This is a genomic window from Microcoleus sp. Pol1C5, assembly GCF_036701115.1.
Classification (GTDB): Bacteria; Cyanobacteriota; Cyanobacteriia; order Cyanobacteriales; family Microcoleaceae; genus Microcoleus.
This window is the reverse complement of the sequence record NZ_JAUBQE010000001.1, coordinates 1-57,671: the sequence shown is the minus strand read 5'-3', so window position 1 is coordinate 57,671 and position 57,671 is coordinate 1. Positions and strand designations below refer to the sequence as shown.

The window sequence follows — 57,671 nt, the reverse complement described above, 5'->3', positions numbered from 1 at the left end:
TCGATACCGCCCGCCTTCGACGTTACCTTGGATGAATTTGGAAAGCTGTTCCGGGGGAATTCTGTCTGTCAAATCGCTTACCCAACCTGCGGCTGCAAATTTGGGAACCCAGACAATATCCATGTTGATGATGTCGTAGGGCGATTCGCCTAAAAGAAAGGCAGATGTATAAAGATTTTCTATGAGGTTGGTGTCAAAAGGCCCTTCTATGAGGTTGATGCGAATGTCGGGGTTTTTCTGTTCAAATTCTTTGACAAAGGGTTTCCAGTTAACAATGTCTTGGCCTTGCATTAACATGGTGAGCACGACTGGCTGTTGAGTCAGTGCCGGCAGAATAAATAAAAGCAAGACGGTGGCTAATGTGACAGCGAATAAGGCTAAAAGACGGGGGCGCTTCTGGCTTCGTTGCTGCAGGGAATTTATTTTTTGCATTTGCTTTTGAGAAATGGCGCTGCGATCGCCTTATTTCTCTCATAACTCGCTTTCTTTTGTTTCGCTGGATTTACCGAGTTTATGCAATAAAAGTTTAAGTAAACTTTAGCTTACTTAATAATTCTTGAGTCAAAAGTGCAAATTTTGATTGAACTGATTAGATGGCGAGTTAAATCAACATCTATCTACAGATAGATATTAAACCTATTACAAAAATCATCAACTATCTTGAGATTATCTGCGTTTATCTGTGTTTATCTGCTTGTAATCTGCGCTTGATCCTTCAATCAAAGATTTATGCAATTAAAGTCTATTGAGAACATTTAAATAAATAATTCTTCCTTCTTCCTTCTTTCTTCTTCCTTCTTTCTTCTTCCTTCTTCCTTCTTCCTTCTTCCTTCTTCCTTCTAAACACAAAAAACACCGCTCCTCAAAACAGGAGAACGGTGTATAGGGGGTGTTATGGGTTGTTGTCTGGGATTAACCTTAACAAATCACGATCGGCTGAGGCTATGCCTTGTGATGGTTCAAAAATTGGCACAAACCTGCATGAGCGCCCGCCGCTCGATCGACCTTTGGGATTAGCCCAACCATTCCACAACGGCATCCTGCTTGGTATTGGTGCGCCGTTCTGGGGTTTCGCGGTTGAATTTCAAGTGGATGGCGCGGTTTTGTTCGCCGTCTGCTGCTACTGCAAAAATCGGATAGTCGATTAAGCCGTCTTGGAAGGACATCTGGAAGCGGAAAGTGCCGTCAGCATTGAGTTTAATCGGCTGTCCGCCTACGTAGACGGTAGCGTCGGGCTCGGTGGCACCGTAGACGATCAGTTCGGCATCCGCAACTAACCAGAACTGGCGAGGGCGCATCGGGGCGGCAAAGCCAACTCCCGACATACCGACACCCGACATACCGAAACCGGACATTGTGAGACCGGACATACCGACACCTGACATGGTGAGGCCGGACATACCGACACCTGACGCAGTAAGGCCGGACATGGTGGGAGCCGCCCACATTCCGACGCCGGAGGGGAACACGTAGGAACTGAGAGCTTGTTCGTGGATGCCGACTTGCTGGACCGAACCGGCGACGTGCTGCATGGAACCGAAGATAGAACCCGCTACGCGCATGGATTCGGCAGATTCTGCCATGCCGAAGATTTGTTCGTAGATAGCATTTTCGGTGCTGAAACCAAAGCCATTGGTTGATTGTGCCATTTTCTTGGCCGGAGGAACCAGTTCGGCGAAAGTTTTGCCTTGCAACTCTTCTTCCCAGTCGAGGGTGATGAATTGATCTTCAATCCAGTCGCTGGGATAGACGGGAGGAACGCGGACTTGGGCAGATCGAGCTAATACCAGCCAGCGGCCGTCTGCACAGCGGTAGCCGATGTCGATCGCGTAGTCCCGATCGCTCACTGGGATTGGCACGTACCATTCCCGCGCCAATTCGTCGCAGGGATATTCTTGAATGCTGTGCGGGCTTTGAATGTCGAGGTTAACATCTGTAACGTCGTAGATCCGCAGGGCGAGTTGCTGTCCTCCTTGGCGACGCAATTCTTCTTTGCGATCGTTGGGAATATCCCAGTAAGTGTAGGCCCATTCTGGATCGCGGGGCATTAACACAATCCGGCTTTCGCCGTAGCCATTGGGCAAATCTGCTAAACCTTCATCTACAGACGACAAAGAACCGCCTGTTCTATCTTCTTGACCGAGTTCAAACTTTGCTGCTTCCACTGCTTCTTGTGCCTCTAGTTTGCGAGATGGGCTGTAGGAAAATTTGGTGCGCTGAATTTCTTGAATTGATGCCAGAAGTTGCGATTTCCGCATCCGACTGTAGCGAGAGACTCCACATTCGCTAGCAACTCTGCGGAGTTGTCGCAAAGTCATCTCTTCTAATGGTGGGCGTTCTTTTGCCATGAGTTTGTTCTCCACTAATTTGGGATGGCGGGTTAGATTTTTCCGTTCAACACAAATGTGTTGAATTTTTGAGTTAGAAACTCTTTTAAATCCACATATTATCGAGCTTCCAAATCTTTCCAACCTTTGAAGCCTTGCTTGTTTTTAGCTTGTCTTGTCCCCAATGCGATCGGGGGTTTGGACTTCTGGGCTTCTGCGCGCACCGTCAGATCTAAATAAAGCTTTATCTGTCGATTCTTGATTGACAAGATCGATTTTGTGAGTGCGATCGGTGCTGCTAGCAACGCTGTGCTGGCAGCACACGCGCTATTCGACTCCCAGGGCTGCTTAATCCAAGCATTTCTTTGGGATCGCTTTGTCATGACTTAATGTTGCAGACAAGTTGCGATCGGGTCAAGGGGTCTTTTGCCTCAATCCTGGGTACTTATACGCATTTTCGTGATTTTGGGGATCAATATGTCAGGGAATCTTGACAACATGGCGTGGGTGGGGATCGGCACCGAAACTATTGTCAAGATTCCCTGATACGAATTAGATGTGAGATGGAGTCGGCTGGGACGGTACTATGGATAGAGGAGATTGAGCACCAAATTTGCTAGGCTGGCAGTTGGCAGATCGTATTTTGCAAGCTTCGCTAACCCGCGATCGCCACTACAAACCCACACTCCTGAACGCAAAAATGGTTTGACGCGCTACTGATACAGATAAGGTGGGCCCTGCACACCCTACACATAGAGGTTCTGCGTAAATCTTGTAAAATCTAAAATCTAAAATCTAAAATCTAAAATCTAAAATCGAATGACTCTAACGCTTTACAACAGCTTGACCCGTCGCGAATCACCTTTTGAACCCCTCGAACCAGGAAAGGTGCGGATGTATTGCTGCGGCGTTACGGTATACGATTACTGCCACGTCGGCCACGCCCGCGCTTACATTGTTTGGGACATGGTGCGGCGTTATCTGATGTGGCGGGGATACGATGTGCGCTACGTGCAGAATTTTACAGATATTGACGACAAAATTCTCAACCGTGCCCGCGAAACTAATTCCACAATGGAAGCCGTGGCAGAACGCTTCATCCATGAATATTTCGTAGATATGGAGAAGCTGAATATTCTCAAGGCAGATGAATATCCCCGCGCCACCCATACAATGGACGGCATTAAACGGCTGATTCACGAATTAGAAAATAAAGGTTATGCCTATGCTTCCGGGGGCGACGTTTACTACAACGTGAGGCAATTTCCAGATTACGGAAAACTTTCCGGCCGCAAGTTGGAAGAAATGCAAGCCGGGGCTAGCGGTAGATTGGAAACCGCAGAAATAGAAGCTCAAAAAAAGCAAGATTCCTCTGATTTTGCCCTGTGGAAAAGCGCTAAACCGGGAGAACCTGCTTGGGACTCATCTTGGGGAAAAGGTCGCCCCGGATGGCACATCGAATGTTCGGCGATGGTGCGCGATTGCTTGGGCGAAACAATTGACATTCACTGCGGCGGTTCCGATTTAACTTTTCCGCACCACGAAAACGAAATTGCTCAATCTGAAGCGGCGACTGGCAAGTCACTTGCTAATTATTGGATGCACAATGCTTTTGTGACTGTCAACGGCAAAAAGATGTCGAAATCTTTGCACAATTTTATTACAATTCGCGATTTGTTGGATGGGAATTGGTCGGGTGATTTGGAATCTAACCCCCCCCAGCCCGCCCTTGGTAAAGGGGGGAGTAAGAATGAAGGAAGCGAGAAGTCAAAAGCGGTGGAACCGATGGCGGTGAGGCTGTTTGTGTTAACAGCGCAGTACCGCAGTCAAATTGATTTTACCGAAGAGGCGATCGCTAGCGCTCGAAATGGCTGGCATACTCTTCAAGAAAGCCTACGTTTTGGTGATGGGCCCGGTTCCAAATTGGGCTGGGATTTAGATAAAATTCTGAACTTGCCCATAGTCGAGAGTGAGGCTGTACAGCAATTCAGAGCAGCGATGGATGATGATTTCAATACTCCTAATGCTTTAGCTGTTGTGTTTGAATTGGCGAAGGAATTGCGGCGCGAAAGCAATATAATTGTACATGGGGGAAAAACGGAAATGCCTTCGGAAGTGTTGCAACAAAAGTGGCAAACTCTTGTTAAGTTAGCCGAAGTTTTAGGATTTGAAAAACCCATACCCAGACTCGTCCCGCTAAGTGCGACTATCAATCTCCCTCCCGCATCTTTCACTATTGATAAAGTTGAAATCATTAGCGGATTAACTGATGAGGAAATTGAGGTGATGATTCAGCAGCGGAAAGATGCCCGAAAAGCTAAGAATTTCGCAGAGGGCGATCGCATTCGCAACGAACTTAAGGATAATGGGATTACTTTGATCGATCAAAAGGATGGTACAACCATCTGGCACCGGAGTTGAAACTAAATTCATAGTCTGCAGAGGCAGACTTTGTGTGACAAGAAGCGGTTTCAACCGCCGAATTCTAAACACGCTCTAATGTCTTCCTCCGTCAACTCAGGAAAATCGTCTAGAATCTCTGTATGAGACATTCCCGCAGCCAGCCAGCGCAACACATCATACACGGTAATTCGCATTCGGCTGATGCAAGGCTTTCCACCGCGTTTACCTCGTTCGATCGTGATGATTTTGCGCTCGCTTAGGACAAGACGTAGTTTAGTGCATTTTTCTTGAAGTTTAGCCTAGTCTTGGAATAAGCGATACAATTTACTAAACTTCGCAAGTTGTTCAACCTTAGAGGTAATAGCCTAGTTCTATGAATACCCTCGACCAAGTGCTAGAAACTGCTTTGCAACTGTCCTACGAACAGCAGGAAATGCTGATAAAAATCCTGCAAAACCGTCACCGCGAGAGTATCCGCGCCGAAATAGCTGCGGATGCTCAACAAACCTTAGCTGATTTCCGTAAAGGCAAATTCCGACAGCAGTCAGCCAAGGATGTTATTTCAACATTACGCCAGTCTTTGGACGAGTCCGAAACATGAGACCACTGGTTCTGACTCCCAAATTCCAACTAGCATTCCGCAAGTTTGTGAAACGAAATCCTGACCTCCAGCAACGTATTGAAGACTCTCTTCAACAAATGGAAGCAGATGTATTTTTTCCCAACCTAGGTACTCATAAACTAGGTGGCAAACTTGATGGTCTTCAGTCCTGCTCTTGCGGCTATAATTGTCGGATTGTGTTCTCGATTGAAGAGGATACGGAAACAAATAGTGAAGTCATTGTTTTACTCGACATCGGGACACATGATGAGGTCTATTAACTGTGCCAGTTATTATTAAATAACAACTCCACAAATAGATTTAATTTTTCTTTAACTTATCCACAAACTCCGCAACAGCCGCGACAAATTCTGCGGTGGATTCATAGGGCAAAACATTGCGCCCCGGCATTAATAAACCTTCCGCATTGGGAAAATAGGCTAAATATTGCGCTAATCTTTCATCCGGTTTCTCTTCCTTACCCGCTTGACTGATGCTTGAGGCTTTTTCTCCCATCACAACGAGTACGGGTCGATCGAACTTTTGAATCGTACCGCTATAATCCTGCCGCCAAAACCCCGCTAAAAACGAGAAAACCGCGTGTCTGCTGTCAGGATTTGCCGCCCCAGCCTGCAAAGCATCCAACCATTCGCTGTCAACCTTTGCCGCATCGCCAAACAGTTGTTTCACAGAAAAAGAACGCAAAAACTCAGCGCGTCTGGCGTAACGGTAAAAAGCGTTTCCCAAGGGAGAATTTAACAAATTCCAGACAATCCGTTGCTGTCTTTCGGTCGAATGTTTGTTCATTACCGCCCAAGCGGGAGGCCCTGCGAGAACTAACCCGCGAATTAAATTTGAGCCGCTTTCCTGCTGCTTTTTTGCTAAAGCCAAGCCTACAGACAGTAAAGCACCTTGCACGAGGACGATCGCAGGTTTTTTTACGACACTTTCCAAGAAATATTGCAACTGTGCGGCCCAATCGTCAGGATAGCAAGCCACAGCCGGCATTTCGCAATCGCCGCAGCCCAGCAGGTCGGGATTGTAAATCGGATTAGTGTTGCCTGCTTTGTACCAACTCTCACAAAATCTATGCCAAAAGATTCTTGACAAACCAACTCCTATCGGATGAATTAATAACAAAGGGATGCTATCTTCTGTCGCAGTAGTTGGGTTATAAACATCATAAGCACAGCGATAGTTTTGCCATTCGTAAAACAGCGTTGGTGACTTTATAGACGAAATGGTGGATAAATCTTGGGTTGAATATGGCGGTTGCATATTATTTTTTTTTTGAACCGATGTTACTTTTTATTATAATATGAGTAGGTGCGGGTTTTACCCGACATATATTTGGTAAATGAGAATATAAATAAACCCGCTCTGCGGGATGACATAAGTGCCAATACAAACCTTGATTACTTAATTATGTCAGAACAGCGGATAACTATTTCTTTACCTAACTTGCTGCTAATTGTAGCATCGTCCTTGCTGCTAGTGTTGCTGTGGCAATTGCGGAGCCTGCTAGTAATTCTAATGATATCAGTTGTGCTGGCTGCTTCGATCGTCCCGATCGTGAATTGGGCAGAAACCATGCGGGCTCCCCGTTGGCTGGCGGTGATTATGGTTTATTTAACTCTCATCGGCGGATTTAGCGGGACGGTAGTGTTAATCGGGCCCACGGTAATCGAACAAATAGAGTTACTGCTGCGGCAGCTACCAGTTTATGTCGAAAGTTTGCGAACTGTGGCAACTAATGTATTGAGTCGCCTAACCGACGATGCCCCAACTCTGGTGGGTCAGTTGGTTGACACTCAATCCCTGACTAATTGGCTGATTCGATCGAGCCAACAACTGGTTTTGCGATCGTACAGTTTAACGAGAGGCATTCTAGGCGGTGTCTTCAGCCTAGTTTTAGCATTATTTATTTCAGGTTACATGGTTGCCGACAGCGACACATTAATCAAAAGTTTGGTGCAATTTTTCCCTAAACCTTGGGACACAAGATTAGCCGCACAAGCGGCGCCAATCGGTCAAAGAATGGGGAGTTATATTCGCGGGCGAGTGTTAGTTTCGGGCATTTTAGGGATATTTATTACCACAGGTTTGAGCATTTTGGGAATGCCGGAATTTGCTTTAGGCTTGGGTGCGATCGCAGGTGTTACCAACTTGATTCCCTTCATCGGCCCCGTGTTGGGAGCAGTACCAGCATTAATCGTAGCATTAGCTAAAGGTGGCTGGGTACTTTTGTGGGTATTACTGTTATTTGTAATTATCCAGAATTTAGAAACTTACGTACTCGATCCTTTGCTAGTTGGTTCATCGGTTGGTGTGCATCCTTTATATCAATTGCTGTCTGTATTGGGGGGCGTTCAAGTATTAGGAATTATTGGAGCTGTAATTGTGCCGCCTTGGTTTGCGGGAGTGGCAGCTTTGATTGAGAACTTGTATTTAAAACCAAAACTTAGGAGCGAACATCGAGAGGCAATAGATCAGGCTAAAAATAATTCTGACTTGCCACCTCTGACACCTTCAGCGTAACAGCAGCTTACGCCTTGAGAATTCAACACAGTAGACTATAATTGCAAGCATTCGCTCACCTCTGTGGAAAATATCTGCGTTTATCCGTGTTTATCTGCCTTACATCTGCGGTTGACTATCAATCAAAGATTCATGCAATAAATCTACTATCCACAAGTCCGCTGACTAAGGACTAATTGCCACTTCAATGCGACGGTTGCGCTGCCGATTAGTATCGGAACTATTATCCACCGAAGGGCGACTTTCCCCATAGCCGATCGCTACCCAATGATACTTCTGACCGAGTACACCCGACAAATACTGCACCACAGCCTGAGCCCGCGCAAACGACACATTGCGATTGTCCGCCGCTTCCCCCGCGTCGTCAGTGTGGCCCGCAACGCGCACAGTTGCCCCCTCGTGATTGCCCAACTCCGCCACCAAATTGTCCAAAATCGCACTTGTTCCCGCGCGCAAAGAAATGCTGCCAGTATCAAACAAAACATCGCTGGGCAGAGTCACCATCAGCCCATCCCCCCCAAACACCGGATTATTGGTATTCTGTGGGGCAGTATTCACCGTTTCAGGGTTCAGACTGGGGCTGCTGCCGATCGCAGGTAAAGCAGGGGCAACACTTGCGGCCGTTTCCGGCGTTGCCAATTCGCGCGACATCAACTGCAAACGCTTTTCCAAAGTTTCCGTCGGGCGGCTGCTGCCCAACTGACTCTCCAAAGCCGCCGTGCGACCAATCAGCGCGTTGAGTTCGCCCTGCAACTGTCTCAAATCCGACTGCAATTTCTCTCTCTGGGCAGCACTGAGTTTTGACTGGGGAGTCGGTGTAGCGGTTGGTGGCGGGAGCGCCGGAATTGGCGTTGCTGGGGCGCGTTTCGGGCTGGAGGTCAAATTTTGAGTGACACGCAGCAATCTCTCTGCCAGCGGCATCTCCGTCGCGCCTGACGGATAAATTTGAGCGATCGCCATCCCCAAAACCCACGCAAAACCGCTGCCCACCCCCAGCAGCAGCAGTCGAAAAATCAGCGACAGTACAAGCAAACCTTTTCCCCGCGACTTGGAGACGTGAGTGGGGGGGATTGAAGGTTTTTGGTTAAAAGATCGCGTCATATTTCATCCCTCTCAGTGTAAATACCAGATTAATTTCGATACTATCTTACCTATCCGATTTGAAATTTGAGATTTGAGATTGGAGATTTGTCCTCCAATCTAAAATCTCAAAAAGACACCCGGTTTCTCTAAATCTGGGGTTTGGTGGCGAAGCATCGAGGCAGAAACCGGGTGTCTAATCCGTTGCGTGCCAGCGTGAATCTGTTGGATAATTCAGTAAAACTTTTGGAAAAAAAACCGATGACTGACCCTTTAAATAGCCCTTATCCCGTTCCTTGGGAATGGATTAGTGCCACTCATGCTAAAGTGAGCTCCACTGCCGGCACAGGCCTCCGCTATTATCGCAGTCCATCCCTAGTATCAACTAACGGCCAATACGCAGCTTACAGTCGAATTGAGTTGCAAGTACAGCCGGAATTCTCCCGGTGTCGGGTTAGCAGTGTCATGTTTGTGGAAAATCTCAAAACCGGGGAACTGCAAACAGTGGCGGCTGCTTCCCCACTGGCAGAAAGTGGGATGTATGCTGGCGATGATACAGATATGTCCGGGACGATCGCCATTTTAGTGCCTGTTTCTTGGAATCAAGACGGTTCCCGCATTCTCGCCCGCGAATTTGAAGCACTTTTCAACTCTTCCGATATGTCCGACTACGGTGTCATTTGGGACAAAAATGATAATTACACTTATACCGTTGCTCCCGCTCGCAGTCTTTACACTCATGCTGTATTGTTGGGTTGGAGTCAAGTTTGTCCCGGAAAAGTTCTGTTCCGCGCAGGCAATTTGGGCGATCGATCTTGGCCTCTTTGTGCAGTGGATATGACAGGGCAGACGGTACCTGTCACCGAGGACAAACCCCTAGTTTTTGGCAGTCAAGCCAGCACAGACTGGATCGAACCTAAAACTCGTTTTTAGATATTATGGCGGCATTTTCTTTGATAGGGCCAACAATTTTTTTAGTGTCAGGTCAGTCTTTCAACCAATTCATTTTGACCCTGGGGCTGATTATTTTAGCTGTTATTTTTGGTTTAACAGCGTTTATTTTTCTTCGCGTTTTCCTCAATTGGTTGCAGGCAAAATTGGAGAACCATCACCTTTTTTTTAGACGCTCGTCCACAAAAAGCACAGGTCATTTAATAGCTAAAATTCCACAACCTGAAAAGGTTTTTTTAGAACCACGATTCGTAGAAGGTGACGGAAATTTAACTGCTACTATTTTTAGAGAAAAAAGCGATATTTCAATAGCTTTTGAGCCGGAGACGATCTGCGAAAATTCAGCAGCAGTTGCCTATCTCTACAAGCCGATCGCTCTTTGGCACGGGCGCTTAATTTTGCCCTCACACGAACAGCGCCAGCCCTACGGTACAGTCTTTTTTGAAGTAATAAATGCCCCAAAAAAATATAAAAACTTTATTGGCAAAACAGCATTTTTGAAATGGAGTACAAATCGCGAAGTACAGTTTTTTGTCCACGCAGTCAGTCAAGATATAAACTTCACACAAGAAACTAAAAAAAGCCAAAAATCTGGCAACATCCATCCAGATAGATTGAACGGTTGGCGAAATGTCGGCCCTTTAGAAACTCTAGCAGGCAGCAGACTCGAAAACAGCGTGACTGTGATGCTACGCAGGCCGGTGATTGCGATTAATTATAGCAGTAGCGATCGCCAGGAACTCACGATCGATCGCGAACCAGTACAAATTATCGGACGTTTCTGCGCCTTAGTATCAATTTTACAGCGAAAAGAACCCGACAGCGACAAATTTATTGTCCGGCATTTCAACAAAACATCTCAACAATTTGACGGCGCCGCCGAAATTATTCGGATTCCACAAGTACAGCCAGACAAAAATGGCGTAGCGAGGTCTACCAATCACCTGATCGAACAATCGCCATTAAATCCAGACGGCTGGTACATTTACGGCGAAAGAGACGAAGACAGTATATTTGTAGTGCAGGCAATCGAACCCCGCAAAATTGCCCAATTAACACCAGATGAAACACATTTAGGACTGAAAAAATCTATCGCTTATTTAAGCAGCAAAAATTGGGAAAATACACCAGCCCAAAAAGGGCAAGTAAAAAGAGTATTGTTAACGCCAAATGATGCTACAGAAAACGCTTCCATCTCTCCTTGGCAAGAAGGAGATATCGGGATAGTGATTCACAGTTTCGGGGGCATCGGCGGCAAAAAAGGCGAACGGCCACCGCTGGGAATTGTCACCGGACATTTTGCTTTCGGAGTAGCAAAAGTAGTGCGCGATCGCTTTACCAGCGAACTGCGTTTTGACATAGAATACAAACAAGTTTACGCCCACAATCCCGACGGAATTGTCGCAGGTTCCAGCAAATGGCAAAGCTACATGGGAGACTTGCAGCGCGGCTGGTTGGGCGATCGCCCGGTTTGCGATATCATCTGTAAACTAGACTGCGTGTGTTGCGACTACGATTTTGACGGCATCACCTTGTCGCCTTTAACCGAATTAAACCAGCAACTAGATATCATGATGGCCCGCTACCGCAGCGGAGACGGCACCGGCGCAAGTTTAGTCACCCCAGCAACTTCTTGCGTCCAAGATTCAAGTCAGGCAATTTACGCGACAATTAAAAAAATTACTTCCGAAATAGAGTCAAATCCTCAGATTCAAGACTGGCTAAAAACACATCCTACCGACGCACAAACCCAAAGATTTCACCAGCTAGTAGCATTAGGAGAGAGTTTAGAAAAAGTATTAATGCCCCTCGGTATTGTTCGTCCAGATTGGCGCAAAAATTCGAGATTAGCGGGGATTGATTCTGAACTGAAAAAAACCTTTTTTGTTGGTATAGCAAACCTGATAAAAGCTGCTATTAGTTACCGAACAATGTTGCCCAGGCGCACCCAAGATGAAATCGCCAAAGTTTTATTAAAACAGGGAGCATTTTTGTGGATAATTCGCACCAATCAAGTTGGGGGATTTGACCCAGATATTGAGCCGATCGCACCAACAGGGCTTTGAATCATATCAAATCCGGGTTAGAAACCCCTTGATAAGAATCGGCGGTTAAAACCGATCCTACACAAACTTTCGTCCTAGCAGAGAGGGACTAAAGAATAAAAGGGGCATGAAAACCGGATTTCGTATCAGTCAACAGTCAACCGTTAACAGTCAACAGTCAACAATCAACCATTACCAAGGGCTGACTTGAACAGTGCCGTCTGGTGCCAAAACTACACGGAAATCAGCCAGCGCTTCCGCAGGTGGCCTGCTGCCAACAGGTTTGTAAAGCAACTCGGACAACGGCGTTTCGGATCTCTCGACTGCTGCCGAATTCTCCGACTTGTAACCGACAATCGCCCCGTCTTGGGCCACACTCACCCGATAAACCAACTCCGCATCAACCGGAGGCTGATTCTTCACAACTCCGTCAATTTGCTGAGAAACTTTGCCCCTCAAAAGCTCAATTTGCGCTGGATCGGTAATTGGCAAACTTGCTGCATCAGGGCTTGCCAAACCTTCAGCAACAGGACTGGGCGTGCTTTCCGGCGAAGTGCTCGACTGCGGTGTGGCGCTAGGTGAAGCGTCCGGCTGCGGCGCAGGGCTCGGAGTCGGCGAAATCGATTCAGCGTTCGGAGTTTGAGCCCCCGGCAGCAAACCGTCAGCAGGGGGTGTGGGATTGGGATTAGGCGAACCCGATCCGCCCGGATTCGGCGTCCCTTGATTCTGACCCGCTGGATTGGGCTGCGGCACCGGATCTCTCTGGCGCTGCACTTCGGGGACTGGTACCAAGAAAAACGCCATCGCCGCCAAAGCCAAACTCGACACCCCCACGACAGCAGGCAAACTCCGCTTCGCCAAAGGTTCGGCAGACTTGACGTAACGCCTGGAAATTGGGGTTAATTGCAGCGACAATTCCGGCAGCGTCTGCGTGTCGGCAAAAAACTGATCGATCGCCTCTACCAAGTCAAATAGCTGTACCGTCGTCAAATCAACTTTTGCCGACAGTTCTGTTTTTTGATCGATTTGGGTTGGGCTGCCTGCGGAGGCGGGTAGAACGGTCAACCGGTGCAAGTTGCCGTCAATTCTTTGTAACTGCACCATACCCGCATTCGGGCCGTAGCGATCGGGATAATGCACTCCGCTCATAAATTCTTGAGCGTAGCTGCTGACGGCCCTCACCAAGCTTTCAAAAAAATCTCGTCCCCCGCTTAGGGGCTCGCCAAGACCTGTAACATAGCATTCAGCGCTCATTAACATGGAAAGCACCGGCCGTATATCTAACTGGCTGGCTGCGGAACCATCGCTCAACCCTTCTAGAACCAGGGTGCAATTTGGCAGACTGTACTGACGCCTAATAGTCATTTTTTATTCAACTTCTCCATCAAACAGGCTAACCCAGAAGCGCTGCATTCCGGCTGTGCCTGTACAAAATAGCAGTTTGCTCAACAAGTTCAAAGCTAGTTCGTTGAGCTTTTCGTCGGAATCGTAAGCTGCAACTAGCGATCGCTTGGGGTTCATGCGCGATCGAAAGTGAGCTCGAAAGCGTTCTAAATACTCGGCCAGCGGCTGGTTCTGGTTGAGGGGGAGATTTCTCGATCGCAACTGCTGCGAGTCTAGCAGCAACTGCCGAATTGTGGCGGTTAACTTGCGCGCCATATTGCAGGCGATCGCCACCAGCGCTTTTGCCTCCACAATGGTAAGGGAGCGGCGCTGGGTATAGCGTCTCAGCGGGTTAGTATTACGCATCAGCCAAAGGGCAACCCGATTTTTGATAATTGATTCCAATTCTAGGTCCTTTGACACGGCTAGCATTTCTTCGGCACCTCCGAGATACAAGGCTTCGATCGCCAGCAACATCAAGTCAATTTGTAATCTGGCTCGGCGGGGACATCCCCCATCGGAAGGCGACAAGTCTGGCAAACTGTCTAAAATTAACGGGTTTGACTGGGTAAGCGAAGTTTCTGACGGCATTAATATCACGGCAACATCCATTCCAAACAAACTATACGGGCACGTGGGGTCTTGAGCAAGACAAATTCTCAACCAAGAACTTCTCTGGGATACTTTATTTTTATCATTGACTTTTAGGCATATTTTCTAATTTAGCAGCAACCGACCGTCACAGGCGAGCTCCAGCGGGAGTTCGATCGCCCATTCCCCCAACCCCGCCGCCACTTTGTGATTCCTTGGTTCATGAGGGGTGAAGGGAAGAGTCCCAAAGCGACAAAGAATTACCCATTTCCCATTTCTTATTCTCTATTGGGATCAATCAATGTTCCTGCTTTTGGGGTTGCACCGCCGCTTCTCTTTGAGCCGTAAAATCAGTAGCCGCCGTCTTATCAGTTAGACTAATTTTTCCCTTGAGGCTTTCTTGCTCCACAATTCCGCGCATTTTAACAGAACTGTTTTGACCCGTTGCTGTGGAGTCGCTGCAACCAGCTAAATTAGCAACCGTACCCGACAAGTTCAATCCTTGAGTTTCCCACTTACCAAATAGAGAAGGTTTCTCCTGGGCTGTTTTTTCCCTGCCCTCCCTGCTGCCCGATCGCAAATTACCGCTCAAATAAACACCCGATTGCTCGATTGTCAATACCAAAACATCAGACTTCAGACATTCTGGCAAACTTTTAGCATCGAAGCGATAACTTCCCCCAATTGCCGGAGCCGCCTTTAAATTTGATTCGCCGTAAGCACTCACTAATTTAAACAGCAGCAAAACAGAGCCGATCGCAATCCCGTAAAATGCCAGCGATTTGAGGCTTAAATGATTCATAATTTTGGTAATTAGTAATTGGGCATTGGGCATTGGGCATTGGGCATTGGGCATTGGTACTAACTCACAAGTAACCAATAATCAATAACTAATAACAACTACCAACAGTCAACTGACTACATTTGAGGAAGTACCGACGCCAAGTGCGATCGCACTTTAACGTAACACCGCGCAATCAGCAGCGAAGAATGACACTGCACAGCCAATTCATCAGTATACTGTCCCAAAGTTTGGCGCTCAATTCCCCATTCCCGACTCGTACCCGCAATAGTCAAATCAGCATTAGCAGAAGCAGCCACCACTGCTTGAATTGGCTCAGCAGCCTCCACAATAGGAGTTTCAATGCGCGATCGCACATCAACCGGCAACTGATCCATCACTCGCTGAAACTCATAACTCAGAGCATTTTCAGCTTCCCCGTCAACCGCCACCCGCAGCACCGTCAAACGGCGTTCCTCGCTATTAACTAACAGTCTCAGCGCCAATTCTAACCCCAAATCATCGTGAATGTTTGCCGCGTAAGGTACTAACAAGTTATTCAATTTTTCCCGACCTCGGTCAACAAAAATTGCTACATCCACCTTAGCGTTGCTGAGAATTTGGCCGACACGTCCTCCCAAACGGTTGCTGGTAAAAGTAGGCCTGTGCCATCCTACTAAAATCAAATCTGCGCGATCGATCTCGGCAATTTGTGCCGTTTCCCGGGCTACATCATTAGTAATCCGAATGATGGGATGTACCAATTTCCGCGCCTCCGGCAGTTCCAAAGTATCAATCAATTCTGATAATTTCGAGCGACGCTCTTGAATAATGCGATCGGCTTCTGCCGGCGTACTTTCAAAGGCATAGTCATCATTTAATTCTATCAAACTCAGAGGATGAACCGCCGCCGACTTTAAATCATTACCGCCCATACCAGCAGCCGGCTGCGCCAGCGCTACCGCTAGTCGCAGTAAACCTTTCTGCGTGCTGGGATTGGCAACAGGTACTAAAATTCGATAAGTGGGCAGCAATTTCTTAGCAGTTTCTTCGCTGCTGTCAGCAATTTGTGAATCTTCTAATTCTGAATCCTCAGAGTTAACTTCTGAAATATCTAATCTAATTAACCGTTTTGGATAAGTCCACTCCAACAGCGGCGAAGTCATAAAAGTTGTCACTAACGCCATGATGACTAACATCGTAAATAGGAGCGGCGAAACTACGCCCAGCGAAAGACCGATATTCAGCACAATTAGTTCAGTCAAACCGCGAGTATTCATCAGCCATCCCAGCGCTGAAGCTTCGCGGTTGCTGATGCCGCAAACTCTGGCCGCAACGTAAGTGCCGACATATTTCCCAATAATAGCCACTCCTAAAACTGCGGCACACAGCAGCCACAATTCTGGACTGTTGAGCAGGCCGATTTGAGTCCGCAAGCCGCTGTAAGCAAAAAAGATTGGCAGCAGAAATATTAGTACAAAGTCTTCGGTTTTTTCGGCTAATTCTCTGGTTAATCCCGCATTTTTCGGCATGGCCGCACCCAGCAAAAATGCACCGAAAATTAAATGAATGCCGATCCATTCAGTAATTAAAGCCGATGCTACAACTCCCATGTAAATTCCCGAAAGCACTAACTGTGTTAATCTACCCGTGCGGTTGTACTGCTTGGAAAGCCGCTGCAAGAACCAGCGGACTACAGTCAGCATGAAACCGATGTAAATTAAAGATGCAATAATTGTCGGCAAAGCACCGAGCATCGAATTAGTACGAGTAACTGCGATCGCCACCGCTAACAAGCACCAAGCTGTCACATCGTCAACTGCAGCGCAAGTCAGGGCCAGCGTCCCCAATTTTGTATTCTGCAAGTTGTGTTCTGTAATAATTCTTGCCAGCACCGGAAAGGCAGTAATTGACATGGCAGCGCCCAAAAACAAGGCAAAGGCTGTAAACGAAACGCTATTATTTGAAACGATGGGATACAGCAGCAGCGCTAGCAAGCTTCCTAGAGAAAACGGCACTAGAATGCTGACGTGGGAAGTTAAAATTGCTATATCTAAATTGCTTTTGAGATACTTGGGATTCAGTTCCAAACCAATCAAAAACATGAAAAATATTAGCCCCACCTCAGATAGCACGTTGAGGAAGGGAACGGCTTCGGCTGGAAAAAGTGCTGTTGCTAAATCTGGTGCAACTAAGCCAAACAGAGAAGGCCCAAGCATAATTCCTGCTACAATTTCTCCAATGACTTGAGGTTGTTTGATCGCTCGAAATCCTAAACCTACAAGTCTCGAAAGTGCGATGACAATTAGAACTTCAAGCAGAACGAGAATGGGTATGGGCATGGCGTTTTTAGCTTTGGGATTTTTGCGGATCGAGAGGGCAGGCTACTAAAGCTGACTGAATTGCCGAGAAAAAAATGGATACCAGCTCGATCGAAGGTAGAACGCACAAGAGGCGCACCAACAACGCCATTCTCTCACAAGCGAACAAAGGCTTTGGCAACCTTCCACCTAGATTTTTTGTTTTTAAGAAGCTCTTGCAAGTAACTTTAACCGCAGCGTGCACACCTCGCACCCAACCCGCCCATTAAATCTCACATCCGGGTGCCAAGCCAACCCTACGGATATCAGATTGTCAGAAAAAGTAGCGCGCTTGTGATAAACTAGAAAAGTTGTTTAAATTCGCACATCCGGGTTTTCGGGTGTTTCGAGGGCGCAAACCTTCAGAAATACGACCGGGTGGAGGATTAACCCGAATCAGGAGTTAAAAATACAATGCCAGTAGTCAGTTTGGCTCAAATGTTAGAGTCAGGGGTTCACTTCGGACACCAAACCCGTCGGTGGAACCCGAAAATGTCTCCATACATTTTTACAGAGCGCAACGGGGTTCACATCATTGACCTCGTGCAAACAGCTCAGCTTATGGAAGACGCCTACGAGTACATGAGAGTTGCCTCAGAAAAAGGCAAAAAGTTTCTGTTCGTGGGTACGAAGCGCCAAGCTGCAGGAATTGTAGCCCAAGAAGCTCAACGCTGCGGTGCTTATTACGTCAACCAGCGCTGGCTGGGGGGAATGCTCACCAACTGGACGACGATTAAGTCCCGCGTGGAGCGCCTCAAGGATTTGGAGCGTCGCGAGGAAATCGGCGCCCTCGATTTGCTGCCGAAAAAAGAAGCTTCGGTACTGCGCCGAGAAATGGCAAAACTCCAGAAATATCTGGGCGGGATTAAATCTATGCGGAAGATTCCCGACGGAGTGGTGCTGGTAGACCAACGCCGCGAGTATAATGCGGTGTTGGAATGCCAAAAGTTGGGAATTCCGATCGTCTCTCTGTTGGATACCAACTGCGACCCGGATTTGGTGGACATTGCGATTCCGGCGAATGACGATGCTATTCGATCGATCAAGCTGATTGTCGGCAAGTTAGCTGATGCCATCTACGAAGGTCGTCACGGTCAGCAGGGCGGCGACTCTGAGGAAGACTACGACTACGAAGGTGGCTACGAAGGCGCTGAATATGATGTCGAAATCGAAGAATTGGATGACCCCGATTATGTAGATCCCGACGACGCTGCTGAGGCCGAGGGCGAAGAAACCGAGAGCTAGTATTGCCCTCGGAATCTGACATCAGGAAATTAAAAATTAAAGATTGAAAATTAAAAATAATTATTATTTTTAGTTGGATATTTTTAATTTTTAATTGTACATAGCACGAGTCTACGTCATTAGTAGATCTCTGGCAAAAGCATTCATTGTGTCAGGGTCAGAATTAATTCTGGCGCTACACCTACAAAGTCGGTACTAAGATCGACTGGGTATTTCTTCACTCTGGTCTAATCATTAACATTAAAATTAGTGACTAATGACTGATGACTAATGACTGATGACTAATAACTAATTTTGATTGGGAACTTAAAGAAGATGGCGGACATATCTGCAAAACTTGTTAAAGAACTGCGCGAAAAAACTGGCGCGGGCATGATGGACTGCAAAAAAGCCCTCGTTGAAAACGAAGGCAATATCGAAACATCCATTGAGTGGCTGCGGAAAAAAGGTCTGGCTTCGGCAGGTAAAAAAGGTGGACGAGTCGCCTCCGAAGGACTTGTAGGCAGCTACATTCACACCGGCGGCCGCGTGGGAGTGCTGGTGGAAGTTAACTGCGAAACAGATTTTGTGGCACGTCGCGAAGAATTCCAAAAGTTGGTGCGGGATATTGCGATGCAAATTGCAGCTTGCCCGAATGTGGAATACGTGAAAGTTGAAGATATCCCCGCCGAAGTTGTCGAAAGAGAAAAGGCAATTGAAATGGGCAAAGATGACTTGGGCAACAAGCCGGAAAACATCAAAGAAAAGATTGTTCTAGGGCGGATTGAGAAGCGCATGAAAGAGTTATCTTTAATGGATCAGCCTTTTATTAAAGATCAGAATATCTCGGTGGAAGAGTTGGTGAAACAAACGATCGCCCAAATTGGAGAAAATGTCCAAGTGCGCCGCTTCGTGCGTTTTGTCTTGGGCGAAGGCATTGAAAAGGTAGAAGCTAACTTTGCCGATGAAGTGGCAGCCCAAATGGGTGTTCAATAATCCCAACTTAAGATTTAGAATTAAAAATTAAAAATGTGAAAACTTGATTTTTTACATTTTTAATTTTTAATTTTTATAGGACTTATGGACAGACTATATTTGTAGTGTGGGCACTGAAAACCTTACTACTACAGACAGCGTAAAAATGGAAAACTTGCGTAATATCAAATCCGTTAGCATCGGAATAGTAAATTAGAGTTCACAGTTCACTGTTCACTGTCAACAGTCAACCGTCAACATCATTCCGGTGTAACCGGAAATGATATAAGTCCTATTTTAATTTTATACGAGAGATATGGTGCGACCAAGAGAGAGAATAGAGCAAGATTTGGCAGGACTCGAAGAGGCTTTAGCAGCCTTGAAGTTGGAGTTTAGCAGTACCTACGAAGGTTATTTAACTGCGTTGGGACAAGCGGTGCGGCAGCAGTTAATTTTGGCTTGCTATCACCTTTGCACTCAAGCAGTACCGGAGTCGTTTCTCAAGTTGTCCTTCGAGGGAAGGCAAAAAATGCAGCAGTCTGTAAGGGCTTTGGCCGCAGCGTCGGAGGAAAAATTGCGATCGCTGGTGACTGAATCACAAGCAGATGAAGAAATAGAGGAAGAGGAAGAGGAACAGGAAGAGGAAGAAGAAGACGAAGACGACTTCGAGGAAGAGCCAGAAGAGGAAGACGAAGCAGACGACAAGGAAGAAGACGAAAAGGAAAAAAACCCAGTTTCCGCCATTAACTATCTATTTTCATTGGCAAATTATCAATTGCCAAACGCCAATTCCCCTGAAAGTTTGGCACGCTGGCAAAATAGTATTGAAAAGTCGATCGTCAATATACTCAAGCTGCTTTCTCGCGACACCAACCGCTTGCTGCAACAATCGGCAATCTTGCCGAGTCAATTGCCAGAACCCGTTCTAGAAGCTGCTTCTCAAGCTGAATCCTCCGGCGATAGTGTTGCCGGGCCGCCTAACTTATTAAACTTAATCATTGAAACCGATGCCTCATCAGCATCGCGAAAATTGGCAGCCACCTTTGGTAGTAGGGCGCTGCACATTACAGCGATTAAACTGCGGCTATCGGAAATAGAGTTTGCCGATGCGGGAACCTCGGCTTGGCGCCAGCAAATTCGTAACCTGTCTGTAAAGTTGAACTCGCTGGGCCGCGATTACCAGAAAAAGCAGCGGGAACTCGCTGTGGTGGAAGCTGAGTCGGCTTGGCGATCGAGTTGGTTTGAAGATTGATCGGATGTTGAGGGAAGAAGGAAGAAGGAAGAAGGAAGAAGGAAGAGGGAAGAAGGAAAAACGTACAACTTTTAAGCTATTGGAAACCGAGTTTCTTTAAGAAACCCGGTTTCTCGGTGTTATAATTTTTTTGGTGGAAGCTTCTTAAAATAAAAGTTAAAATTTAAAATCTAAAATCTAAAACCTAAAATCTAAAATCTAAAATCTAAAATCTAAAATCTAAAATTGATATGACTATCGATCAACCCGAATGGCAGCGATTGCAAAAAGCTCTTTCAGTAGAAGCCGATCGCGGATTTAACGACATCCAAGGCAGTCAATACCGCTTCAGCGAGTTTCTGGGCCTGAGTTTGAGACAGTTGGCAGGGTGTGTGGCGGCTTCTGCGCGCGATCGAGCCAGACAACTAGCCGCTGAATTTGACATCTACCCTCAGAAAGATCTCGAACAGCGCCAACATTCGATCGCCATTACGGTCAGTTTTCTGAGGCAAATGGAGCAAGTTTGGGAACAAGAAACTCGCCACCAGCAAGAACAAGCAAGACAAGTCAGACCCGCAAACGCTAACGCTTCTGAACCTACCGTCCCAGCACTTTCCGTTCCCCGAACTGCACCCCTGAGTACAGCACCCCCACCGCCCAGCCTGACTCTCGACCAACAGTTAACCCGCGTCACCGGCATCGGACCCGCCAACGGCAACCGCTTGGCAAAACTCGGTTTATACACTGTATATGACTTGCTTTACTACTATCCCCGCAACCACATCGACTATGCCAAGCAAGTACAAATTCGCGAGCTAATTGCCGGAGAAACTGTCACTTTAATCGCAGAAGTAAAGCGCTGCAATTGCTTTTCTAGCCCGAAAAATAAAAAATTAACCATATTAGAAGTAATTTTAAAAGACCGCACCGGAGAAATAAAAATTAGTCGTTTTTTTGCAGGCCCTCGCTACAGCAATCGCGGTTGGCAAGAATTCAAAAAGCGCGAGTATTGTACAGGTGCGGTGCTGGCAGCTTCCGGGTTGGTGAAGCAGGGTAAATATGGAATTACTTTAGAAAATCCTGAGTTAGAAGTATTAGACGACTCCGGCGGTGCGATCGAATCAATGAAAGTCGGTCGCTTGATACCAGTTTATCCGCTGACGGAGGGGGTCGATGCTGGTTCGGTGAGGCGATCGATTTTGGCTGCAATGCCGGCGGCGAAAATGTTGCCGGAATCCCTACCGGAAGATTTGCGCGAGCGTTACGGTTTAATGGGTTTAGCCGATGCCGTGACTAATATTCACTTTCCGCTCGATCGAGATTGTTTGGCCGCCGCCCGCCGCCGCTTAGTTTTTGACGAATTTTTCTACCTGCAATTAGGACTTTTAAAGCGCCGCCAAACCCAAAGGAAAGCTCAAGCTAGTGCAGTCATCCTTCCTACTGGCCAATTGATCGAACATTTTTATGAAATCTTGCCTTTTGCCTTGACTAATGCTCAGGAAAGAGTAATTAACGACATCCTCAACGATTTAGCTTCGTCGCAACCGATGAACAGATTGGTGCAAGGCGATGTCGGCGCCGGCAAAACCGTAGTCGCCGTCGTGGCAATGCTAGCAGCAATTCAATCCGGCTATCAAGCCGCTTTAATGGCACCGACAGAAGTTTTAGCAGAACAGCACTATCGCAAATTGGTAGGTTGGTTTAACTTGATGCACTTGTCTGTCGAACTGTTAACTGGTTCCACAAAAGTAGCCAAGCGCCGCGAAATTCACAACCAATTAGAAACCGGAGAATTGCCAGTTTTAGTGGGAACTCACGCGCTGATTCAAGATACAGTTAATTTTAATAAATTGGGGTTGGCGGTAATTGATGAACAGCACAGATTCGGTGTGCAGCAGCGTGCTAAATTGCAGCAAAAAGGCGAAGCTCCCCACGTTTTGACGATGACAGCCACTCCCATTCCCCGGACGCTGGCCCTGACGTTGCACGGGGATTTAGATGTGAGTCAAATTGATGAACTTCCCCCCGGCAGGCAGGCAATTCAAACAACTGTACTGTCTGCAAAAGAACGCATTCAAGCTTACGATTTGATTAGGCGGGAAGTGGCGAGCGGGCGTCAAGTTTATGTGGTGCTGCCGCTGGTGGAAGAGTCGGAAAAGTTGGACGTGCGATCGGCAATTGAGGAACAAGAGAAACTGCAAAAAAGCGTATTTCCTGAGTTTAAGGTTGGTTTGCTGCACGGTAGAATGAGCAGTGCCGACAAAGACGAAGCAATTTCTAAGTTTCGGGACAAAGAAACAGATATTTTAGTATCTACTACTGTGGTCGAGGTGGGAGTAGACGTGCCGAATGCCACGGTAATGCTGATTGAAAATTCTGAGCGTTTTGGACTTTCGCAACTGCACCAGTTGCGGGGTCGAGTCGGTCGGGGCAGCAACCGTTCTTATTGTTTGTTAATGCCCGGTTCCAAAACAGCGGAAGCCATGCAGAGAATGAAGGTTTTAGAACAATCTCAAGATGGCTTTTTTATTGCGGAAATGGACATGAGATTGCGCGGGCCCGGTCAGGTTTTGGGAACTCGGCAGTCTGGTTTGCCGGATTTTGCTTTGGCGAGTTTGGTGGAGGATCAGGAGGTTTTGGAGTTGGCGAGGGCGGCGGCTCAAATGGTAATTGAGAATGATGAAAGTTTGAATCAGTGGCCGGTGGTGCGGGATGAATTGGAGCGGAGATATCAGCGGATGATGAGCGGCTCGATTTTGACTTAGATAGTTTTGAACGCAGCAACGGGATTTTTAATAATATTTTGTAGTGGCGGGTTAAGCAAATATATATCAAAGCCGCCAGTTTATTGCTGCACTCACCCACCATCCTCCCCATAGGGCGGTTTATTTGCACCTACCTATTTAATGTCAGATTTAATGTCAGAAACCGGGTTTCTTGCCACAAAGTCACCTAAAATCTTAGGTTTTTTGTCAGGAAAACCCGCTTTATACCGTTTTGCTGAGAATGGTGCAAAATATCAAGTTGAGCGAAGCGTCAAAAACAGAAAGTAGGTTGGGTACGAGTGCCTCAACCCAACCTACTTTCTGAACCCAACCTAACTTTCACAGAGGATTTTTCCCTTGGTCTAGGGTATTTTTATGAATTGTAAGGATTCCCGTACTGATTAAACCAAAAATCCTTCGCAGGAATGACGGGGAAGTGTCAAAATTAAGATAGTTCTGCCAGAAACAGGGGAAAGGAAATCTAGCCTGTACTGGCGCCTAAGGCAACATTGATTCCTCGCTGGTTACGCTTGCAGGTGGTCGCCGACGGTTCGTCGCATTTAATCTCAACAGTAATTATGAAAGATCTCACTCGTTATCGAAATATTGGCATCTTCGCCCACGTAGATGCTGGCAAGACCACCACAACTGAAAGAATCCTGAAACTGACAGGTAAAATCCACAAAATTGGTGAAGTACACGAAGGCGCGGCGACGACTGACTTCATGGAACAGGAGCAAGAGCGCGGTATTACGATTCAGTCCGCTGCTACCACCTGCTTCTGGAACGAGCATCAGCTCAACATCATCGATACCCCGGGACACGTCGATTTTACGATCGAAGTTTACCGTTCTTTGAAGGTTCTCGATGGTGGCATCGGTGTGTTCTGCGGTTCGGGTGGAGTTGAACCGCAATCGGAAACCAACTGGCGCTACGCTAACGATTCCAAAGTCGCTCGCGTTATCTACATCAACAAACTCGATCGCACCGGTGCAGATTTTTACCGCGTTGTCCAGCAAGTCGATAAAATCCTTGGCGCTAAACCGATGGTAATGGTATTGCCGATCGGCATAGAAGAAAAGTTTTGCGGCGTAGTCGATTTGCTGACCCGCAAAGCCTGGATCTGGGATGACTCCGGCGATCCGATGAACTATACAATTAAAGATGTCCCCGCCGATATGGTCGATGATGTCGAAACTTGGCGCGAAAAGTTGATCGAACTGGCCGTCGAGCAAGACGACACTGTGATGGAACAGTATCTCGAAGGCAACGAGCCGAGCCTCGACGACCTCAAGCGCTGCATTCGCAAAGGTACTCGCGATCGGGCATTTTTCCCCACCTACTGCGGCTCATCGTTTAAAAACAAAGGCGTGCAGTTGGTTCTCGATGCCGTAGTTGACTACCTGCCGAACCCGATGGAAGTCACACCACAGCCAGAAGTCGATCTCGATGGCGAGGAAACCGGCGAGTTTGCGATCGTCGATCCCAATAGGCCATTGCGGGCACTCGCGTTTAAGATCATGGACGATCGCTACGGTGCTTTAACCTTCACGCGCCTGTACTCCGGTAAGTTGTCCAAGGGCGACACCGTACTCAACACCGCTACAGGCAAAACCGAGCGGATCAGCCGTTTGGTGGAAATGCACGCCAACTCTCGCGAAGAAATTGAATCCGCGCAAGCAGGGGACATTGTGGCGATCGTCGGTATGAAAAACGTCCGCACCGGACACACCATCTGCGACCCCAAAAATCCCGCCACCCTAGAGCCGATGGTATTCCCAGATCCCGTTATTTCGATTTCGGTCAAACCGAAACAAAAAGGCGGCGAAGAAAAAATGGGAGCAGCCCTCACCAAGATGGTGCAAGAAGACCCATCCTTCCACATGGTGACCGATCAAGAAAGTGGCGAAACGATTCTCAAGGGGATGGGCGAGTTACACCTCGACATCAAAGTAGACATTCTCAAGCGCACCCACGGCATCGAAGTAGAAGTCGGCGAACCACAGGTAGCCTACCGCGAGTCGATTACCAAGCGCCTCGAAGACGAATACACCCACAAAAAGCAATCAGGTGGTTCCGGTCAATTTGCGAAAATTGGCTATGTGATCGAGCCTGGTGAAGTGGGAAGCGGCTTCCAGTTTGAGTCAAAAGTGACCGGTGGTAGCGTACCGAGAGAATATTGGCCAGCGGTCGAAAAAGGCTTTGAAAGCTGCATCGACAAAGGCGTCTTGGCCGGATTCCCTTGCTTGGACTTGAAATTCACGCTTCTAGAAGGCGGTTTCCACCCCGTTGACTCGTCAGCAATGGCCTTTGAAATTGCTGCCAAAGCGGCCTATCGGCAGTCTCTGCCTAAAGCCGGGCCTCAGTTGCTCGAACCGATTATGAATGTCGATGTATTCACTCCAGATGATTACATGGGCGACGTGATCGGCGACCTCAACCGCCGCCGGGGGATGATGAAATCTCAAGAAACAAGCCAGACAGGAGCGCGGATCAAGGCAGATGTGCCGTTGAGCGAAATGTTTGGTTACATTAGCGATTTGCGTACTATGACCTCTGGCCGCGGCCAGTTCTCAATGTCCTTCTCGCACTATGCTCCTTGTCCGAGCAACATCGCTGAAGAAGTGATTAAGGCGGCAAAAGAGCGTCAAGCTGCGAAGTAGTTAATTCAATGGGTTCCTAGGCGGTGCCTGGGAACCCATTTTAAGAGGAAGAGCCTCGATCGCACAGGCAAACAGGAGGCAGAGTCTCCTGTTTAGCGTCCCCCGTCGGAGAACATCCGCACCTAGGACACAAAACTTTCTTTTGCATAATCCCTCAGCAGCGGTTGCAAGCCAGAATCAGCAGCCGTCCTTTGGATGAGGGATAGCACTTTCAGAGATTTCAGAGCTTCTAACAGGACTATTGTTGAGATTGAAGGTAAAATTTTCGATCGCAGGTCGGGAAATGAGACGGAGGTATCCTGGAGCGCCAGAAGTCTCATCACGTCTTTTTCTAGAGCTGACAAACGCTCAAACTGTCGATCTAACACCTCACGAATCTCATCAAAAATCATCGTGTTTTGTCTTAAGAATTCTGTGATGCTCCCAGCAAATAAACGCTGAATGGTTGCGGCAACGATGCGGAGAATGAGGGGATTGCCACCGTAGTAGTCAACTAAGCGATTCCATTCGGCAGGCGTTCCCTGGAATGAGCCTCTAGCGCTAAACATTCCTTGGATTTCTGTAAGCTGCAATCTTGGGATGGGTAAGGAACGGATTGCTAAATTCTCCCCTGACATCGACAGGAGCAGTTTTGGTTCTACTCGGCTGGTTAGCACCACACAGCTTTGATGTCGCCCTTGTCCCAGTTGGTGTAAAAGCTCGCGATACGCCTCATCGTCAGCAGGGTGTTGTTCTGTAGAACCTTTCCTGGAAGGGGTTTTTGGCATATGCGCTGGCAGAATGGATTCAACGTTATCCAGAACCAAAAAACAGGGTATTTGTCTCAAGATATCCATCAATTGCTGGATTTTAGCGCCCATGGGTTCTGGAATTGTGGGGTTGGACTGGGGGGCGAGGTGGCGAATCAGGTCGTCTAGGAAATCGCTCAAGGGCATGGGGGAGTGCGATCGCGCGATCGGTCGGAAACTGCGCCAAAGGATGGATTTGAATTCATGCTGCACCTGTTCTGCCAGCTTAGTCGCCAGCCAGGTTTTACCGATACCACCCATACCTAAGAGAGCGATCAAACGACAGCGATCTTCTAGAACCCATTGCTGCAAAGTGGCTAATTCTGCGGTGCGACCGTGGAACACTGAAACATCCGGTGCCAGACCCCAACTCACGCCATTGTTCGGGGGAGGCGATTTTGTAACCTGCGCTCGATGAGACGGTGCAGCTAGAACTGGCTCAGTCGTTTCCCCGTGCCGGATAAAGGACAGATAATCGCTGGGTTCTAAGGTGAGGTCATAAGCGCTGAAGTAACGCACGAGGGTTCGTAAATCAACACCCGCTTTCCTAGCGTGGACTTTGCTGAGGGTATGGGTCGATAGCCCAGTCTGTTCGCTTAAAGCTTCTAAGGGGCAGGATTTGGTGTAAGGGTTCCAATTCCCTGTCTGAGATATTGCTGTTTGGAGTTTCTGAAATCCTTGCGGAGTAAAGATTGCGGTCTTTCTGGATCGCCGTTGAGGTTGGAGCATAAAGAAATATACGCAAGCCTGTTAGCCATAGTGGGTACATAGGTTAACGGGACTCTTCAGTAAAGATCCGTGCTTTTACACATAACTTAATCAAATTTGCATGGCTTTTGGGGAGGGCGATCGACCTGGGAACCTTATTAATAAAAGTTCAGAGGAATTTGTTACGAAGTGTGTAAAGTTCCCTGCTTAAGATCGATACCCCTGAATGAAAATTTCTTGCTGCATTTGAAACCGAGATGGGGTAATGGCTTGCGGGGTTTGGTGGTGCTAAATCCTTATCTTTCTTCTTAAAATTGCAAACTTTGGTGGTGTTGAGGGCGGAAAATTTGCATTATTGAGTCATAAGCGATTCAGAAGTTGCTGAACAAAATCGAGTTAAGAAAGAAACTCTAACTCGAAAAATTCAGAAATTGACTTTAGGAATCGTCTTTAGAGATAGGCATCCAAAAATTTAGATGCTCCAGTTAAATTTTTGATTACAATACGGAGCTAGTGTGTTATGCCATTCCCTAACAATCCTACCCATGGTCTGTATACCAACGTTTCTGTCAATCGCATAAATGGGAGTGGAGGTCTAACGCCACCGAGTACAGGTACTTATAGTGATAGTAGTGTATTTTCTTGTGGCCCTTTTGACCACCTATCATTTCCAGAGGTGGATAAGTTTTATAACATAACTGCCACATTGAATAATCACGTATACAGCTTTGGTGGTATGAAATGCGTGCATAGTGGAGCGACAAGTGATTTTAAGTCACCCCCACCCCCGGCTGGAGGCAGTCCTGATAACACGAAGGGCTATGAAATTCTAGATAATCTACAGAAGGGAAAGGAGCCAGGAGCATCCCTTAATTCTACCCCATGGACTGACGATAATGGTGGTGCTTTAGTCTTCCCACAAATCCAAGCTAAGACTTCATTCACAGTGGATGTAACGGAGTCACAAGTATCTGAATGGGAAAAGGTTTTAAATCCACAAGCCATCGAGAATGGGGAGCATGAAGTCACGCTTGCTGTTATCAAAGCTGCTGTGGATATTCCCGATCTTTTAGCCCTAGCTTCTCTGATTGCCTATGGACTATCACGTGGCTACAGTGTCACCGAAAAAAAAACCGGAACCGCCATGCAGTTCGAGTTTAAGCCCAAGTGCCAAGTATCCTACACAATCCGTGGAGTATATACCTCCTCTCGTCCTAATCTTAATGAGAAATACGACTTCTGTTTTGATGGCACACTAATGGACAATGATGGCTACAAACTTGGAACTTTGCACATAATGTGTGAGCCTAAATAGGGTTCATCTAATAGACTAAAACCAAAACCAAAACAGGAGCTGATTAATCATCATGGATATCCAACTTAATCTCATCAATTACTCAAATGATGTCGCTAATAGTCAAGTATTAATATTTCAAAAAAATGAAGCCACAAATTTTGGTGAGCTAGCTATTGCTTGGAAGGTAATAACTAATTGTGGTCTGGGGTGTAACCATCCCTTCGTATTTCCGTTAAAATTTGAGGTGTGTTCTTCAGATAGTGATGGTAATTACACGCGTAAAATGTTAGCAACCAATGGAAATAGGTTTGCAGTAGAAATGGGGAAATCTGGTCATATTCTTGGTCTTACTTCTGAATCAACAGCCAGTTTATTGGAAGTTGAAGTCATGAATAAGCTGTCACTGGGTTCTATCTCAGCCAATGTCTTTAAAGGCGGTAAATTACTCGCCAAACATCCGATTGTTTCGCCTGGTCTAAAAGCTGTTTTTCAATTTCTCCCGAAGATTTTTATCGGGGTAGTATCTGATGTTCAACAAGGAGAAGAAATCAATACCGCCGTGCTCTCTGATATCAATACAGAGTTTGATTTGCTAGGTATTAACAGTGCTGACATAATTATGACTGGTGGTGGTGGTGGTAAAAGGGCCACGCAATTCAGGTTTGAACTAGACAATGTTGTTTAATAGTCTCTGATTGAAACTGATTAGAAATTAGCATGACAAACTTGTAGATAATGGGTTACAATCCCGCCAAAGAAATCCTAATGGTGCGTAGGATTTCTTTTCGGATTTCCCGATCACTATAAGTACCCAAAAACTTAAGCAAACAGAAACTTTACAATGACTTATAAAGAACAAGAGCCATCCCATAAACGATATTATAAATTAAATTTTTCAGTGAGTGCGACACCAAAGCAATCTCCAGTTGAGCATGATCTTGAAAAACCTAAAGCCGAGCAAATACTAGGGGAAACACCCGTATCCTATACTTGGAAATCAAATGATGGCTACCTTGAGTTAACGGCTCAAGCTATTTACAACAATCAAAATATATTGACAACAATTAAGCTTGAGATTGCTGACTTTACAAGCGACCCGAAAAAGCCTATCTATAAAGGTGTTTCTTTCCCCAAAATCGAAAATGGAGCAACTATTCAATTAAAGTCTTCAGGCAATTTCACCGTGAGTGGTTATATGAAGCTAACAATGCCTTCTGCTTATCCTGATGATGTGTTATTGTTTTTGAATTTGCGTTATGGAAATGAAAACAAGATAAAGCACGTTGAAGGAGGTGCTTGTTTAATTAAACTGGAGCATCCCAATTTGGCACGTTAGCCATTTTAAGGGGTAATAAAACCCTTGCAATCTCGTTACTTTGGGTAAGGATTTTACAAAAGGCCAGAAACTATCTGATTTGACCGAAATCCGAGTCATAAATCCAGTAGATATGATAAGGTTAATTGATGGATATGATAACTGACAATGAAATCAAGCTAAAGGGACTAGAGGCATTAGTTAGCGCATTAGGAGAAGTTCAAGCTCAGAAGTTTATCAGTCTCATCTAACGAGAACCGTTTGATTATAGTCTTTGGCAAAAAGATATTTGGTCTGATGTAGGTCTAGAAGAACTCAGTCAAAAAGCGATGAACAACTATAAAGCAAGCCAGCCAAACGGCTAATAGTGCGATCGCCGATTTTGTAGGGTGCGTTAATGAAATGTAATGCACCGCCTATCCTACAAAATTTATTCATCCCAAATTCTTTGGGGCATTTCTGGACTTCCATCCATTCCGCAATTTGGCGGATAAATTCCCTAAGCAATAAACCGATGAATGCTCGAAAATTGCCAATCTTGCGGAGTTATATTTACAATACTTACAATCATGACTGGCGCGATCGCTGAGAATGGTTAAATTTATAGCAACCGCCAAGACGGATGTCATAACTATAGGGTGTTGACATGGGTTTTGCGATCGCACGCTGCCTGATGAGGTACTACTTCCAGTTTATGCCATAATCGCCAAGGCGGTTGCTATACAACCAACCGAACGTCCTGCTGGCACTCCTAAAAAATAGTTTTTACTCTCCGAAATAAATTCTCTCTTCAAAAGTCGCTCTAAAAGGGCGATCGCGTGTCAATAAAAATAATTTTTGTTAAAATACGAGCAATAATCTACAACCCAGGTAGGTAGCCATGACAGCCACCCCGATCCAGAGTCAAAGTAGTGGAATTCTGCTGAAAAACATTAGCTGGGAAACTTACGAATCCCTGGTGAATGAGTTAGCCCAACAGGGAGGAATTCGCCTGACTTACGATCGCGGAAATTTAGAAATTATGACTCCATCAGCACCCCATGAAGGTAGTAAGAAAATTTTAGGCCGTTTTGTGGAAAGTGTGAGTGAAGAATTAAACATCGAAATTTGCAGTTTGGGTTCACTAACTTGCAGGCGCGAAGATTTGGCTCGCGGTTTGGAACCGGATCAGTGCTACTATATCCAAAATGAGGATGTGGTTTGGGACAAAGAACAAATCGATCTCAATCAAGATCCGCCACCGGATTTAGTTGTGGCAATTGACGTGACTAGCAGTTCGATCGATCGACTTTCTTTATATGCAAGTTTAGGCGTGCCGGAAGTTTGGCGCTACGACGGAAATCGTTTAATAATTTATCAGTGGGAATCACAGGAATATACAGAAAGAGATGTGTCTCCGACTTTTCCTTTTTTGTCGCAAGTTGAGATGCTGCGCTTTTTGGAATTGAGGAGGACTACAAAAGAAAATGCTTTAATTCGCTTGTTCCGGGAGTGGGTAAGGAGTCAAATTCCGTCAGGGGAGTGAAGCAGGGCGATTCCCTACCCTACCCTACGGGAAGATAGCTCCGCTTCACGCACTTTGGTGATGATATCATATCGTGTAAAACATGAGTTTGTAGCGAGGACTTCACTCCGAGCGAGTTTTATGAAGACTTTAGCCCTCACTACAAACTTAATTATAATTATTGACGCGGACATGATATTATTCGCCAGCCAAATCAGTGCGAAACTTCTCCACAACTCGATTTAACTCCACCGAATGAGAGGCCTTAAATAAAATGCGATCGCCCGGTGTGACAAACTCCATTAAATGCCTTGCTAAATCTTCGCGGGAATTCTCCCTCGCAATATCTTCTACCTCCACAAAAGGCAAACCCGCCGCACCTGCAGCCATCGCCGCCGCTTCCTCAAAATCAGCAAAAACAAACAAAGCATCCAGATGCAAATCTCGCGCCGCCCTTCCCACTTGTCGGTGAAATTCGATCGCCCTGTCGCCCAATTCCTTCATCGTTCCTAACACCGCAATCCGGCGTTTTCCCGGAGTATCTGCTAACAGTCTCAGGGCCGCCAACATCGACTCCAAACCAGCATTGTAAGTCTCATCCAAAATCACAATATCCTGCGGCAAATCGTAACGGCGTGCCCGTCCATCCGGTAACTGCACAGACAAACCTTGCTTTAAAACTTCCCAATCAATACCTAACACTTTTCCTACCGCCAAAGCCGCCAAATAATTTACAGCATTGTGGCGTCCAGGCAGCGGCAGCGGCAATTCTATACCATCTATAAGTATTGTATCATTGTTGAGCAATTCTCCGCACAAATCCCCGCCTTCTAAACCGTAACTTAAAGTTTTTCCCTGCCAAACTTCAGTCGCAGTTGCGATTAATCTGTCACAATCGTGATTGAGAATAGCAATGCTATCACCAGGCATTTCGGCTAACAGTTCGCACTTTGCTTGGGCGATCGCCTCTTCCGAACCCAATCGCCCGATATGTGCGGTTCCTACATTAGTAATTACCGCCACAGTAGGACGCGCAATTTGCGATAGCAGCGCAATTTCGCCACTCCCGCGCATACCCATTTCAATTACAGCATAATTGTGTGCCGATGAAAGCTCCAACAGAGTTTTCGGTACACCAATTTCATTGTTGTAGTTATATTGAGTTTTAAGAACATTTCCACTCGTTGACAAAACCGCCGCAATTAACTCTTTAACAGTAGTTTTACCGACAGAGCCAGTAACAGCAACTATAGGTATACTGAATTGGTCACGCCACCAACGGGCGATCGATTGGTAAGCTTTTAAAGTATCGTCCACACGCAATAGCGGAAAATTAGGCAATTCCTCTTGCCAATCTCGATCGACAATTGCTGCTATCGCCCCCAACTCCTGAGCTTTTGACACAAATTGATGGCCATCAAAAGTGTCTCCCCGCAGTGCCAAAAATACTTCACCCCCCTCAAGAGTGCGCGTATCTGTGGCAATACCTGTCCCTAAATTTGTCAAAACGCCCTCAGACACAGCAGGCAAAGGTACAGCTAAAATTTCAGCAAGTTGGGCGATACTTACGCGACAAACCATAACCAGCACTCACATTTCAAATAATTATTTTCACAGCTAATTCTACCTCGCCCAACCTCAAATTTAACTAACAGCGGGCTGCGGATCGGGATTGACCTTGAACATCCTAATACGAAATCGTCCGCCCACCAAGAAATTATCCCGTACCTACCCACAATCTTTACCAATACTTTACAAAGTACATGGTGATTTAAGGCCTTGCTAATTACAAACAATTCATGTCATGCTGGTGTTGATAAATAGTTTAACTAAGCAAAAAATATCGATCGGCTTAAGCTGCTGACAGCTTCTACCCATAAGCCTCATCCGGCGAGAAGCTCGGTTGACTCAATTGTTGCGATTCATTGGCCAATTCATCAAGATAATAGGGCTGAAAGCTCCTGCCTCAGCCTCGGAGGGTTAATCCACAGTGAACGACTACAACAGACAAAGCCACGAAGAAGAACAGCTACTTTACAAGCACTGGCTGGAGTTGGTACAACGAGAGCAGCCGGCTGAACTGATCGGCCGCTTTCGCACTTTGTTTATCCAAGGTACCGGATATCCCGATCGCTCGATCGCCGACGCACTTGAAAAAATAGCAGCCTCAAAACACGCCGAACAAGAATTCAAATACATCCTCAACCGCTGCTGTCACATCCTGATCAACCGTTGGCAAACATACCCCAGCAAGCAAGCAGCCATCCCTGAATTGATCGCTGTGTTTGAAGAAGCGCCCAAAATATTATTTGGATACAATCGATCGCGGGGGCGAGGCTCTATCCCCCAATTAGTAAATCAATTTACCGAAAGCGAACAGTACCTCACCCTCCAACGCTTAGCCAAAGTCATAACTCACAGCAATGAAGATAGCAGCAACAGCAAAACCCCTGCGACCCTTGCCCTCGGAACCTTAATTCCCCGTTACCCCTACCTCTACAAACACTGCCTCCTCAGCGACGACAGCACTTACGAACAGCAAAAAATCATTAAAAAAATCCAAGCTCAAAAGCAGCAGCAATTTGAGATAAATCTCTCACAATACGTCGCTCACCAAGTGAGAAAAGCCCAAATAGCTCGTCGGGAAACCTCCCTTTCCTTCGGCAGAAATATACAAGTTATAAAAAATCCCACACTGTTGACCGACTCAGAACTATTCTTTGCCCTCAAGCAATTTGTCGGAAAAGTAGAAGGAGCCGATACCTACAGACAGCTAGCGGGCCGTTTCACGGCGAACGCCAGCACACATCAGTCCTACCGCTCCTTTAAAGACGACTTGTACGAATACCTGATTTCTTCTGTCACCGATGAGCGCTACGGCAAACGTCTCTTTAACGAAAAATTGTATAAGCAACTACAAAACACCCTGCCCCACAGCGACGATCAGAAGTTTAACGAATTTTTAATGATCAGAACTTGCAGCCAGTTATTGAACTTTTTAGTAGTGGAGAGTCCTGTGCGGCCCAACCACTTTGTCTTCATCGACCTAATCTCAAACCTCGGACCCACCCAAACCACAGGTTTGCTGCTGAAAATCGTACTAATTTGTGGCAAAGTCAAGCCCTACCTAGAGAAGCGACTGGCAATTTTGTTCGGTCACTACGAATGCAGTACCCGAGAAGGCGTGGTGTGGTTAGTCAAAGCCCTGGAAAACGTAAACCTAGCTTTGACTACCAACTTTGGCAAGGTGGATGTATCTTTCCTGCGGTGAGAGGGCGCGACATAACTTTCTCTGCTTCCACAGCAGGCAAAACATCACACCGATCAACCAGGTTTCTCAATACCCTAAAAGTTTTACATTATAATCAGAACGACTTAATTAACTCCTGAAAACTACTCAAAAGACGTTATTCTATGTTAAAGTACCTAGTGTGAATCAGATTCAGTTGCAGGCTTTGTTCATTGCTACAGAATTGTCTAAAAACTTGCCCTTCTGTATCGGCAGGGGACTCTCCGAAACTGAAATCTTCGCACTGTCTAAATTTTGGAGTTATTCCTCATGTCGATATACGTCGGTAACTTATCCTACCAAGTTACCCAAGAAGACATCACCACCGTCTTCGCCGAATACGGAACCGTTAAGCGAGTACATCTACCTACCGACAGAGAAACCAGTCGCCCCCGCGGCTTTGGTTTTGTAGAAATGTCCACAGATGCAGAAGAAGATGCAGCCATTAGTGCTCTCGACGGAGCAGAGTGGATGGGTCGCGATCTCAAAGTTAACAAAGCTAAGCCCCGCGAAGATGAAGGTGGCCGGGGCGGCGGCAACCGGGGCGGCGGCCCTGGCAAATTTGGTCGCGCAGGAGGAGGCGGAGGAGGACGTTATTAATTTCCTCGGATAAAGATTTGAGATTGGAGAGTTGAAATTGGCGCGAGAGCTCACTTAGCTCCGAACCACTTCCGGCCGTTCCGAAAAACCTATGCTCTTCAAGTTTCCATATCTACCGCATTAAATATACCAAAAAGCCAAGGGCCTAACCCTTGGCTTTTTGGTATGAGGGTTGACGGTATGAGTCTGAAATCGGCTGGGCGAATCCGTTGCAGTACCGTCAGGTTCTAATCGTCAGGTTCGATGCTGCTGCTCAATCCGTGATTATTGAGCGTTTCAGCGTAAAACTCAGCGTGTTCGAGAGCGCAAACAATCACCAATCCCATCCCGTTAGTATGGGCTTCCATCATCACATTTACCGCCTGTGGCTGAGTCAGACTCGGTACCGTCGCCATCAAAGTCTGCACCACGTACTCCATAGGATTGAAATCATCATTGTGCAGCAGAACGCGGTAGCGCGGTGCAAGCTTACGGACTGTGGAAGGCTTTTGAATAATTTCGACAGACACTAATCTATACCTCCTGACTTGTAAAATGTTAAAATTTGTTAACAGTCTTGAGCCGGATTCCTCCGCTGTGCAAGAGTATGTCACTTTCAGCTATTTTATTGAAATCTGAAAATTCAGACAAGGCAGCCCCTTGGTCGATCGCGAGCTGTGAACCCAACACCAAACCCACAGGGGGTGTCCTGGGCCCTCCGCAACCACCTTCCTAGCGCCATAATATTAGAAAGGCGAGATCGGTTAAAAATAACAAACTACTACCTGTTGAGTCTCCAGAACTGAGGGAACCTTATATGAAACGCAAACCTAAATCCTACAACGACAGATTCAGTGGCGACCCATCCCGAGGAGATGAAGACTCCGACTACCCCGGCTCCATGGGCGGACAGTCGCGGCGTCAACCTCAGTCCGGCAAACCCTCTTTCCTCAATTCCGCCACCCTAGGTATCTTAACAGCCGTCTTTATTCTGGGAATTGGGATTGGCATTGCCTTTAGCTCCACAGCTACAATTAGCCCAGAGAACGTAGCCTCCCGTGAATTTATCGATCGCAGTGCCCCGAACCCAGAACTTTGCGTGCAGTTTGGAGCAAGCGCGATGGTGACAGATATGCGCCTCTACGTCACCCTCAACCCTTTCAATGTCTACATCTCGCAGCCGAGTATGCGCCCCGGATGCGTCCTGCGAACCAATAACTGGGCAATTTTGGAACAAAGAAAACTCATCAGCCAAGACCAAGTGCGCGATTGCAAAAATCGCATGAACACTTTTGGGTTCACCGGCCCCTTGGAAGCTCAACCCGAAATTAACTGTATCTACCAAAACGACGGCGCTAAAAACCTGTTCCTCAACCAACCGGGTTCGATAGCTCCAACCACTGAAGGTCAAAATTTCTAAACCGCCGATATAGCGATTTTGATTTGAGTGAAGTAGAGATATGGGGTAGGGACTTAGGCTTAGCCTAAGTCCCTACTTTATTTCAGAGAATGGAAAACTGCTCTAAGTAAATTTTGAACGAAGAGGTTCGAGGGAAGAAGAAAGTCTTCCTTCTTCCTTCTTCCTTCTTCCTTCAAAAACCGAACTGGGGGAAATCTTCGGTTAACTGAACTTGCAAAATTTGGCCGGGTTGAATCGTAGCAGGTTGAGGAGCCGCGACGTAAGTGGTAGCAACACCACCTGCTGCTCCCGCCAACAAACCGATACCGGAAAAGCCGCTCAGCAAGAACAAAGCTAAGCCACCAATACCAGTATTTCGCAACAAACTGCGATCGGAAGGCTGAGCCCGCCGACCTTCCACGGGTTCCGAGCGAGCCACCAGAGGGATATTGCGGCCGTTGAGACTAATAGCTTCCACTACAAATCGACTGCCGAGGTTAGTCGTTTCAAATCGACCGATGACCGGCGTATTAGCAGGTACGATCGTATTGCCAAGACGGTCGAGAATTCCCCCTTGCAGCAGCAGCACTTCCTCTCGGCTGGGCTTCGCACGGGCAAGGCGCAAAGCCCGATCACCGGGGTAGAGCAAACTGAGTTCGGTTCCCGCCGGCAACAAAACATTCGCCCCAGTCGCAGCCTGCAAAGGAGCATTTGATCGGTCGCGAGGAAGTGGTTCACCAAAAGTAAGCGTGCGCTGTTGGGGTGCAGCAACAGCCGTTATTTGAGGGGCTAGGCGGGGTACAGCAGCAGCTTGTACCCCACGGCGTTCGTCAAGGCGAACATTAACTAAAGGCACTGTTATCGGCCGGATTTGGTCATTTGAAGTAGACCGCTGCGAAAAATTTGAACCGGGATTTGGGGAAGTAGGAGGCTCAGGTCGATCGACCTCTGTGGCAGCAGTTGAGTTGGAATCTGTCGGCGGCTGGTTTTGCGGTACTTGTATTGCAGGCTGGGGTTGAGTTTCGGAAGTTTCCACGCTCCGAGTCGGTTTGATCGAAGGACGCAACACCCAGCGATTTTCTACCCCAATTCTTTGGAACTGAACTTTCCCTGCGCTGAAACCGACTCCAGGAGCCAAATTGACCAGAATTCTCGCCGTTCCCGGTTGAAGTTGACTTACCCCCACAGAACGCACTCTGCCTTGTGGGTATAGCTGAGTTGCATCTACTCCGATCTCAGTATTGGGTAAATCCACAGCAATCTGAGACGGGTTGAGTAGAGAATATGTGGGGGTTTTTCCCTCTGGAAGAGTAATTTCTAACTGATTCGTCGCCGGATCGAATTTCCAACTTGTGACTGTAGAAGCATTTGCTGGTTCTAGTGCTGCCGGCACTGTCGCAACTGCGGCAACGACTGCTAGACTCAGACTCAGTGACTCGATCGCAAACAATCCGGGTGCTAGAGAATTAACAATCAATTTTTGTAAGTCTTCCCCAAATCGGGCGAGTAATTTTTTGTATGGCATGGTGGCTAAGTGAAATTTTTGATCTGAAATAGATTATGGATGGGAAAATTGTGCCTTCGGAGGACGCTGAAAGTTTAGCATTATGGCGATATGAAAAATTTAACTAAATGGAAATTATTGCGATCGCGCTTCGTTCTTAAAAACAAGTGGTGTCAGGTTAGACAAGATGAAATAGAATTGCCAAACGGACAAATTATAGACGACTTTTTTGTTAATGTCCGACCCAATATCGCCCTAATATTTGCCACGACACAGCAGCAAGAACTTGTATTAGTGCGCCAATACAGGCACGGAGTAGGCGAAATTTTGCTGGAACTGCCTGCTGGATCTTTCAACCCTGCTGAAGAGAGCGGTAAATCGGCAGCCGCCAGAGAACTTGCCGAAGAAACGGGATATGTTGCTGAAGAGATTTTGGAACTAGCAACCTTATATGATAACCCCGTAAAAGACACCAATTCTATCTACCTATACCTTGCTAAAAATGTCAAGCTTGCCAGCAAAATTCAATTAGATATTACCGAAGATATTGAAGTAGTTTTAGTTCCCCTTACCGAAGTTTTGGTAAAAATAAAAAACCGACAAATTTGTGTTGCAGGAAGCATCGCAGCTATTTTTTTAGGATTAGATTTTTTGAATAAACAGCGGTAAGGTGCTGTGTGAATGGAACCTTACACGCTGTTTATTACGCTGTGGTCTTAAGGAGAAAGAGTGAGAAAATCGAGAGAAGTCAGAGAATTATCAGCGCCAAAAACCTGAGCCAAAACCTCGCCCGTCGCAGCAACTTGCAGCAGTGTGGCATTCGCCGTCAGATTAATTTGCAAAGCCTCAAAACTCAAGCCACCCGCTAGGACAAACTTATCAGTTCCTACAGCAAAATTGAACAGAGTATCCATACCGCGGTTAGCACTTAACACAAAGCGATCGCTCCCAATACCTCCAATCAAAGTATCATCGCCCCCATCACCAAACAGCCAGTCATCCCCAACACCCCCATTGAGAATATCGCGATCTTTCCCTCCGTAAATAGTGTCATTACCATCATCACCGTTGAGAGTATCTTGACCTTCATTGCCGTATAACAGGTCATCGCCGCTGCCACCGTTGATGCAGTCTTGCTGGCCGTCTTCACCCACAGCGCCTCGCTCGTTTTGCCCGCGATCGCCACTAATGGTATCGTTACCCTCATCGCCGCACAAAATATCGCTGCCATCATCGCCGTAGATCGAGTCATCACCAGCATCTGCCTGTACTACATCATCATCCTTGCCACCACGAAGGGTATCGTTACCAAAACCCCCACTCAGAGAGTCGGAACTCTCACCCCCATTGAGAAAATCATTTCCATCTCCCCCAAACAGCAAGTCGCGGCCGTCAACATCAGACACTAATTGGTTTTGCAAGCCGCCGTAAAGCGAGTCGTCTCCCTCATCGCCGACAATGGTATCGGAACCGAGTTCGCCCCAAATCCGGTCATTATCTTTGCCACCGTAAATTAAGTCATTAGCTTTGCCGGCAAAAATGCTGTCGTTACCGCTACCGCCACCGATGATATCGCCGATGTCGTTGCCGAAAATTAAGTCCGCTTCTTCGGTTGCAATTGTGCTACCTGCTGCCGTGCCGTAGTCACCGAGTATGGTGTCGGAACCTTGATTGCCGTAGAGAGTATCCGAGTCAGTTTCGCCAAAAATGCGATCGCCCGCTTTGCCTGCAAATAGCAAATCCCGGCCGTTGCCGCCCACCAGGGTATCGTCTTGTTCTTGACCGTTCATCAAGTCGTTGCCATCACCTCCTAACAGCAAATCGAAGCCGTCGGGGTCGCTGTCTAGGGAGTTGAGGACGCCACCGAACACAGAATCATCTCCGTTGTCGCCGTAGATGGTGTCCGGGCCCTTGTCCCCCCAAATTAAGTCCTCTTCTTTGCCGCCTGCAGCGATGTCAGCGCTTTTGCCGGAGTAAACGGTGTCGCGGCCTTGATTGCCAGCAATGGCGTCGCCTGAATCTCCGCCGAAAATCATGTCGCTGTCGTTACCAGTCAAGTCGATGTTGTTGCCGTTGTCGCCGACGATGGTGTCGGAACCGCGATCGCCGTATACTGTGTCCGAATTGCGATCGCCAAAAATGCGATCGTCTTCCTTCCCGCCAAATACGACATCGGTTTCTTTCCCGCCGTAAACGATGTCGTTGCTTCTACCTGCTGCTATGAAGTCTCGCTGTTGGTCGCCGTAAACGATATCGCTGCCTGCTTCACCTAAAACTGTGTCGTCGCCGCCTGTGGAAATGAACAGTTCGTTAGCTTCGTTCCCTGTTAAGGAATCGTTTCCAGGAGTGCCTCTCATCGTGTTTTCGATGTCGATGAGTTGTGCGGCGTTGGAGTCGAAGTTGAGTATTTGAGAAGGCTGGGGTGGGATAAATGTGAAGTTCGGTGGCTGGGGCAAGGGGTCGCAACCGCAACCGGTATCCGGTTCCGGCACTGGGCCGAATATAGGCGTTGGCGTTGGCGCGGGTGTTGGTGTTGGTTCCTGCGCTGGTGTGGGTGTTGGGATGGGTGGTGTGGGTGTTGGGACGGGTGGTGTGGGTGTTGGGACGGGTGGTGTGGGTGTTGGTTCTGGGACGGGTGGTGTGGGTGTTGGTTCTGGGACGGGTGGTGTGGGTGTTGGGACGGGGGGTGTGGGTGTTGGTTCTGGGACGGGTGTGGGTGTTGGTTCTGGGACGGGTGTTGGTGTGGGTGTTGGTTCTGGGACGGGTGTGGGTGTTGGTTCGGGGGCGGGTGTTGGTGTTGGTGTTGGTGCGGGTGCGGGAATGGCAGTTAAAGTGGCGCTGGCGGGGCTGGTAGCGCCCTGGTTGTCTGTAGCGCTGTAGGTGAAATTGGCGGTGGTAAAGTTGGCTGTCGATTGGAAAAATAATTGGTTAATGTCAGCAGGGGTCAGAATTTGACCGGCGGTGACAATCGTGCCACCAGTATCGGGATTGCCTAAAAATATCAGCCCTTCACTTGCTGGTGGGACGGTGTTAATGGTGAAGGATGCGATCGAGCCGTCGGGGTCGGTTCCTCCAAGTCCTGCGATCGCCACAGTGCTGCTGGGGGCGATTTCGAGGTTGACCGGGGCTGCTTCTGGCGGTAGATTTGGCAATGGCGGCAGCGCCGATACAGTAGCGCTGGCGGGGCTGGTAGCGCCCTGGTTGTCTGTAGCGCTGTAGGTGAAACTGGCGGTGGTAAAGTTGGCTGTCGATTGGAAAAATAATTGGTTAATGTCAGCAGGTGTCAGAATTTGACCGGCGGTGACAATCGTGCCGCCCGTCTCGGGATTGCCTAAAAATATCAGCCCTTCACTTGCTGGTGGGACGGTGTTGATGGTGAACGACGCGATCGAGCCGTCAGGGTCGCTTCCTCCGAGTCCTGCGATCGGCACAGCGCTGCTGGGGGCGATTTCGAGGTTGACGTTGTTAGCTGTCGGCGGTTGGTTGGCGGGAGTCGGAGTCGGTGCGGGAGTCGGAGTCGGAGTCGGAGTCGGGGGTGAGGCGATGCTGGTGGTAACAGTTGCGCCGGGATCGCTGCCGTTATTGTTGCCGGGATTCGGGTCATTCGTGTTTGAGGTACTTCTTGCCGTGTTGCTGACAGTGCCGGTCGCCGGCACTGGGAATGTGACCGTCCGGCTGACGGTCACGCCGTCAGCTAAGCTGTCAATGGGCGGAAAGCTGACAATGCCTGTGGCTGGGTCGTAAATACCCCCGCTGGACGCTGTAACGCCCGTTAAACCGGGAACGATGCTATCTGTAACGGTGATGTTGGTAGCGGTCGTGGGCCCTCTGTTTTCGGTGAGAATGGTGTAGGTGACATTTGACCCAGGGGTGGCCGTAGCGGGCCCGGTTTTGAGCGTAACTACATCAGCGCTATCGGTGATGGTGGTGGTGATTCGCGCTTGGGGGCTGCTGCCGTTGTTGTTGTCAGGATTGGGGTCGGGGCTCGTTGAGGTGCTGCTAGCAGTGTTGGCGACGGTGCCGCCGGTGGCGGGAACTGTGAAACTGACGGTTCTGTTGGTACTGGCTGCGCTGGCTAGGGATGGGATCGCCGTCCAAGTCACAATACCTGTAGTTTCGTTGTAATTTCCGCCGTCGGAGACGCTGACTCCTGTTAAACCCGGAACAATGCTGTCGGCGATCGCCACATTGGTTGCCGCACTCGGCCCACTGTTAGCCGCCGTAATTGTGTAGGTGACAGTCGAGCCGGCTGCTGCAGTAGCGGGTCCAGTTTTGACCGTCACTACATCAGCGCTATCGTTCGTAATAGTGGTGGTGACTCGCGCCTCCGGGCTGCTGCCGCTGTTGTTACCGGGTACCGGATCGATCGTACTGCTGCTGCTGAATACACTGTTGGTAATAGAGCCAAGTGTAGTTGGGGTCGTAACAGTTACGGTGCGCGTGGCGGTAGCCCCAACAGGTAAATTTGGAATAGTTGGCCAGGTTACCAGTCTCGTTGTCGCGTTGAAAGTTCCGTCGCCCTCGGCACTAGCAAATACTGCCCCAACGGGCAATTGATCTTCAATCACCACGTTTTCGGCGTCGTTCGGGCCGTTATTTACTGTCGTAATTGTGTAAGTAATGCTGCTACCCGGTGCCGCTGCGGCCGGGCCTGTTTTCCTTGAGGCAACATCTGCCGTAGTCAGCGGCACGTCTATAGTTTGGATAGACAAAGTGCGAACGTCGTGAATATTTGTTGCGTCTCCCGTTGAACCAGCAAAACCAAATTTGAATGTTGCCGGTATTGGCCCGTTTATCTCCTCTAAATTGGCAATGTCGATAATAGTCTCGCCCTGATCTGTAAACGAACCATTATTGTTGAGATCGAAGTTAACCGTGAGACGGTTTGGCGTTGCAGAATTGGGTGGTTGCAAAATAATTTGAACTCTTCTTCTGGCTGCTTCGCGAGTGGTAGTAAGTGCGTTGATCGGCCCGTTTGGAGGCAGAGGATTTACGGTATCTGGAATATTATCTACTCCCTGCGGCACAAAAGTAGAAGTTAAAAACTTATATTGCGTAACTTCGCTACCTCGAAGCGTTACCGAATCTGCTCTACGAGTATCCCCAATTCCGCCTACACGCCCTTGAGTTGTAGTTGAGAAATTTCCGAATTCATCCAATCCAATTCCTAAATAACCTCCCAGTAAACCGGACTGATTTGTATCTGTATTTTGGGCGTAGCCGAGAGACCCTCCATAGCCTCCAGCTACTGTTGGCGTCACCGTACCGTCAATTAAAAAGAAACTTATGCCATCACCTGTCCGCCCTGGTAAATTCGGACGCGCAGTGCCATTGTAGACAAATATATCGAAGACAATGTTAAGACCGCTGTTGACTGGAACCTGACTGTTATAGATAACAAAAGTAGATTGGTCAAAAGCTCTTGAAGTTAATCTCAACGCCCCGCTGCCGACCGGATCTATGTTCAAACCCGGAAAACTCTCGGTTCCGGTTCCTGCTGTTAAAGCTGGAGCGTCTGACGTGCCGGTAACCCCAGAGATCCAAGGCCCGATTAGACGTGCGTCTTGAAAACTTTCGTCCACTAAACTAATCAGGACAGCGCTGTAAGTTTCCTGGGTTTTTGTTTCAAAGGCTATTGCGGTTTTTACTTGTCCTGCTGTAACATTTAATTGCCAGTTACCTCCTAATTTTGCACTGCCAATTAGATTGTTAGAAGCAGCTATATTTGCGCCTGTTAATTCTCTAAGCTTTCGCACGAAAGCAATCCCGGATTTTCCAGCCCCAACCTTACACGCTAATAATAAAATATCGGCTTTTTTCCTGAAGGCATTGCGCCACTTTTGCAAATGCCGATCGTACTTTTGCAAGTTTTCATCCTTCAATAAAGTTGACCCCAGTTGCACCGAAGCTTCATTGCCGTGAGCAACTATTTGAAGGCTGGCAATTAAGCTGCGTTTAGCTAGAATCTCGGTAATTTGTTCTACTCCGTCCAGGGTTCGATCGAGGACAATTATCTCTGTCCCTGGTTTTACTCCGCTGGTAAGATGCTGATAATTCTCTACCCTTGGGTCGATGCAAACTAAATGTTTTTTATGTTTAGTCTTGACGCCGCAACTCTCTTTTGCTAAACAGGAAACATCGATCGCCACATCACCGACTAAGGGCGTCCCAATCAAAGAAGCTTTTATGCACTCTGTGTCGCGGCGATCGCAACTTGATTGGTGAATTGGCGAAGAGTAGTTGCACCCTAAATTTTTCATGATTTACATAGCTCCTTGACTTGTAAAATGTCCATCTTCAGTGGTAGATATTATTGTTAATTGCTAATAAGAAATTGTTAATTGCTAATTTCTCGGTTTCGCATAGTTAACAAGTTCTATTTACTGCGATTTTTTTTTTATCGACATCTTCCCAAAGTAGCAGTTCGCTGTGTTTACCTGCGAAATCAGGCATTTCTTTAGCCAAACCTGAGTTAGCGCTAAATTATTTTCACATGGAAAAAAATCGGACACCATGTACGCAAATACGCTGTATAATGCGATATTTTCTGCCCAAAAATAGTTGATAATTGTTCGTTTTTGTATTGATTAGTTATAATATAGTTTTTCTGACTCTTAGTAGGACGTGACTCATTATCAAAGATTATTTAATAATAGTCAATCAGCAGAAGATAAGAGCATCTCTATTCCCTCAAACAAAGGTAGTAAATTTTGTAATCACAAACTCAGTTTTTTGGCTGTGGTAGGGTCTTAATTACTCACTAAAAACCAATTTTAGACTTCTCGATAAGTTGAAAAACTAAATAATTCACGAACTTAATTTTGGTAATTTTGGAAAATAAACAACCCGGTTTATGTAACAAACCGAGTTGGAATAAGCTCGAAAAAAATTAGCGAATTAAATGCGCTTTTATCTTAAGGAGAAAGAGTGAGAAAATCGAGAGAAGTCAGAGAATTATTAGCACCAAAAACCTGAGCCAAAACCTCGCCCGTCGCAGCAACTTGCAGCAGTGTGGCATTCGCCGTCAGATTAATTTGCAAAGCCTCAAAACTCAAGCCACCCGCTAGGACAAACTTATCATTTCCTACAGCAAAATTGAGCACAGTATCAATACCGCTGTTAGCGCTTAACACAAAGCGATCGCTCCCAATACCCCCAATCAAAGTATCATCTCCCCCATCACCAAACAGCCAGTCATCCCCAACACCCCCATTGAGAATATCCCTATCTTTCCCTCCGTAAATAGTGTCATTCCCATCATCACCGTTGAGAGTATCTTGACCTTCATTGCCGTATAATAGGTCATCGCCGCTGTCCCCGTTGATACAGTCTTGCTGACCGTCTCCACCCACAGCGCCTCGCTCATTTTGCCCGCGATCGCCACTAATGGTATCGTTACCCTCATCGCCACACAAAATATCGCTGCCATCATCACCGTAAATCAAGTCATCACCAGCATCTGCCTGTACTGCATCGTCATCCTTTCCACCACGAAGAATATCGTTACCAAAACCCCCATCGAGAGAGTCGGAACTCTCACCGCCGTTGAGTTCGTCATTGCCATCGCCCCCAAACAGCAAGTCGCGGCCGTCAACATCCAACACTAACTGGTTTTGCAAGCCGCCGTAAAGCGAATCGTCCCCCTCATCTCCGACAATGGTATCGGAACCGAGTTCGCCCCAAATCCAATCGTTATCTTTGCCACCGTAAATTAAGTCGTTACCTTTGCCGGCAAAAATGCTGTCGTTACCGCTGCCACCGCCGATGAGATCGCCGGTGTCATTGCCGAAAATCAAATCGCCTTCAGATGTGGCAATTGTGGTGCCTGGTTGAGTGCCGTAGTCACCGAGTATGGTGTCGGAACCTTGATTGCCGTAGAGAGTATCCGAGTCAGTTTCGCCAAAAATGCGATCGCCCGCTTTGCCTGCAAATAGCAAATCCCGGCCGTTGCCGCCCACCAGGGTGTCGTCTTGTTCCTGGCCGTAAAGTACGTCGTTGCCATCGCCTCCCAACAGCAAATCGAAGCCGTCGGGGTCGCTGTCTAGGGAGTTGACGCCGCCGAACACAGAATCGTCTCCGTTGTCGCCGTAGAGGGTGTCCGGACCTTTGTCACCCCAAATCAGGTCGTTGTCGATGCCACCATAGGCGATGTCGGCAGCTTTGCCGGAGTAAACCGTGTCGGAACCTTGAGTGCCTCCAATGGCGTCGCCTGAATCTCCGCCAAAAATTAGGTCGCTGTCGTTACCAGTTAAGTCGATGTTGTTGCCGTTGTCGCCGACGATGGTGTCGGCACCGCGATCGCCGTACAATCTGTCGGAATTGCGATCGCCAAAAATGCGATCGTCTTGTTTTCCACCAAATACGGCATCCTTGTCTTTGCCGGCGTAAACGATGTCGTTGCCCTTACCTACTGCTATGAAGTCTAGCTGTTGGTCGCCGTAAACGATATCGCTGCCTGCTTCACCTAACACTGTGTCGTCGCCGCTTTTTGAGAGAAACAGTTGGTTGGTTTCGTTTCCTGTTAAGGAATCGTTGCCCTCGGTCCCGATGCTGGTGTTTTGGATGTCGATGAGTTGTGTGGCGTTGGAGTCGAAGTTGAGTATTTGCGAAGGCTGGGGGGGAATAAATGTGATGTTCGGGGGCCCTTTCAAGGGGTCGCAACCACAACTGGTATCGGGTTCGGGGACTGGGTTGAATATGGGGGTTGTTTCTGGCGCTGGTGTTGGTTCCGGTGTTGGTGTTGCTGTTGGTGGTGTGGGTGTGGGTATTGGAGTTGCAGTTGCAGTTGGAGTTGGTTCCGGGGCGGGCGTGGGTATGGGCGTCGGCGTGGGTATGGGCGTCGGCGCTGGTTCCGCTGCAGGTGTTGGAGTTGGCGCTGGTTCCGCGGCAGGTGTGGGTGTGGGCGCCGGTATTGTTGGTGTTGGAGTTGGCGCCGGTGTTGTTGGTGTTGGAGTTGGCGCCGGTGTTGTTGGTGTTGGAGTTGGCGCCGGTATTGTTGGTGTTGGAGTTGGCGCCGGTATTGTTGGTGTTGGAGTTGGCGCCGGTATTGTTGGTGTTGGTGTTGGCGCCGGTGTCGGCACGGGTATAGATTCCTTAAGGGGAATAAGAGAGACAGTGGCGACTGCCGCACTGGTGGCACCGAGGTTGTCTTTAGCGGTGTAGGTAAAGTTTGCCCCTGTGAAATTACCGGACGCTTGGAAGAACAACTGGGTAATTTGCTCGGTTGTTAGCGTTTGACCAGCCGTGACCCGCACTCCCTGGCTGGGATCACCCAAAAACAGCGTCCCCTCATTGGCGGGCGGCAAGGTGTTTACGGTAAAGGAAACCACCGTCCCGTCTGGGTCGGTTCCTCCGAGTCCGGGGATTTGCACGGTTCTTCCCAGCAACACAGCCAGGCTGGAGTTGTTGGCGACGGGTGGCTGGTCGGTGGGAGGTAATAGTGGTAGCAGGGAGGCTGTTGCCGGGGCTGGACTGATGGCGCCGCGGCGGTCTGTGGCGCTGTAGGTAAAGTTGGTGGCTGCGAATTCGCTGGTTGCTTGGAAGAATAACTGGTTGATTTGAGTTGTACTCAGTCTTTGGCCTGCCGTGACCCGGATTCCCTGGCTGGGGTCGCCCAAGAACAGGACGCCTTGATTTGTCGCCGGTAGGGTGTTGATAGTAAAGAATTCGATCGAGTCGTCAGGGTCTTTTGCCGTCAGCGCTGTGAGGTTGACGGTGCTGTTTGGCGCCAGGGTCTTGCTGAAGTTTGTGGGTACCGGCGGGTAGTTGAACGCTAGAGACACCAGAGAAACTGTGGCGGCAGGACTGCTGCCACCGAGATTGTCCTTGCTGCTGTAGGTAAAATTAGCTCCTGTGAAATTGCCGGCTGACTGGAAGAATAACTGTGTCATTTGCTCGGCTGTCAGGGTTTGACCAGCCGTGACGGCGACTCCCCCCGTTGCGGGGTCGCCCAAGAACAGGACGCCTTGATTTGCCTGTGGCAGGGTACTGATGGTGAATGTAACCACTGTGCCGTCTGAGTCTCTGCCTCCGAGTCCGCTAATTTGGACAAAGCTGTTGGGCGCTAGCGCAGCGTTGCTGCTGTAGGCTGATGGAAGTTTGTTGGGTGTGGGCTGCGCGCTAATAATAGCGGTGGTGACAGTGGCTCTGGACTCGGAACCGTTGTTATTGCTGGGTTTGGGGTCAAAAGTGGTCGATCGGCTCTGGGAAGTATTGCTAATGGCGCCCGTCGCTGGAACGACTACTGTTACCTCGCGCGTGATGTTGCTGCCGCTAGTTAAACTCGGAATTGTTGGGAAGGAGACAACCCCTGTCACGGGGTCGTAAGTGCCGTTATCGGATGCGCTGACTCCCGTTAAACCGGGAATGATGCTGTCTGTAATCACTACGTTTTCAGCAGCATTTGGCCCATTGTTGGCGGTAGTTATAGTATAAGTCACGGAACTACCAGCAGGAGCAGATGTGAGACCGCTCTTGGACGTAACCAGGTCGGCCACAGGATCGATCGAGGTAATGACTTGACCCCCCGCCTCACCGGGCACTGCGACTGTCGAGCCGTTGTTGTTTGTTAAGTCCGGGTCAAAAGTGTCCGATCGACTCAATACAATGTTGGTGATGCTCGTCAGGGTAGGCGGGGGTACAAAAATTAGGCGGCGGGTGACACTGCTGCCGCTGGCTAAAGTCGCGATCGCTGGGAACTCGATCGTCCCTGTGGTTGCGTTGTAGGTTCCGCCATCGAACACGCGGACATTAGTTAAGCCGGGAATCAGACTGTCGGTGATGACTACGTTGGTCGCAGGACTCGGCCCATTGTTGGTAGTAGTAATTGTATAAAGTAGCGTGTCGCCCACCTTGATGCTGGCGAGAGCTGTTTTTTGGGTGACAACATCGGCTACAGCCTCGATCGAGGTAATGACTTGACCCCCCGCCTCACCGGACACTGCGACTGTCGAGCCGTTGTTGTTTGTTAAGTCCGGGTCAAAAGTGTCCGATCGACTTAATACAATATTGGTGATGCTCGTCAGGGTAGTCGGCGGTACAAAGCTGATGGTGCGGCTCTGGTTGGTGCCGCCGGCTAAAGTCGCGATCGCTGGGAACTCGATCGTCCCTGTGGCAGGATTGTAGGTTCCGCCATCGGACACGCTGACATTAGTTAAGCCGGGAATCAGGCTGTCGGTGATGACTACGTTGGTCGCAGGACTCGGCCCGTTGTTGGCAGTAGTAATTGTATAAAGTAGCGTGTCGCCCGCGTTGATGCTGGCCGGAGCCGTTTTTTGGGTGACAACATCGGCCACAGCGTCGATCGAGGTGGTGACGGTGGCGTTGGGGTTGGTACCGTTGTTGTTGGTCGGAGTGGAGTCGGGAGTGATGGAGGTACTTCTGGCCGTGTTGCTGATGGAAGTTAGGGTGGGCGGTACTGTGAAGCCGATCGTCCGGCTGACAGTCTCCGCGTTGGCTATTGCCACGGGCGCGAAGGTGACAATGCCGGTTACTGGATCGTAAACGCCGCCGTTAGATGCCGTGACTCCGGTTAATCCGGGAACTATGCTGTCAGTGATGGTTACAGCTTCTGCAGGACTCGGCCCTAAATTAACTGTGGCGATCGTATAGGTGACCGAACTACCGGCAGTAGCACTCGTAGAGCCGGTTTTGGTGGTTGCCAAATCCGCGTTGGGCGCAATACTTGTCGTAACCGTAGAGTTAGTGGGAGTGCCGTCTTTGTTGGTTGTCGAGCCGTTGTTGTTAGTGGCGATCGGATCGAAAGTCGCCGCGCTGCTCCGCGCCGTGTTGCTGATGGCAGTAAGGGTGGCTGGGGCAGTGAAACTGATAGTCCGGGTCGCAGTAGCCGCATTTGCCAGGGCCGTCAGTGCTGGGAAAGTGACCATGCCCGAAACTGGGTCGTAAGTGCCGCCGTCCGATACGCTGACTCCTGTTAAACCCGGAATAATGCTGTCAGTGATGGTCACATTGGCAGCGGGGTCTGGCCCCATGTTAGTGGTAGTCAATGTGTAGGCGACGCTTGACCCAGCCGAAGTAGTCACAGGGCCACTTTTGATAGTAACTAAATCCGCGACTGTATCGACAACTGTGGTAGACACTACACCAGGCCCCTCGATTTGCCCTGGGGCGAGTACACCGCTGTTGTTGCTGAGGTCGGGGTCGAAAGTCGAGCTAGTGCTGAATGCAACGTTGGCAAAACTACTACCGCTGGTTAAACCGGGCGGCAAATCAATTGTCAGGGTGTAAGTCAGAGTCTCGCCGGCATTGAGAACCGGAATTAACGGCCAGGTGACAGCTTTCGTTTGGTTCACGTAAGTGCCGTTGTTGGAGGCAATCAGATCCGGTGGCGATCCGCCCGGACCCAGCAGTTCAAAAGGTATTTCGTCTTGAATCAGAACATTTGTAGCAGGCGCTGGCCCCCTGTTTACAGTAGTAATCGTGTAGGTAATGCTGCCTTCGGATTTGACGAACTGCGGGCCGGTCTTAATAGTGGCAACCTCTGCGGCGATACTGGGAGGATTGATAGTTTCAACTACCAGGTTTTGAAGTTCGTGAATGTTGTTGGCGCTTCCTGTGGAACTGCCAAAACCAAATTTGAAAATTGGCGGTACTGGGCCGTTTGCGGTGGCTAAGTTGGGGATGTCGATTAATGTAGTTTCGTAGATGTCGTCGAAATTTTGATCGAAGGCAACGGTGAGGCGAGAGGGATTCACCGGATCGTTAGATGGATTCAACGTAATTTGAACGGATCTTTTGGCTAAATTGCGATCGCTCGTGAACGTATTGCTGAAGTTAAAATTGCTGCCTGGTTGAGGGCCACTAAAGTCAATGCTCGTAGGAATGTTATCGATGCCGAAGGGAACGATCGCATTTGTTAAAAACTCATAACCCTCTGCTTGATTTCCTCTAACAGTTACTGAATCAGGTCTGAAAGAACCAATAGATGAGCCGGGAATCGGAGGCGGCTCCGGGCCAGAGCGCCCTTCTGTAGATGTTGAAAAATTGCCAAACTCGTCAAGCCCAATGCCTAAATAACCTCCCTCAATACCGGGAATACCCGTTCGTGGAGCGTAAGCCAGAGAACCGCCATAACCCCCAGTCCTGGTTGGGCTAACAGTACCGTCAATCAAAAAGAAACCCAGCCCGTCCCCCGGCTGAGGGCTAATAAAAGGTTGCGGAGACTCAAATTGCTGACTTGAACCGTAAGAATAAAAATCAAACTGAACTCTGAGACCGTCGGTTGAAGGAATGGGGTTGTTGTAGATAACGAAAGCTTCCCGAAGGTTTACTGCTGGAGTTAATAGCAGAGCGCCATCGCCGGGAGTCGAACCGCCCAAAGCCGGAAGTACGCCGGATACTGTGCCTCCGGTAATGCCGGGGATAAGTTGATTGGCTGCTGGAACCCCGCTGCTCGGATTGAACAGTGCGCCGTCGTTTCCCCCGTAAATCCAAGGCCCCCTAACTGTGGAGTTTTTGAAAGTTTCGTTAACTAATGTGCCGAGGGCGTAAGGGTAGGCTGCGAGCACTTCTTTTTCAATGGCGATTCTCGCCTTTATTTCCCCGGTCGCAAATTCTAATTCCCAGTCACCGCCGAGTGCCGTACTCCCCGTCAAGTTGTCGGAAGCTGCAATATCTGCACCGACTATTAAGCTAAGCCGCCGCACGAAGGCCTCGCCACTTTCTCCCGCTGCGACGCTGCACCCGAATAACAAGATATCTCCTCTCTCGCTGAGGGCTTTTCCCCACTGTTCTAACAAATGGCTGTAGGTTTGTAAGTTGTCGTTGCAAAGTTCGATCGACCCTAGCTGCACCCCCGCTTCTCGACCGTGAGAAACTATCTGAAGGCTGTCTAAATCGCTGTAATTAACCAAAATTCTAGTAATTTGCTCGACTCCATCCCGCGTCGAGTCCAATACAAATACCTCTGTATTGGCTGTTCCTCCTCTTGCCAAGCTGTCGAAGTTTTCTACTCTGGCATCGAGGAACAGTACATTTTTTATAGTCGGGGCGCCCACAGACTGGGTTGCTCGCAAAAATTCTCTGTGGGGATGCCCAATTTTCCTGTCGCCACGGAGTTTCTGGGACAGGAAACACTCCTCTGTTTTTACTTTTTTTATTGCTTTTTTCTGATGATAAGTTGCGGTTGTTCGGGATTTTGAACCCGCAATCCTTGCGGTGGAGTCACATATTTTGGTGGTGACAAAAATTGGTTTGTTGCAGATGCTTTGCATGGTCAAATTGGCTCACGAATTGTAGATGATGTACCCATTTCCAGATGATCATTATCACCTCTTGAAAAGGTTTAATTGCAGAGTAATAGGCGGTGTCGCTTGACGTGGATCGAGAGCAAAAAGCGAATTTTACTCAGCACAAAGCACTGCTATATTGATATTTAATAGCATTGCCACTATCGCCGGCAGAAGCGCTGAGGATTTGGGGTTTAAATCCCCATAATCTCTCTATCGAGGGATATTTTGCGTTCGACTTTTTTCTTTTCTGTTAGCGAGTGTATCTGTTACACGCTTATCTCTTACATCGCGCAGTAGATAATAACACCAGTTCTCAAAAATTTACTTAATGAGGTTTTCTGTACATCGTCTAATGCACTTTATTTGCAGAGAAAATTCACTATTTCTAGAGGTATAAACCTGGTTTGAGGGACGAAAAGACTTCTTTGCAGCCCTCGCTCCCGGTAAAAAACTGGGTTTCTTTGCTTTTGGTGTGCAAGCCCTGTTCACAATAGCAACCAGTCATTAATTAGGGAGTGATAGCCGTCACATAATTATGGCGGCCGTGCCCGAAGTGTCATTCAACTGAGATCTTTTACCATTCTCAATAACCCTTGTATGGGGGGGGTTCTCCTGCCCAGCCCATAAAAAAATTTACTTGTTGTGGAACAGGCCAGAAAGCCTATTCTTGAAAATGGTGCAACATATGAGATTCAATTGAAATTGGCATACCCTGTATCGACGAAGCGTCTTAAAAATTCATGACTTGGAGTCTGGAGATAGCAATCGAGATTTGAGACTGTTTCGCTACGATAGCAAAAACATATTAGTGCCGCCCACAAGCAACTTCTCAAGTTGTCAACTTAGAGTCTTCGAGCTGGTTTCTGTTTAAGATCAATGCTCGGGACAATGTTTCGCGCAGAATTTTTCATGATGTTTGAAGAAACTGATTTGGAGATTTGCCCCTCAGCTACTTACCATTTTTGTTGGCTAATTTTCTTAACTGCAGGAGTTACGTCTAAGAGACTAGAAACCCAATTTATTCCTAGATTTCTCGCCACCCAACCAAAATTTATAATCTCAACTTTGTTTCCGATCGTAAATCCTCAACTAGAAAAACACCGATCGCAATTCCCGTGTTATGGCAACTGTAACCAAGCAATAATGCTCGATTAGGTTTTAATTGCTGAGTTGGGGCGTGGGTCGTCCAAAACAAGCTCCAACAATAATCCTTACACGTAAGTACATCTTAACTCATTGATTATTACATCCGCAAATAGGCGTAGATACAAGCACCAATATAAGCTATATCTTTTCACCGCGAGCGTCAAGAGTTCTGGCTTGGTAGTACCGGCAATCTTGACAGGGCCCAGAAGGATTGACAGCGCAGCGAATGTAATTAGAGCGGGCGTTATACTCGCAAGTGATATCGCCTATCGAATAACCGAGGCTTTGTATGTAAGTGCGCTCGGCAGTTGGTAGTTGAGTTCGCATGGGTCTATTCGCTACCGCAAGTCTGGCCGCGGCAATTCTGTCGCGGGCTTGGCTCTGGGCAGAGCGCATCACCCACAAAGACAGCAGCGACGGAGCTAAACCTATCAAAATAATCAGGAGAGCAGTTAGCACTTTTTCAGAGCTTATGTGGAGAATATTTATTTTAATTTAGGCGATCTGCAACAAAAAATCCTCCCCGACAAGACGGTTTTAAATAAGAAAAGTTCCCGATCAAGTCTCAAACTAGGCCGCCCCTGTGTTAACCGTTAGCTGGCGGCTGAGGAAGGCGAATTAAATAACTTACAATTTTAATTGTTATTGTGGGATGGGCGTCCCGCCCGTCCCACAAACTTTTTGAGAAACCCGGTTGCTCTCAAAAACCAAAACGGTTAAACCTTAGCAACATCCTCCGCTAAATCCATCAACGAACCCGCGCCTTCCACCTTAGCAACATCCAACAAAGTCTTCAAAACCGAATCGGGATTCAAACTAATCGAATCAATTCCCAACTCAACTAAGAAACGAGCAAACTCAGGATAATCGCTGGGCGCTTGACCGCAAATCCCAATCTTGCGATCGTACTTCTTGGCGGCTTTAATGGCAATTGCTACCATGCGCTTGACAGCTTCATTCCGTTCGTCAAAAATGTGCGCGACTAAAGCAGAATCCCGGTCTAATCCTAATGTTAACTGAGTTAAATCGTTAGAGCCGATCGAGAATCCGTCAAAAACTTGGGCGAATTCATCAGCAAATATGACATTGCTCGGCAATTCGCACATCACATACACTTGCAGGCCGTTCTCGCCCTTAACTAAACCGTGTTTTGCCATCTCGGCTAACACTTTTCGCCCTTCATCCGGGGTGCGACAAAATGGAATCATGGGAATCACATTTGTCAAGCCCATTTCGTCGCGAACTCGCTTTAATGCTTTGCATTCCAAAGCGTAAGCTTCGCGGTAATTTGGGTCGTAATAGCGAGAGGCGCCGCGCCACCCGATCATCGGGTTTTCTTCCTTGGGTTCAAACTGCCTCCCTCCCAAAAGATTAGCATATTCGTTGCTCTTGAAATCGCTCATCCGCACGATAACTGGATTTGGATAAAATGCGGCGGCAATTGTGGCAATTCCGTGGGCGAGTTTGTCGGTGAAGAAATCGGGTTTGTGTTGGTAAAGTGCTGTGAGTTCGGCAATTTCTTCCTTGACTGATTCATCCACTAATTCATCAAAGTGAATCAGTGCCAGCGGGTGTGCTTTAATGTGATTGGCAATGATGAATTCTAGCCGCGCTAAGCCTACGCCGTCGCAAGGAATTGCTGATAAACCAAAGGCTTCTTCTGGGTTCCCGACATTCATTAAAATTTGAGTGCGGGTGCGGGGTAAATTCTCGATCGCAGTTTCTTGAATTTCAAAAGGAAGCAAACCGGCATAAACTTTACCTTCGTCTCCTTCGGAACAAGAAACAGTGATTTCTTGATGGTTTTTCAAGATTTGGGTGGCGTCGCCGGTGCCGACAATGGCGGGAATTCCCATTTCTCTGGCGATGATGGCGGCGTGACAAGTACGGCCACCGGAATTGGTGACGATCGCACTTGCTTTTTTCATAATCGGTTCCCAATCCGGGTCTGTTTTGTTGGTAACTAAAACTTCTCCTGATTGAAATTCAGCGATTCTGTGAACATCTAAAATTACGCGGGCTTTTCCTTGTCCGATTGATTCGCCAACGGCGCGTCCTTTTGCTAAAACTGCACTGCTACCTTGCAATTTGTAGTTTCGCAAAACTTTAGCAGATTTTTGAGATTGTACTGTTTCGGGTCGTGCTTGGACAATAAACAATTCGCCTGTATTGCCGTCTTTTGCCCACTCAATGTCCATCGGGGTATAAGTCCCGCGCACTTTAGAGTAGTGTTCTTCGATGACTACGGCCCATTTGGCTAGTTGCAGAATTTCATCATCTTGTATGGCAAATTTATTTTTTTCTGCTGCTATAACGGAGACGTTTTTGGTGTATTTAGAACCGCCGATATCGTACACCATTTTGAGTGTTTTTGTGCCGAGGCGTTTGTCTAAAATAGGGTGAAAACCTTGTTTTAATGTTGGTTTAAAGACGAAGTATTCGTCGGGGTTGACGGTGCCTTGGACGACGTTTTCGCCTAATCCGTAGGCGGCGGTTACTAATACGGCGTTTTTGAATCCGGTTTCGGTGTCGATGCTGAACATGACGCCGGAGGATGCTAAGTCCGATCGCACCATTTTTTGGACGCCGACTGATAGGGCGACTTCAAAGTGATCGAAACCCCGCTGTTGGCGGTAGGAAATTGCGCGATCGGTGAATATGGAAGCAAAGCATTTGTGACAGCATTCGAGGACACCAGCGCAAGCTTGGACGTTGAGGTAGGTTTCTTGCTGTCCCGCGAAACTGGCGTCTGGTAAGTCTTCGGCGGTGGCGGAGGAACGCACTGCTACGTCTGTACTGTCGCCGTAGCGATCGCACAATTTCTCGTAAGCATCCGCGATCGCCGCTTGGAGTTCTCGCGGAAATGGTGTGTCGAGAATCAGTGCCCGCGCTTGCTTGCCTTTTTGTCGCAGGTTCTGCAGATCTTCTACGTCTAAATCGGCAAAAATTTCGCGCAATTTAGCTTCTAAACCCGCTGACTGGATGAAGTACCGGTAAGCGTGTGCTGTAGTGGCAAATCCGTTGGGAACTCTGACTCCTTGGGCGGTTAACTTTTGAATCATTTCGCCCAAAGAAGCATTTTTACCGCCTACTAATGGGATGTCGGCTATGCCGACTTCATCAAACAACAATACTAAGGCTTTTTCTTTGGGGATTAAACCTGGTTTTTGTTCAATTGCTAAATTGTCGAGCATTGCTTTTTTCCTCTCAACTTCAGCTCATTTCGGTCAAAGGACAGTAAACAAAAGACAGTTTATTGGGAATTGTAATTTTGTTACTAAAATTCTCAAGTTTTTTCCTAGGCTGTATCAACCGAGTTTTCGATTGCCTCTAATTCCAGATTATCACTTTTTTGCTAAATAGCAAGGCCTGTGGAGATTTTTTATTTGATTGCAAAAAGTAAAGAAATCGCAGTAATCAGTTTATGTAAGGTATTATAAAAGAAGTGGTAAAAATATGAATAGCGAAGATAATTCCCACCGCTTTTTTGGCGTTGAGCGCTCATTGGTGCGGGGATATCGCTTGGATGCTGTTGCTAGCGGAATTGAAGGACAACAAAGGGTGAGGTGCGATCGCGCGATCATCGGCTGAACCCGCCCAAAAATGGATACTTACTTTCCGACAGGAGTCGTGAGTCACCCAAAATTTTAGATTCTAGTTCAACCTCCCCGATTCATCTGTGGACTAAATCTAAAGTCTAAAATCTCAAATCTCAAATCTCAAATCTCAAATCTGGTCACAGGGGCGATCGCCCAAAAAAATACTCAGCAGCTTAGTTTTCTCCTGAAACCCAGCTTGTAAAAACCCTAAAAATTTTCCTTCTGATGGCCTTGACCTACTTAGAGGAAAAACACAATCGCAGAGACATCAGATATTGCACCATTTTCACTAAGCATTTTACAGCACTTTGCGTGACTAAGAGGTACAGTAACAGCAGTGAGCAAAATAATTTTTGATTTGCTTAGTTGAACATAA

General features: G+C 47.8%; 38 protein-coding genes (1 of these 38 running past the window's edge). 20 read left to right on the top strand and 18 right to left on the bottom strand.

Annotated features, from left to right (window positions below):
* The 3 genes from QUA23_RS00190 to QUA23_RS00180 all read right to left on the bottom strand — a co-directional run.
* Positions 1-432, bottom strand: the 5' end (the start) of a protein-coding gene (locus QUA23_RS00190) for an ABC transporter substrate-binding protein (RefSeq protein WP_333072642.1). It extends 885 nt beyond the left edge of the window; 432 of the gene's 1,317 nt are visible here — the first part of the coding sequence; the start codon lies at positions 430-432; its stop codon lies off the left edge, out of view.
* Between the two features lie 581 nt (positions 433-1,013).
* The gene (locus QUA23_RS00185; protein ID WP_333072641.1) at positions 1,014-2,348 is read right to left on the bottom strand and encodes a DUF4912 domain-containing protein; all 1,335 of its coding nucleotides are present in this window, start codon (positions 2,346-2,348) and stop codon (positions 1,014-1,016) included.
* A 98-nt stretch (positions 2,349-2,446) separates the two neighbouring features.
* Positions 2,447-2,710: a hypothetical protein gene (locus QUA23_RS00180; protein ID WP_333072639.1), complete on the bottom strand. Its 264-nt coding sequence runs from the start codon at positions 2,708-2,710 to the stop codon at positions 2,447-2,449.
* Positions 2,711-3,146: 436 nt separating this feature from the next.
* Here QUA23_RS00180 and cysS point away from each other — a divergent pair, with 436 nt between their 5' ends.
* Positions 3,147-4,748, top strand: a complete 1,602-nt coding sequence (gene cysS / locus QUA23_RS00175) for a cysteine--tRNA ligase (RefSeq protein WP_333072638.1) — start codon at positions 3,147-3,149, stop codon at positions 4,746-4,748.
* Positions 4,749-4,798: 50 nt separating this feature from the next.
* On the opposite strand, the gene QUA23_RS00170 is transcribed toward cysS, so the two are convergent.
* Positions 4,799-4,975 (bottom strand): DUF433 domain-containing protein, encoded by a 177-nt coding sequence (locus QUA23_RS00170; protein ID WP_333072870.1) that lies wholly within the window; start codon positions 4,973-4,975, stop codon positions 4,799-4,801.
* A gap of 128 nt (positions 4,976-5,103) precedes the next feature.
* On the opposite strand from QUA23_RS00170, the gene QUA23_RS00165 reads away from it, so the two are divergent.
* Both QUA23_RS00165 and QUA23_RS00160 read left to right on the top strand, forming a co-directional pair.
* Positions 5,104-5,331 (top strand): hypothetical protein, encoded by a 228-nt coding sequence (locus QUA23_RS00165; protein ID WP_333072637.1) that lies wholly within the window; start codon positions 5,104-5,106, stop codon positions 5,329-5,331.
* On the top strand, positions 5,328-5,612 hold the full coding sequence (locus QUA23_RS00160; protein ID WP_333072636.1) for a type II toxin-antitoxin system mRNA interferase toxin, RelE/StbE family: 285 nt from the start codon (positions 5,328-5,330) through the stop codon (positions 5,610-5,612). The genes QUA23_RS00165 and QUA23_RS00160 overlap by 4 nt, the downstream gene beginning before the upstream one ends.
* 40 nt (positions 5,613-5,652) lie before the next feature.
* Here QUA23_RS00160 and QUA23_RS00155 read toward each other — a convergent pair whose 3' ends face one another.
* Complete coding sequence (locus QUA23_RS00155; protein WP_333072635.1) at positions 5,653-6,609, bottom strand: alpha/beta hydrolase; 957 nt, start codon at positions 6,607-6,609, stop codon at positions 5,653-5,655.
* Positions 6,610-6,756: 147 nt separating this feature from the next.
* Here QUA23_RS00155 and QUA23_RS00150 point away from each other — a divergent pair, with 147 nt between their 5' ends.
* Positions 6,757-7,869 (top strand): AI-2E family transporter, encoded by a 1,113-nt coding sequence (locus tag QUA23_RS00150; protein WP_333072634.1) that lies wholly within the window; start codon positions 6,757-6,759, stop codon positions 7,867-7,869.
* Positions 7,870-8,034: 165 nt separating this feature from the next.
* On the opposite strand, the gene QUA23_RS00145 is transcribed toward QUA23_RS00150, so the two are convergent.
* Positions 8,035-8,970 carry an OmpA family protein gene (locus QUA23_RS00145; RefSeq protein ID WP_333072633.1) on the bottom strand — a complete coding sequence of 312 codons (936 nt, stop codon included), beginning with the start codon at positions 8,968-8,970 and terminating at the stop codon, positions 8,035-8,037.
* Positions 8,971-9,210: 240 nt separating this feature from the next.
* On the opposite strand from QUA23_RS00145, the gene QUA23_RS00140 reads away from it, so the two are divergent.
* Together QUA23_RS00140 and QUA23_RS00135 are read left to right on the top strand one after the other, a co-directional pair.
* The gene (locus QUA23_RS00140; RefSeq protein WP_333072632.1) at positions 9,211-9,882 is read left to right on the top strand and encodes a hypothetical protein; all 672 of its coding nucleotides are present in this window, start codon (positions 9,211-9,213) and stop codon (positions 9,880-9,882) included.
* Between the two features lie 44 nt (positions 9,883-9,926).
* Positions 9,927-11,966, top strand: a complete 2,040-nt coding sequence (locus QUA23_RS00135; RefSeq protein WP_333072631.1) for an abortive infection protein — start codon at positions 9,927-9,929, stop codon at positions 11,964-11,966.
* Positions 11,967-12,137: 171 nt separating this feature from the next.
* On the opposite strand, the gene QUA23_RS00130 is transcribed toward QUA23_RS00135, so the two are convergent.
* The 4 genes from QUA23_RS00130 to QUA23_RS00115 form a co-directional block, all read right to left on the bottom strand.
* Positions 12,138-13,310 carry a DUF4335 domain-containing protein gene (locus tag QUA23_RS00130; RefSeq protein WP_333072630.1) on the bottom strand — a complete coding sequence of 391 codons (1,173 nt, stop codon included), beginning with the start codon at positions 13,308-13,310 and terminating at the stop codon, positions 12,138-12,140.
* A gap of 3 nt (positions 13,311-13,313) precedes the next feature.
* Positions 13,314-13,940 (bottom strand): DUF3038 domain-containing protein, encoded by a 627-nt coding sequence (locus QUA23_RS00125; RefSeq protein ID WP_333072628.1) that lies wholly within the window; start codon positions 13,938-13,940, stop codon positions 13,314-13,316.
* Between the two features lie 277 nt (positions 13,941-14,217).
* Positions 14,218-14,754, bottom strand: coding sequence for a hypothetical protein (locus QUA23_RS00120; protein ID WP_333061567.1), 537 nt, complete (start codon positions 14,752-14,754; stop codon positions 14,218-14,220).
* An 83-nt stretch (positions 14,755-14,837) separates the two neighbouring features.
* Positions 14,838-17,042 (bottom strand): cation:proton antiporter domain-containing protein, encoded by a 2,205-nt coding sequence (locus QUA23_RS00115; protein WP_333072627.1) that lies wholly within the window; start codon positions 17,040-17,042, stop codon positions 14,838-14,840.
* A gap of 432 nt (positions 17,043-17,474) precedes the next feature.
* Between QUA23_RS00115 and rpsB the strand changes: the two genes are divergently transcribed.
* The 5 genes from rpsB (at position 17,475) to fusA (ending at position 25,918) form a co-directional block, all read left to right on the top strand.
* Positions 17,475-18,305 carry a 30S ribosomal protein S2 gene (rpsB, locus tag QUA23_RS00110; protein ID WP_333035195.1) on the top strand — a complete coding sequence of 277 codons (831 nt, stop codon included), beginning with the start codon at positions 17,475-17,477 and terminating at the stop codon, positions 18,303-18,305.
* A 315-nt stretch (positions 18,306-18,620) separates the two neighbouring features.
* On the top strand, positions 18,621-19,280 hold the full coding sequence (tsf, locus tag QUA23_RS00105; RefSeq protein WP_333072626.1) for a translation elongation factor Ts: 660 nt from the start codon (positions 18,621-18,623) through the stop codon (positions 19,278-19,280).
* Between the two features lie 295 nt (positions 19,281-19,575).
* Entirely contained in the window at positions 19,576-20,511 is a 936-nt protein-coding gene (locus QUA23_RS00100; protein WP_333072624.1) for a hypothetical protein, read from the top strand.
* 230 nt (positions 20,512-20,741) lie between these two features.
* Positions 20,742-23,255 (top strand): ATP-dependent DNA helicase RecG, encoded by a 2,514-nt coding sequence (gene recG / locus QUA23_RS00095; RefSeq protein ID WP_333072623.1) that lies wholly within the window; start codon positions 20,742-20,744, stop codon positions 23,253-23,255.
* Positions 23,256-23,833: 578 nt separating this feature from the next.
* Positions 23,834-25,918 (top strand): elongation factor G, encoded by a 2,085-nt coding sequence (gene fusA, locus QUA23_RS00090; protein WP_333072621.1) that lies wholly within the window; start codon positions 23,834-23,836, stop codon positions 25,916-25,918.
* Positions 25,919-26,040: 122 nt separating this feature from the next.
* Here fusA and QUA23_RS00085 read toward each other — a convergent pair whose 3' ends face one another.
* Positions 26,041-27,435, bottom strand: coding sequence for an AAA family ATPase (locus tag QUA23_RS00085; protein WP_333072620.1), 1,395 nt, complete (start codon positions 27,433-27,435; stop codon positions 26,041-26,043).
* 499 nt (positions 27,436-27,934) lie between these two features.
* Between QUA23_RS00085 and QUA23_RS00080 the strand changes: the two genes are divergently transcribed.
* The 4 genes from QUA23_RS00080 (at position 27,935) to QUA23_RS00065 (ending at position 31,551) form a co-directional block, all read left to right on the top strand.
* Complete coding sequence (locus tag QUA23_RS00080; protein WP_333072617.1) at positions 27,935-28,729, top strand: hypothetical protein; 795 nt, start codon at positions 27,935-27,937, stop codon at positions 28,727-28,729.
* A gap of 52 nt (positions 28,730-28,781) precedes the next feature.
* The gene (locus QUA23_RS00075; protein WP_333072616.1) at positions 28,782-29,396 is read left to right on the top strand and encodes a hypothetical protein; all 615 of its coding nucleotides are present in this window, start codon (positions 28,782-28,784) and stop codon (positions 29,394-29,396) included.
* A gap of 156 nt (positions 29,397-29,552) precedes the next feature.
* Positions 29,553-30,047, top strand: coding sequence for a hypothetical protein (locus tag QUA23_RS00070; protein ID WP_333072615.1), 495 nt, complete (start codon positions 29,553-29,555; stop codon positions 30,045-30,047).
* An 859-nt stretch (positions 30,048-30,906) separates the two neighbouring features.
* The gene (locus tag QUA23_RS00065; RefSeq protein WP_333072614.1) at positions 30,907-31,551 is read left to right on the top strand and encodes a Uma2 family endonuclease; all 645 of its coding nucleotides are present in this window, start codon (positions 30,907-30,909) and stop codon (positions 31,549-31,551) included.
* Positions 31,552-31,728: 177 nt separating this feature from the next.
* Here the strand turns inward: QUA23_RS00065 and QUA23_RS00060 are convergent, their stop codons facing one another.
* Positions 31,729-33,111 carry a UDP-N-acetylmuramoyl-tripeptide--D-alanyl-D-alanine ligase gene (locus QUA23_RS00060; RefSeq protein ID WP_333072613.1) on the bottom strand — a complete coding sequence of 461 codons (1,383 nt, stop codon included), beginning with the start codon at positions 33,109-33,111 and terminating at the stop codon, positions 31,729-31,731.
* Between the two features lie 409 nt (positions 33,112-33,520).
* Between QUA23_RS00060 and QUA23_RS00055 the strand changes: the two genes are divergently transcribed.
* Both QUA23_RS00055 and QUA23_RS00050 read left to right on the top strand, forming a co-directional pair.
* Entirely contained in the window at positions 33,521-34,801 is a 1,281-nt protein-coding gene (locus QUA23_RS00055) for a hypothetical protein (protein ID WP_333072611.1), read from the top strand.
* Between the two features lie 288 nt (positions 34,802-35,089).
* Positions 35,090-35,419 carry an RNA-binding protein gene (locus QUA23_RS00050; protein ID WP_333072609.1) on the top strand — a complete coding sequence of 110 codons (330 nt, stop codon included), beginning with the start codon at positions 35,090-35,092 and terminating at the stop codon, positions 35,417-35,419.
* Between the two features lie 227 nt (positions 35,420-35,646).
* Here QUA23_RS00050 and clpS read toward each other — a convergent pair whose 3' ends face one another.
* Positions 35,647-35,928 (bottom strand): ATP-dependent Clp protease adapter ClpS, encoded by a 282-nt coding sequence (gene clpS / locus QUA23_RS00045; RefSeq protein WP_015178019.1) that lies wholly within the window; start codon positions 35,926-35,928, stop codon positions 35,647-35,649.
* A gap of 287 nt (positions 35,929-36,215) precedes the next feature.
* On the opposite strand from clpS, the gene QUA23_RS00040 reads away from it, so the two are divergent.
* Positions 36,216-36,818: a DUF3172 domain-containing protein gene (locus QUA23_RS00040; RefSeq protein ID WP_333035210.1), complete on the top strand. Its 603-nt coding sequence runs from the start codon at positions 36,216-36,218 to the stop codon at positions 36,816-36,818.
* Between the two features lie 172 nt (positions 36,819-36,990).
* On the opposite strand, the gene QUA23_RS00035 is transcribed toward QUA23_RS00040, so the two are convergent.
* Complete coding sequence (locus QUA23_RS00035) at positions 36,991-38,322, bottom strand: AMIN domain-containing protein (RefSeq protein WP_333072607.1); 1,332 nt, start codon at positions 38,320-38,322, stop codon at positions 36,991-36,993.
* 90 nt (positions 38,323-38,412) lie between these two features.
* Between QUA23_RS00035 and QUA23_RS00030 the strand changes: the two genes are divergently transcribed.
* Positions 38,413-38,970 (top strand): NUDIX hydrolase, encoded by a 558-nt coding sequence (locus tag QUA23_RS00030; RefSeq protein WP_333072606.1) that lies wholly within the window; start codon positions 38,413-38,415, stop codon positions 38,968-38,970.
* Positions 38,971-39,017: 47 nt separating this feature from the next.
* On the opposite strand, the gene QUA23_RS00025 is transcribed toward QUA23_RS00030, so the two are convergent.
* From QUA23_RS00025 to ppsA, 4 genes are all read right to left on the bottom strand, one after another.
* The gene (locus QUA23_RS00025) at positions 39,018-44,561 is read right to left on the bottom strand and encodes a DUF4347 domain-containing protein (RefSeq protein ID WP_333110275.1); all 5,544 of its coding nucleotides are present in this window, start codon (positions 44,559-44,561) and stop codon (positions 39,018-39,020) included.
* Positions 44,562-45,215: 654 nt separating this feature from the next.
* Positions 45,216-52,316 (bottom strand): DUF4347 domain-containing protein, encoded by a 7,101-nt coding sequence (locus QUA23_RS00020; protein ID WP_333072604.1) that lies wholly within the window; start codon positions 52,314-52,316, stop codon positions 45,216-45,218.
* A gap of 1,518 nt (positions 52,317-53,834) precedes the next feature.
* Positions 53,835-54,155: a DUF6464 family protein gene (locus QUA23_RS00015; protein WP_333072603.1), complete on the bottom strand. Its 321-nt coding sequence runs from the start codon at positions 54,153-54,155 to the stop codon at positions 53,835-53,837.
* A gap of 257 nt (positions 54,156-54,412) precedes the next feature.
* Complete coding sequence (gene ppsA / locus QUA23_RS00010) at positions 54,413-56,890, bottom strand: phosphoenolpyruvate synthase (RefSeq protein ID WP_333072601.1); 2,478 nt, start codon at positions 56,888-56,890, stop codon at positions 54,413-54,415.
* A gap of 262 nt (positions 56,891-57,152) precedes the next feature.
* On the opposite strand from ppsA, the gene QUA23_RS00005 reads away from it, so the two are divergent.
* Entirely contained in the window at positions 57,153-57,287 is a 135-nt protein-coding gene (locus tag QUA23_RS00005; protein WP_333072598.1) for a hypothetical protein, read from the top strand.
* Positions 57,288-57,671: the final 384 nt, after the last annotated feature.

Bases quoted from the DNA above. Each gene is read 5' to 3' on its own strand.
- QUA23_RS00075 (WP_333072616.1), top strand. From the start codon at position 28,782: ATGGATATCCAACTTAATCTCATCAATTACTCAAATGATGTCGCTAAT.
- QUA23_RS00140 (WP_333072632.1), top strand. From the start codon at position 9,211: ATGACTGACCCTTTAAATAGCCCTTATCCCGTTCCTTGGGAATGGATT.
- QUA23_RS00070 (WP_333072615.1), top strand. From the start codon at position 29,553: ATGACTTATAAAGAACAAGAGCCATCCCATAAACGATATTATAAATTA.
- QUA23_RS00100 (WP_333072624.1), top strand. From the start codon at position 19,576: ATGGTGCGACCAAGAGAGAGAATAGAGCAAGATTTGGCAGGACTCGAA.
- QUA23_RS00120 (WP_333061567.1), bottom strand. From the start codon at position 14,754: ATGCCCAATGCCCAATTACTAATTACCAAAATTATGAATCATTTAAGC.
- QUA23_RS00085 (WP_333072620.1), bottom strand. From the start codon at position 27,435: ATGCTCCAACCTCAACGGCGATCCAGAAAGACCGCAATCTTTACTCCG.
- QUA23_RS00035 (WP_333072607.1), bottom strand. From the start codon at position 38,322: ATGCCATACAAAAAATTACTCGCCCGATTTGGGGAAGACTTACAAAAA.
- recG (WP_333072623.1), top strand. From the start codon at position 20,742: ATGACTATCGATCAACCCGAATGGCAGCGATTGCAAAAAGCTCTTTCA.
- rpsB (WP_333035195.1), top strand. From the start codon at position 17,475: ATGCCAGTAGTCAGTTTGGCTCAAATGTTAGAGTCAGGGGTTCACTTC.
- QUA23_RS00040 (WP_333035210.1), top strand. From the start codon at position 36,216: ATGAAACGCAAACCTAAATCCTACAACGACAGATTCAGTGGCGACCCA.
- QUA23_RS00025 (WP_333110275.1), bottom strand. From the start codon at position 44,561: ATGAAAAATTTAGGGTGCAACTACTCTTCGCCAATTCACCAATCAAGT.
- QUA23_RS00145 (WP_333072633.1), bottom strand. From the start codon at position 8,970: ATGACGCGATCTTTTAACCAAAAACCTTCAATCCCCCCCACTCACGTC.
- QUA23_RS00185 (WP_333072641.1), bottom strand. From the start codon at position 2,348: ATGGCAAAAGAACGCCCACCATTAGAAGAGATGACTTTGCGACAACTC.
- QUA23_RS00115 (WP_333072627.1), bottom strand. From the start codon at position 17,042: ATGCCCATACCCATTCTCGTTCTGCTTGAAGTTCTAATTGTCATCGCA.
- QUA23_RS00050 (WP_333072609.1), top strand. From the start codon at position 35,090: ATGTCGATATACGTCGGTAACTTATCCTACCAAGTTACCCAAGAAGAC.
- QUA23_RS00125 (WP_333072628.1), bottom strand. From the start codon at position 13,940: ATGGATGTTGCCGTGATATTAATGCCGTCAGAAACTTCGCTTACCCAG.
- QUA23_RS00065 (WP_333072614.1), top strand. From the start codon at position 30,907: ATGACAGCCACCCCGATCCAGAGTCAAAGTAGTGGAATTCTGCTGAAA.
- QUA23_RS00160 (WP_333072636.1), top strand. From the start codon at position 5,328: ATGAGACCACTGGTTCTGACTCCCAAATTCCAACTAGCATTCCGCAAG.
- QUA23_RS00030 (WP_333072606.1), top strand. From the start codon at position 38,413: ATGAAAAATTTAACTAAATGGAAATTATTGCGATCGCGCTTCGTTCTT.
- ppsA (WP_333072601.1), bottom strand. From the start codon at position 56,890: ATGCTCGACAATTTAGCAATTGAACAAAAACCAGGTTTAATCCCCAAA.
- QUA23_RS00155 (WP_333072635.1), bottom strand. From the start codon at position 6,609: ATGCAACCGCCATATTCAACCCAAGATTTATCCACCATTTCGTCTATA.
- cysS (WP_333072638.1), top strand. From the start codon at position 3,147: ATGACTCTAACGCTTTACAACAGCTTGACCCGTCGCGAATCACCTTTT.
- QUA23_RS00005 (WP_333072598.1), top strand. From the start codon at position 57,153: ATGAATAGCGAAGATAATTCCCACCGCTTTTTTGGCGTTGAGCGCTCA.
- QUA23_RS00150 (WP_333072634.1), top strand. From the start codon at position 6,757: ATGTCAGAACAGCGGATAACTATTTCTTTACCTAACTTGCTGCTAATT.
- tsf (WP_333072626.1), top strand. From the start codon at position 18,621: ATGGCGGACATATCTGCAAAACTTGTTAAAGAACTGCGCGAAAAAACT.
- QUA23_RS00060 (WP_333072613.1), bottom strand. From the start codon at position 33,111: ATGGTTTGTCGCGTAAGTATCGCCCAACTTGCTGAAATTTTAGCTGTA.
- QUA23_RS00080 (WP_333072617.1), top strand. From the start codon at position 27,935: ATGCCATTCCCTAACAATCCTACCCATGGTCTGTATACCAACGTTTCT.
- QUA23_RS00130 (WP_333072630.1), bottom strand. From the start codon at position 13,310: ATGACTATTAGGCGTCAGTACAGTCTGCCAAATTGCACCCTGGTTCTA.
- QUA23_RS00165 (WP_333072637.1), top strand. From the start codon at position 5,104: ATGAATACCCTCGACCAAGTGCTAGAAACTGCTTTGCAACTGTCCTAC.
- fusA (WP_333072621.1), top strand. From the start codon at position 23,834: ATGAAAGATCTCACTCGTTATCGAAATATTGGCATCTTCGCCCACGTA.
- QUA23_RS00180 (WP_333072639.1), bottom strand. From the start codon at position 2,710: ATGACAAAGCGATCCCAAAGAAATGCTTGGATTAAGCAGCCCTGGGAG.